General features: G+C 63.0%; 57 protein-coding genes (2 of these 57 only partly in view). 25 read left to right on the forward strand and 32 right to left on the reverse strand.

Translation table 11 applies throughout. The features are described from left to right. Positions 1-365: the 5' portion of an ABC transporter permease gene (locus tag KTR60_RS21835; RefSeq protein WP_228401252.1), read on the reverse strand. 631 nt of this gene lie to the left of the window's left edge; only the first 365 of its 996 coding nucleotides appear in the window; it begins with the start codon at positions 363-365; its stop codon lies off the left edge, out of view. 89 nt (positions 366-454) lie between these two features. Between KTR60_RS21835 and KTR60_RS21840 the strand changes: the two genes are divergently transcribed. The 3 genes from KTR60_RS21840 to KTR60_RS21850 are packed head-to-tail and all read left to right on the forward strand — an operon-like array spanning position 455 to position 3115. Further along, a complete protein-coding gene (locus KTR60_RS21840) occupies positions 455-1030 on the forward strand; it encodes a TetR/AcrR family transcriptional regulator (protein ID WP_003939888.1) in 576 nt (191 codons plus the stop codon). A gap of 40 nt (positions 1031-1070) precedes the next feature. Beyond that, positions 1071-1775, forward strand: a complete 705-nt coding sequence (locus KTR60_RS21845) for a response regulator transcription factor (protein WP_003939853.1) — start codon at positions 1071-1073, stop codon at positions 1773-1775. Then, on the forward strand, positions 1772-3115 hold the full coding sequence (locus KTR60_RS21850) for a sensor histidine kinase (protein WP_003939972.1): 1344 nt from the start codon (positions 1772-1774) through the stop codon (positions 3113-3115). The genes KTR60_RS21845 and KTR60_RS21850 overlap by 4 nt, the downstream gene beginning before the upstream one ends. Positions 3116-3120: 5 nt before the next feature. Here KTR60_RS21850 and KTR60_RS21855 read toward each other — a convergent pair whose 3' ends face one another. Beyond that, positions 3121-5397, reverse strand: coding sequence for a SulP family inorganic anion transporter (locus tag KTR60_RS21855; protein ID WP_042451182.1), 2277 nt, complete (start codon positions 5395-5397; stop codon positions 3121-3123). A gap of 324 nt (positions 5398-5721) precedes the next feature. Between KTR60_RS21855 and mgrA the strand changes: the two genes are divergently transcribed. Further along, positions 5722-6753, forward strand: a complete 1032-nt coding sequence (gene mgrA / locus KTR60_RS21860; RefSeq protein ID WP_007733451.1) for an L-glyceraldehyde 3-phosphate reductase — start codon at positions 5722-5724, stop codon at positions 6751-6753. 13 nt (positions 6754-6766) lie between these two features. On the opposite strand, the gene ppk2 is transcribed toward mgrA, so the two are convergent. Then, on the reverse strand, positions 6767-7732 hold the full coding sequence (gene ppk2 / locus KTR60_RS21865) for a polyphosphate kinase 2 (RefSeq protein ID WP_003940295.1): 966 nt from the start codon (positions 7730-7732) through the stop codon (positions 6767-6769). A gap of 210 nt (positions 7733-7942) precedes the next feature. On the opposite strand from ppk2, the gene KTR60_RS21870 reads away from it, so the two are divergent. Further along, positions 7943-10360, forward strand: coding sequence for a lysylphosphatidylglycerol synthase transmembrane domain-containing protein (locus KTR60_RS21870; protein WP_007733454.1), 2418 nt, complete (start codon positions 7943-7945; stop codon positions 10358-10360). A gap of 9 nt (positions 10361-10369) precedes the next feature. On the opposite strand, the gene KTR60_RS21875 is transcribed toward KTR60_RS21870, so the two are convergent. Continuing rightward, positions 10370-10660, reverse strand: a complete 291-nt coding sequence (locus KTR60_RS21875; protein WP_116057988.1) for a hypothetical protein — start codon at positions 10658-10660, stop codon at positions 10370-10372. Between the two features lie 11 nt (positions 10661-10671). After that, entirely contained in the window at positions 10672-10896 is a 225-nt protein-coding gene (locus KTR60_RS21880) for a flavin reductase (protein WP_228401253.1), read from the reverse strand. Between the two features lie 192 nt (positions 10897-11088). Between KTR60_RS21880 and KTR60_RS21885 the strand changes: the two genes are divergently transcribed. After that, positions 11089-12300 (forward strand): low temperature requirement protein A, encoded by a 1212-nt coding sequence (locus tag KTR60_RS21885; RefSeq protein WP_228401254.1) that lies wholly within the window; start codon positions 11089-11091, stop codon positions 12298-12300. Between the two features lie 10 nt (positions 12301-12310). Here KTR60_RS21885 and KTR60_RS21890 read toward each other — a convergent pair whose 3' ends face one another. The 7 genes from KTR60_RS21890 to KTR60_RS21920 all read right to left on the reverse strand — a co-directional run bounded on the left by KTR60_RS21890 (position 12311) and on the right by KTR60_RS21920 (position 19891). After that, positions 12311-13549, reverse strand: a complete 1239-nt coding sequence (locus tag KTR60_RS21890) for a helix-turn-helix domain-containing protein (protein ID WP_228401255.1) — start codon at positions 13547-13549, stop codon at positions 12311-12313. Between the two features lie 106 nt (positions 13550-13655). Continuing rightward, positions 13656-15053, reverse strand: coding sequence for a dihydrolipoyl dehydrogenase (gene lpdA, locus KTR60_RS21895; RefSeq protein ID WP_058037826.1), 1398 nt, complete (start codon positions 15051-15053; stop codon positions 13656-13658). Between the two features lie 6 nt (positions 15054-15059). Then, positions 15060-16577 (reverse strand): 2-oxo acid dehydrogenase subunit E2, encoded by a 1518-nt coding sequence (locus tag KTR60_RS21900; protein ID WP_228401257.1) that lies wholly within the window; start codon positions 16575-16577, stop codon positions 15060-15062. Between the two features lie 2 nt (positions 16578-16579). Continuing rightward, positions 16580-17629 (reverse strand): alpha-ketoacid dehydrogenase subunit beta, encoded by a 1050-nt coding sequence (locus KTR60_RS21905; RefSeq protein ID WP_228401258.1) that lies wholly within the window; start codon positions 17627-17629, stop codon positions 16580-16582. Positions 17630-17639: 10 nt separating this feature from the next. Continuing rightward, the gene (locus KTR60_RS21910; protein WP_044479496.1) at positions 17640-18563 is read right to left on the reverse strand and encodes a thiamine pyrophosphate-dependent dehydrogenase E1 component subunit alpha; all 924 of its coding nucleotides are present in this window, start codon (positions 18561-18563) and stop codon (positions 17640-17642) included. A 236-nt stretch (positions 18564-18799) separates the two neighbouring features. Further along, the gene (locus KTR60_RS21915; protein WP_228401259.1) at positions 18800-19261 is read right to left on the reverse strand and encodes an RNA polymerase subunit sigma; all 462 of its coding nucleotides are present in this window, start codon (positions 19259-19261) and stop codon (positions 18800-18802) included. Between the two features lie 63 nt (positions 19262-19324). Further along, positions 19325-19891, reverse strand: a complete 567-nt coding sequence (locus KTR60_RS21920; RefSeq protein WP_058226116.1) for a hypothetical protein — start codon at positions 19889-19891, stop codon at positions 19325-19327. Between the two features lie 253 nt (positions 19892-20144). On the opposite strand from KTR60_RS21920, the gene KTR60_RS21925 reads away from it, so the two are divergent. From KTR60_RS21925 to KTR60_RS21940, 4 genes are read left to right on the forward strand one after another with little or no spacing between them, the layout of a single operon-like run. Beyond that, complete coding sequence (locus KTR60_RS21925; protein ID WP_003939689.1) at positions 20145-20801, forward strand: hypothetical protein; 657 nt, start codon at positions 20145-20147, stop codon at positions 20799-20801. Continuing rightward, positions 20794-21357: a hypothetical protein gene (locus KTR60_RS21930; protein WP_007733471.1), complete on the forward strand. Its 564-nt coding sequence runs from the start codon at positions 20794-20796 to the stop codon at positions 21355-21357. The genes KTR60_RS21925 and KTR60_RS21930 overlap by 8 nt, the downstream gene beginning before the upstream one ends. Positions 21358-21369: 12 nt before the next feature. After that, complete coding sequence (locus tag KTR60_RS21935) at positions 21370-22047, forward strand: response regulator transcription factor (protein ID WP_228401260.1); 678 nt, start codon at positions 21370-21372, stop codon at positions 22045-22047. Further along, positions 22044-23321, forward strand: a complete 1278-nt coding sequence (locus KTR60_RS21940) for a sensor histidine kinase (protein ID WP_065455309.1) — start codon at positions 22044-22046, stop codon at positions 23319-23321. Before KTR60_RS21935 ends, KTR60_RS21940 begins: the two co-directional genes overlap by 4 nt. 64 nt (positions 23322-23385) lie before the next feature. Here KTR60_RS21940 and KTR60_RS21945 read toward each other — a convergent pair whose 3' ends face one another. From KTR60_RS21945 to KTR60_RS21955, 3 genes are all read right to left on the reverse strand, one after another. Next, positions 23386-25101 carry a glycerol-3-phosphate dehydrogenase/oxidase gene (locus tag KTR60_RS21945; protein WP_047270936.1) on the reverse strand — a complete coding sequence of 572 codons (1716 nt, stop codon included), beginning with the start codon at positions 25099-25101 and terminating at the stop codon, positions 23386-23388. Positions 25102-25149: 48 nt separating this feature from the next. After that, entirely contained in the window at positions 25150-26658 is a 1509-nt protein-coding gene (gene glpK, locus KTR60_RS21950; protein WP_003939742.1) for a glycerol kinase GlpK, read from the reverse strand. A gap of 64 nt (positions 26659-26722) precedes the next feature. Next, the gene (locus KTR60_RS21955) at positions 26723-27550 is read right to left on the reverse strand and encodes an MIP/aquaporin family protein (protein WP_003940085.1); all 828 of its coding nucleotides are present in this window, start codon (positions 27548-27550) and stop codon (positions 26723-26725) included. Positions 27551-27789: 239 nt separating this feature from the next. Between KTR60_RS21955 and KTR60_RS21960 the strand changes: the two genes are divergently transcribed. After that, a complete protein-coding gene (locus KTR60_RS21960; protein ID WP_007733475.1) occupies positions 27790-28773 on the forward strand; it encodes a sugar-binding transcriptional regulator in 984 nt (327 codons plus the stop codon). On the opposite strand, the gene KTR60_RS21965 is transcribed toward KTR60_RS21960, so the two are convergent. After that, a complete protein-coding gene (locus KTR60_RS21965; RefSeq protein WP_007733476.1) occupies positions 28708-29511 on the reverse strand; it encodes a TetR/AcrR family transcriptional regulator in 804 nt (267 codons plus the stop codon). The genes KTR60_RS21960 and KTR60_RS21965 overlap by 66 nt on opposite strands. A gap of 94 nt (positions 29512-29605) precedes the next feature. Between KTR60_RS21965 and KTR60_RS21970 the strand changes: the two genes are divergently transcribed. Both KTR60_RS21970 and KTR60_RS21975 read left to right on the forward strand, forming a co-directional pair. Next, complete coding sequence (locus KTR60_RS21970; RefSeq protein WP_166502542.1) at positions 29606-30559, forward strand: ATP-binding cassette domain-containing protein; 954 nt, start codon at positions 29606-29608, stop codon at positions 30557-30559. Next, positions 30556-31317, forward strand: a complete 762-nt coding sequence (locus KTR60_RS21975; RefSeq protein WP_228401261.1) for an ABC transporter permease — start codon at positions 30556-30558, stop codon at positions 31315-31317. Before KTR60_RS21970 ends, KTR60_RS21975 begins: the two co-directional genes overlap by 4 nt. 92 nt (positions 31318-31409) lie before the next feature. Here KTR60_RS21975 and KTR60_RS21980 read toward each other — a convergent pair whose 3' ends face one another. The 5 genes from KTR60_RS21980 to pdxH form a co-directional block, all read right to left on the reverse strand. After that, on the reverse strand, positions 31410-31772 hold the full coding sequence (locus KTR60_RS21980) for an FKBP-type peptidyl-prolyl cis-trans isomerase (RefSeq protein WP_003940440.1): 363 nt from the start codon (positions 31770-31772) through the stop codon (positions 31410-31412). Between the two features lie 38 nt (positions 31773-31810). Next, a complete protein-coding gene (locus KTR60_RS21985; RefSeq protein WP_020908786.1) occupies positions 31811-33109 on the reverse strand; it encodes a citrate synthase in 1299 nt (432 codons plus the stop codon). Positions 33110-33467: 358 nt separating this feature from the next. Then, entirely contained in the window at positions 33468-34415 is a 948-nt protein-coding gene (locus KTR60_RS21990) for an aldose 1-epimerase family protein (protein WP_042921680.1), read from the reverse strand. A gap of 41 nt (positions 34416-34456) precedes the next feature. After that, positions 34457-35722, reverse strand: a complete 1266-nt coding sequence (locus tag KTR60_RS21995; protein ID WP_021332219.1) for an MFS transporter — start codon at positions 35720-35722, stop codon at positions 34457-34459. Further along, positions 35719-36432, reverse strand: a complete 714-nt coding sequence (gene pdxH / locus KTR60_RS22000; protein ID WP_007733483.1) for a pyridoxamine 5'-phosphate oxidase — start codon at positions 36430-36432, stop codon at positions 35719-35721. The genes KTR60_RS21995 and pdxH overlap by 4 nt, the downstream gene beginning before the upstream one ends. Positions 36433-36676: 244 nt before the next feature. On the opposite strand from pdxH, the gene KTR60_RS22005 reads away from it, so the two are divergent. The 4 genes from KTR60_RS22005 to KTR60_RS22020 all read left to right on the forward strand — a co-directional run bounded on the left by KTR60_RS22005 (position 36677) and on the right by KTR60_RS22020 (position 40969). After that, positions 36677-37804, forward strand: coding sequence for a citrate synthase 2 (locus KTR60_RS22005; protein ID WP_003940025.1), 1128 nt, complete (start codon positions 36677-36679; stop codon positions 37802-37804). Positions 37805-37867: 63 nt separating this feature from the next. Beyond that, positions 37868-38989 carry a phosphoserine transaminase gene (gene serC, locus KTR60_RS22010; RefSeq protein WP_007733484.1) on the forward strand — a complete coding sequence of 374 codons (1122 nt, stop codon included), beginning with the start codon at positions 37868-37870 and terminating at the stop codon, positions 38987-38989. Between the two features lie 200 nt (positions 38990-39189). After that, a complete protein-coding gene (gene sepH, locus KTR60_RS22015; protein ID WP_030535368.1) occupies positions 39190-40131 on the forward strand; it encodes a septation protein SepH in 942 nt (313 codons plus the stop codon). 52 nt (positions 40132-40183) lie between these two features. Beyond that, the gene (locus KTR60_RS22020) at positions 40184-40969 is read left to right on the forward strand and encodes a DUF6928 family protein (protein WP_042921685.1); all 786 of its coding nucleotides are present in this window, start codon (positions 40184-40186) and stop codon (positions 40967-40969) included. 20 nt (positions 40970-40989) lie between these two features. On the opposite strand, the gene KTR60_RS22025 is transcribed toward KTR60_RS22020, so the two are convergent. The 3 genes from KTR60_RS22025 to KTR60_RS22035 are packed head-to-tail and all read right to left on the reverse strand — an operon-like array spanning position 40990 to position 42692. After that, positions 40990-41250, reverse strand: a complete 261-nt coding sequence (locus tag KTR60_RS22025) for a DUF2537 domain-containing protein (protein ID WP_003940569.1) — start codon at positions 41248-41250, stop codon at positions 40990-40992. Next, entirely contained in the window at positions 41247-42053 is an 807-nt protein-coding gene (locus KTR60_RS22030) for a TrmH family RNA methyltransferase (RefSeq protein WP_003939731.1), read from the reverse strand. Before KTR60_RS22030 ends, KTR60_RS22025 begins: the two co-directional genes overlap by 4 nt. A gap of 48 nt (positions 42054-42101) precedes the next feature. After that, entirely contained in the window at positions 42102-42692 is a 591-nt protein-coding gene (locus KTR60_RS22035; RefSeq protein ID WP_037128521.1) for a TetR/AcrR family transcriptional regulator, read from the reverse strand. 70 nt (positions 42693-42762) lie between these two features. On the opposite strand from KTR60_RS22035, the gene KTR60_RS22040 reads away from it, so the two are divergent. After that, positions 42763-43311, forward strand: coding sequence for a hypothetical protein (locus tag KTR60_RS22040; protein WP_209447877.1), 549 nt, complete (start codon positions 42763-42765; stop codon positions 43309-43311). Here the strand turns inward: KTR60_RS22040 and KTR60_RS22045 are convergent. The 3 genes from KTR60_RS22045 to KTR60_RS22055 all read right to left on the reverse strand — a co-directional run bounded on the left by KTR60_RS22045 (position 43295) and on the right by KTR60_RS22055 (position 46658). Continuing rightward, positions 43295-44602: an MFS transporter gene (locus tag KTR60_RS22045; protein ID WP_007733487.1), complete on the reverse strand. Its 1308-nt coding sequence runs from the start codon at positions 44600-44602 to the stop codon at positions 43295-43297. The genes KTR60_RS22040 and KTR60_RS22045 overlap by 17 nt on opposite strands. A 104-nt stretch (positions 44603-44706) precedes the next feature. Continuing rightward, a complete protein-coding gene (locus KTR60_RS22050; protein ID WP_003939901.1) occupies positions 44707-45138 on the reverse strand; it encodes a MarR family winged helix-turn-helix transcriptional regulator in 432 nt (143 codons plus the stop codon). Between the two features lie 65 nt (positions 45139-45203). After that, complete coding sequence (locus KTR60_RS22055) at positions 45204-46658, reverse strand: NCS2 family permease (RefSeq protein ID WP_003940242.1); 1455 nt, start codon at positions 46656-46658, stop codon at positions 45204-45206. Positions 46659-46760: 102 nt separating this feature from the next. On the opposite strand from KTR60_RS22055, the gene KTR60_RS22060 reads away from it, so the two are divergent. After that, positions 46761-47018: a DUF2530 domain-containing protein gene (locus KTR60_RS22060; protein WP_007733492.1), complete on the forward strand. Its 258-nt coding sequence runs from the start codon at positions 46761-46763 to the stop codon at positions 47016-47018. 90 nt (positions 47019-47108) lie between these two features. After that, positions 47109-48149 (forward strand): iron-siderophore ABC transporter substrate-binding protein, encoded by a 1041-nt coding sequence (locus KTR60_RS22065; protein ID WP_228401262.1) that lies wholly within the window; start codon positions 47109-47111, stop codon positions 48147-48149. On the opposite strand, the gene KTR60_RS22070 is transcribed toward KTR60_RS22065, so the two are convergent. The 3 genes from KTR60_RS22070 to KTR60_RS22080 all read right to left on the reverse strand — a co-directional run bounded on the left by KTR60_RS22070 (position 48139) and on the right by KTR60_RS22080 (position 52259). Then, on the reverse strand, positions 48139-48690 hold the full coding sequence (locus KTR60_RS22070) for a phosphatase PAP2 family protein (protein ID WP_042921691.1): 552 nt from the start codon (positions 48688-48690) through the stop codon (positions 48139-48141). The genes KTR60_RS22065 and KTR60_RS22070 overlap by 11 nt on opposite strands. Positions 48691-48696: 6 nt before the next feature. Beyond that, positions 48697-51369: a sacsin N-terminal ATP-binding-like domain-containing protein gene (locus tag KTR60_RS22075; RefSeq protein WP_228401263.1), complete on the reverse strand. Its 2673-nt coding sequence runs from the start codon at positions 51367-51369 to the stop codon at positions 48697-48699. A gap of 68 nt (positions 51370-51437) precedes the next feature. After that, positions 51438-52259, reverse strand: coding sequence for a DUF3027 domain-containing protein (locus KTR60_RS22080; RefSeq protein ID WP_030535360.1), 822 nt, complete (start codon positions 52257-52259; stop codon positions 51438-51440). 38 nt (positions 52260-52297) lie between these two features. On the opposite strand from KTR60_RS22080, the gene KTR60_RS22085 reads away from it, so the two are divergent. The 3 genes from KTR60_RS22085 (at position 52298) to KTR60_RS22095 (ending at position 55386) form a co-directional block, all read left to right on the forward strand. Further along, positions 52298-53128, forward strand: coding sequence for a glutaminyl-peptide cyclotransferase (locus KTR60_RS22085; RefSeq protein WP_073512664.1), 831 nt, complete (start codon positions 52298-52300; stop codon positions 53126-53128). A gap of 69 nt (positions 53129-53197) precedes the next feature. Further along, positions 53198-54892 (forward strand): MFS transporter, encoded by a 1695-nt coding sequence (locus tag KTR60_RS22090; protein WP_223304424.1) that lies wholly within the window; start codon positions 53198-53200, stop codon positions 54890-54892. A 26-nt stretch (positions 54893-54918) separates the two neighbouring features. Next, a complete protein-coding gene (locus tag KTR60_RS22095; protein WP_223304425.1) occupies positions 54919-55386 on the forward strand; it encodes a DUF2771 domain-containing protein in 468 nt (155 codons plus the stop codon). Positions 55387-55474: 88 nt separating this feature from the next. On the opposite strand, the gene KTR60_RS22100 is transcribed toward KTR60_RS22095, so the two are convergent. Then, the gene (locus KTR60_RS22100; RefSeq protein ID WP_007733502.1) at positions 55475-55888 is read right to left on the reverse strand and encodes a cold-shock protein; all 414 of its coding nucleotides are present in this window, start codon (positions 55886-55888) and stop codon (positions 55475-55477) included. Between the two features lie 215 nt (positions 55889-56103). Here KTR60_RS22100 and KTR60_RS22105 point away from each other — a divergent pair, with 215 nt between their 5' ends. Next, on the forward strand, positions 56104-56331 hold the full coding sequence (locus tag KTR60_RS22105; protein WP_003940194.1) for a hypothetical protein: 228 nt from the start codon (positions 56104-56106) through the stop codon (positions 56329-56331). Positions 56332-56364: 33 nt separating this feature from the next. Then, positions 56365-56754, forward strand: coding sequence for a YccF domain-containing protein (locus KTR60_RS22110; RefSeq protein ID WP_003939919.1), 390 nt, complete (start codon positions 56365-56367; stop codon positions 56752-56754). A 94-nt stretch (positions 56755-56848) separates the two neighbouring features. On the opposite strand, the gene KTR60_RS22115 is transcribed toward KTR60_RS22110, so the two are convergent. Next, positions 56849-57671 carry the 3' portion of a YncE family protein gene (locus tag KTR60_RS22115; RefSeq protein WP_228401264.1) on the reverse strand. Its footprint extends 575 nt past the window's final position, so 823 of the gene's 1398 nt are visible here — the last part of the coding sequence; the start codon falls outside the window, past its right edge — the gene reads right to left on this strand; the stop codon is at positions 56849-56851.

Below are 57671 nucleotides of genomic sequence, written 5' to 3' on the forward strand. Positions count from 1 at the left end.
CCGTTGGCCACCCCGGTCAGGGTCTGGGCGATCGGGGTTCCGCCTGCAGTCGCGATCAACACGTGAGGACCGTTGGCATCAACGGCGATTCCGCCGACCACGTCGCGATTCCGAATCGCGTCACGCAGGGCGTCGGCGTCGGCGAATTCTCGAGTATCGAAGGCGCCTTGCTTACTCGCCTCGAGCGAGGTGCTGATCTGTTCGGTTGTCGCAACTGGACCGGCGATGCCCAACTTCAGTTCGTGCGGGCCACTGTTGACCGAGGGCAGTACGAAGGCAAGCAGCATCAGCCCGATCACGGCGGACAAGCCCAACACCACAGCCACCAACTTCTTGCGGTCCTGTGCTTCAACTTCGGCGTTCATAACTACCCTCCCTAAGTGGAAGTTTTTCCTCCACTATTTGTGGAAGATATTCCTCCGGTTATGATGAACTGTCAATACCGGAGGTGGATGTGCGAGCCGATGCACGTGAACGCAGAAACGCAATAGTCGACGCCGCACGAGCGGTGTTCACCGAACGCGGGCACGACGCGCCGCTCGATGCAGTCGCAGAACTCGCGAAAGTGGGCATCGCCACGCTGTATCGAAACTTTCCGACGCGCGAGGACCTCGTGACCGCCGTCGCCGTCGCAACACTGACCGATGTCCGCGAGGCTGCCGACATCGCACTCACGGCAATGTCCACCGATCCGGCAAACGCGTGGCACACGCTGGTGGACCGCCTCGTGGAACTGCGCCTGGGTGCGCTCATTCCTGCACTGGTGGAACGCAGTTTCACCGAGCTGGCGCCCGAAGTTCTGGCGGTGCGTGAGGTGACGAAAACGAAGATGACCGCGACGATCGGCGCCGCTCAGAGCGCCGGACTGGTTCGCGCCGATCTGCAACCGCTCGAATTCGTCATGGCTCTGGCCAAACTGACGCGCCCGCAAATCGAGTTGTCCGACGAGGCCATGCCGAACCTGGTCCCGCGGTTGGTCGCGGTGTTCATGGCCGGTCTGCGTCCGGACGGTACCGACTTGCCGGTCTGATCGGCGAAACCCGACGTACCAGGCAAGGCACAATGGGGCTGTGACCGAGATACCGAAAATCCTCGTAGTCGACGACGACGCAGACGTCCTGACCTCACTCGAACGCGGATTGCGGCTCTCGGGATTCACCGTACTGACGGCGGTGGACGGCGCCGACGCGCTCCGAGTGATCTCCGACAAGCGACCGGACGCGGTAGTCCTCGACATCAACATGCCGGTGCTCGACGGCACCGGTGTGGTGACGGCACTTCGTGCCGCCGGCAACGAAATCCCGATCTGCGTGCTCAGTGCGCGCAACTCGGTCGACGATCGCATCGCCGGGCTCGAATCCGGTGCGGACGACTACATGGTCAAACCGTTTGTTCTTGCCGAACTGGTTGCCCGGATCCGCGCAATGCTCCGTCGCAGCAACACTCCGGCCGGCGATCACTCCGAGGGTACGAATACCCTGCGGGTCGGAAACCTCGACATCGATCTCTCCGGTCGCCGGGTTCGTGTCGACGGCAAGGAAGTACCGCTCACCAAACGCGAATTCGAGCTACTCGAAGTGCTCGCACACAATTCCGGCATCGTGCTCACTCGCGAACGTCTCCTCGAACTGGTGTGGGGCTACGACTTCGTCGCCGACACGAACGTCGTGGACGTCTTCATCGGCTATCTGCGTCGAAAGTTCGAATCCGGCGGTTCACCTCGTCTGCTGCATACCGTTCGCGGCGTCGGGTTCGTGCTTCGGGAGAACCCGTGAAGCGTCGCCGCTTCTCACTACGAACTCGCGTTGCCGCGGCCGCGGCACTGGGGGCGACGTTCATCGTCATCGCTCTCGGTGTGGTCGTTGCACTGGCTATCGCACGAAACAATTTGGCGCAGTTGGACCGTCGATTGGAGACGGCATCGACGGTCATCGTGGCCAATGCGGCTACAGCGGGACCTTTTCTCGGCGCGTTCGGAGACGGCGGCGCCTTTTCCGTGACCATCCGCTCCGACACCGACGGAACCGTCAAATCCAGTACCCCGACGCGACTGCCCGAACTACCGGTCGGCTCGGCGACCGTCGACGTGGACGGTACGAAGTACCGGGCATACACCGCCGAGGCCGACGGGATCAATGCCCTTGTCTCGCTGGCGGTTCCCTATGCCGAAGCGCGAGACATCACAGTCGACCAACAGCGACAGGTTGCATTCTTCGGCGTCGGGGCCGTAGCGGCCGCAGCTGCGTTGGGATGGTTGTTCGGTGGCCCGGCGGTGCGCCCCCTCGTGGAGTTGACCCGCCGGATCGCCAGGCGCGATCCCGATCTCGCCACCGAGGTTTCCGGAATCCGTGAAGCGGACGAGCTTGCCGCAGCAGCAGAATCGATGCTCAGCGACGTCGCTCGAGCGCAAGCCGCAACCAACTCCGCCCTTGCCGCCGCCCGAGATTTTGCGTCCGCCTCGGCTCACGAACTCCGAACTCCGTTGACAGCGATGCGAACCGACATCGAAGTGTTGTCCATTCACGACCTCGATCACGAACAAAGACGCGAGATCCTCACAGATCTGGCCCGCGCGCAGGGCCGCGTCGAGTCAACTCTGAGAGACCTCGAGCGCCTGGCGAAGGGTGAACTCTCGACGGCCGAGGATTTCAAGGACACCGATTTGACCGAGGTCTGCGACATCGCTGCCGACGACGCACGCCGACATCATCCTGGGCTGGACGTCGGCGTCGTCACGGTGGATTCCCCACTCCCCTATTGCATCCGGGCCCTTCCCGGCGGAATCCGGTTGATCCTCGACAACGCGATCACCAATGCAGTCCGCCACGGCGGCGCGAGCGCGGTGCGCATCACCCTCGCTCGCCCGGCCGATTCACCAGACACCGTCACGATCACGATCGACGACAACGGTTGCGGAATACCGGCCGAGGAACGCTCGAGCGTGTTCGAGCGCTTCACTCGCGGATCGACGGCAGGCAAGACAGGCTCCGGTTTGGGCCTGGCGCTGGTGGCGCAGCAGGCGGCCCTGCACGGCGGACGGACGACATTTCACGACAGTCCACTCGGCGGGGCTCGCCTGCTGGTCGAACTCAGGGATCAGCCCGGACCCGAATAGCCCCTTCAGGTCTCGATCAACTGGCCGATCCCTGACGCTGTCACTTCGATGACCCGAGCCGAGCCGATGTCGAAGAACAGTCCGGCGATACGCAGGCGACCATCCACACGGGCCTGACCGACGAGAGGATGGCGTTCGAGAGTCTGCAATTGGACTGCGACATTGACCATTCCGAGCTGATCGACCTCCGAGAAACCTGCCTCGGCCGCAGCACGCGCGACCGGATGGCCACTCGTATAGGCCTGCAAGCTCGTCTCCGCATGCCGCAGCCATTCCCCGACGACTCCCGATTCCGACGAACCGTTCGTCAGGAGTGCTTGCATCGCGCCGCAGCCCGAATGTCCGCACACGACCACCGAGCTGACACCCAACTCGTCGATCCCGAAGGCCAGTGCCGCTTCCACCGACGTATCGCGGCCGCCGGCAGGAACCAGGTTTCCGACATTGCGCACGGTGAACAGGTCGCCGGGGCCACTGCTCGTGATGATGTTCGGCACCACTCGCGAATCTGCGCAGGTAAGGAAAAGAGAGTCGGGGTTCTGCCCGTCGCGCAACTGATCCATGTGCGGCCGTATCGCTTCGGCGCGATGGCGATGATAGTTGGACACCCCGTCGAGAATGGGCCGCAAGGCCGGCGGGCTGCTCAGATTCCTCCCCGAAGCCTGTGGTTGCCAACTGCCCCACGGCGCGAGCAAGCCGCGCAGGTCGGTGACTGCGGCGCCGCGCTTCGGCGGACCGGTGGTCGCGCTCTCCATACTCACCGAGCCGACTTCGTCGATGACCACCGAACCACCTGCCAACTCGTACTGCCTCGCCCACTCTTCGATGACGTCGAAGACGGCATGGTCGAGGAAGTCGACAGACAGCTCGACGGTGACGTCCGACCGCGGTGGGAGTCCGGCGAGCACCGACGTCAGCTTGGGCAGCACCAGGAAGGTGCACGAGCCTTCGACCAGGACGCGCCACTTCCCGGAATCGTTGTCGCCCAACTCTTCTGCGGTGACAGTTGCGCGGATGACACGCCACACCAGGAGGGCGATGGCCAGCGCCAACCCGATCAGGACGCCCTCGAGCAGATTCAAGAACACGACGCCGACCACCGTGATGCCGTACACCCACAGATCACCGGTCCGTCGCGCCAACCGAATGTGCGCCAGCTTGACCAGTTGAATACCGATGACAATCAACAGTCCGGCCAGTGCAGACTTCGGAATCTGCTGGACCAACCCGGCGAGCGCAGCCGAGAACAGCAGAATCCACAGGCCGTGCATGATCGACGACGCGCGGGACTTCGCCCCGGCCTCGACATTGGTCGCACTGCGCACGATCACCCCGGTGACCGGAAGGCCGCCGATGGCCCCGGACACCATGTTCGCGGTGCCCTGGCCGAGCATCTCGCGATCGAAGTTCGACCGCGGGCCCGAGTGCATCTTGTCCACGGCCACGGCCGAGAGCAGACTCTCCACACTGGCGATCAGGGCGATGGTGAGGATGCCGGTTGCGACGCCGAGCCACTGGCCGTCGGGCAGAGCGGGGAGTCCGATCGAGTCCAGCAAAGATCCGTCGAGAGCAATACGCTCGACGTCGATCGGCAGCGCCAGCGAAGCGAGAGTTGCCAATACGATGCCCACCAACGCCGCCGGAACCTTGCGGACACCGGCAGGGAGATAGCGCCACCCGAGAAGGGTGGCGATGACGACGAGTCCGATCATCAGGTCCTCGACATGCAAGGCACCGATCTGTGCGGGCAACTGCCGTAGATTGTCCAGCGCCGAGCTGGCCGAGCTTCCACCCAACAACACGTGAACCTGTTGTAGCGCAATGGTGATGCCGATACCGGCGAGCATCGCATGCACCACCACTGGAGCAATAGCCAGCGCCGCACGGGCAATTCGGCTGAGCCCGAACACGATCTGCAGAATTCCGGCGCCGACGGTGATCAGGCAGGTGACTTTCCACCCGAACTTGCCGATCAGTTCGGCGACCACCACGGTCAGGCCGGCTGCGGGACCACTGACTTGCAGCGGTGAACCTCCCACAGCTCCGGCCACCACTCCGCCGACGATTGCGGCGATCAGACCTGCCATGATCGGCGCCCCGGAGGCGATCGCAATTCCCAATGACAGGGGAAGCGCCACCAGGAATACGACCAGCGACGCCGGCACGTCGTATCTGATCAGTTGCTCGAGATATCGCCGGCTTCCACCACCCGGCGGAGACGAATCCCCCACGACGCTCTCGTCTGCGGATGATTGTGCGTGCACTACGGACTGCGTCGACATAGATCTCCTCGCCGGACCCCGGATCCGGCTGCTGGGCAACATGCTCGAAGCGAATCGGCGATCGGTATCGCCGATCGACTGTGACCATGGTAACCGCGATTCCTTACCGTTCCCTTAGATGCGAGCCCAGACGTGGTCGACGTCACCGCCGCCCGGCACTGTGACTCGAACCTGAACATCGGTCCAAAAGATCGATCGAATTGCTTTAAACCGCAAGCATTTTGACTGACACACCTCCAGCGGCCGGCACACCTGAGCGCCGTCGGCGATAATGGTCGGGAGTGAACGCTCAACCGCAAACACAACGATGTGAAGGCAGGCACCATGTCCGATCAGTACGTCGCCGCGCAGGACCGCTACGAAGCCATGCCGTACCGCCGAACCGGTCGGAGCGGTCTCAAACTCCCGGCCATCTCGCTGGGCCTCTGGCACAACTTCGGCGACGACGTACCGATCGAGAACCAGCGCGCAGTTCTGCGGCGGGCATTCGATCTCGGAATCACCCACTTCGATCTTGCGAACAACTACGGACCCCCGTACGGAAGCGCCGAGACGAACTTCGGCAGGATCCTGCGTGAGGATTTCTCTTCGTACCGCGAGGAATTGGTCATCTCGTCCAAAGCCGGCTGGGACATGTGGCCCGGCCCCTACGGATTCGGTGGGTCCCGCAAGTATTTGCTGTCGTCCCTCGATCAGTCGCTCGGACGACTCGGCGTCGACTATGTCGACATCTTCTACAGCCATCGCCCTGACGCCGAAACTCCGATCGACGAGACCGCAGGCGCCCTGATCAGCGCTGTCCAGCAGGGCAAGGCCCTGTACGCGGGTATCAGTTCGTACTCGCCGGAGCGCACCCGTGAAATCGCCGCACTGCTCGCCGCTGCGGGGGTTCCGCTCTTGATCCACCAGCCGAGCTATTCGATGCTGAACCGCTGGATAGAGCAGGACCTGCTGTCGGCTGTCGACGATCTCGGCGTCGGCGTCATCGCGTTCTCACCACTCGCTCAAGGCATGCTCACCGATCGCTATCTGAACGGCGTCCCCGAGGATTCCCGTGCAGCTCAAGGTAAGTCACTGGATCCGTCGTGGTTGACCGACGACGCTCTCACCCACATCCGCGCGCTCAACGACATCGCGGCAGACCGCGGCCAGTCGCTGGCTCAGCTGGCACTGAGCTGGGCACTCCGCGATTCGCGGGTCACCTCGGTACTGATCGGTGCGTCCAGTGTCGCCCAACTCGAAGCCAACGTCGGCGCGCTCGACAATCTCGAATTCAGCGCAGCCGAACTGGCCTCCATAGATCAGCACGCCAAGGACAGCGGCATCAATCTGTGGGCAGAGGCCAGTTCGATCTGAGCGATCACCTGCGCTAGAGCTGAGGCAACTCCACGTTCACGTGCTCGCCCTCTTCGAATACGGCCGACGCCGGCCCGACGATCAAGGGATCCGGAGTACCGACAGCCCGGTGATCCTTGTTGGGATAGTCGAAGCTGGCGAGCACGTGACGCATCGCCTCGAGGCGAGCGCGCTTCTTGTCGTTGCTCTTGATCACCGTCCAGGGCGCATCCCCGGTATCGGTGTAGAAGAACATGGCTTCCTTGGCCTGGGTATAGTCGTCCCACTTGTCGAGCGAAGCCAGATCGGTCGGTGAGAGCTTCCACTGACGCACCGGGTCCGTTCGGCGGGCCGCGAACCGCGCCAACTGCTCTTCGCGGCTGACCGAGAACCACAGCTTGTGCAGATGAATCCCGGAGTTGACGAGCATCCGCTCGAAGTCCGGGGTCTCTCTCATGAACTCGAGATACTGCGTCGGCGTGCAGTAACCCATCACTCGTTCGACGCCGGCGCGGTTGTACCAGGACCGGTCCATCATCACTATCTCGCCGCCGCTGGGTAGGTGTGCGACATAGCGTTGGAAATACCACTGCGTCCGCTCGATGTCGGTGGGCTTCTCGAGCGCGACCACGCGGGCTCCACGGGGATTGAGATGCTCGGTGAATCTCTTGATCGACCCGCCCTTACCGGCAGCATCGCGACCTTCGAAGATGATGAGCACCTTCTGACCGGTTTCCTTGACCCACAGCTGCAGCTTGAGCAACTCGATCTGCAGACGCCGCTTCTTCCGCTCGTACTCGCGACGCGACATCTTCTTCTCGTACGGATAGCCCTGCTTCCAGGCATCCGCGAACTCCGAAGGCTCCAGCACGCCGAGCTTGTGCTTGAGACTCGACAGCTCGTCGATCTCGGCCGCGTAATCCTCGGTGACGGAAATTCTGGTCGACGGGGTCGGCAGGTCAGGAACCCGACCGTCCACACCGCTGGCGTCGGGGCTCATGAATACGCACTCCCTGTCGTCGAAATGAACGAACGTCCGGAAAGTGAATTTTACGCGCCGAAGCCCGCTCCCGCGGGTCCGAAGAGAATGTTGCTTGGCATCGAGGAGGTAACGACAGGTCCGGCTTCCCAGTCGCCGAACCCTCACGCGGTACCTTGATCGAGGTAACTGAGACGGTCGGTAACCCCGAGAGAAGAGAGTTCTGGCGAGATGCGAGTAGACGGACGGGAGATCCCGGTAACGGGAAGCCTCCTGCCACCACTGCACCGCCGTACGAGCGACATCATGCGGGTTGCGATCGCTGCTGTGCTGCTCGGCGGCGTGATCGCGGGATCTCTGATCACTCGAAGTCAGTGGGACGCCCTCGAAACGTCGGTGTCCAACATCGTCGGTGTTCTCTCGCCGAGCCTGTCCGACACTGTGTACCTGCTCTACGGCATCGCAATTCTGGCGCTACCGTTCGCCATCCTGATCGGTCTGATCGTCGGGCGCCGGTGGAAGTTGCTGGCCGGATACGCCGCCGCCGGACTGTGCGCCGGTGTCGCGCTGTCCTTCACCGGAACAGGCCTGGCGGCACCGAAATGGCACCTCGACGTGCCGGACCGACTCGACGCCACCTTCCTGTCTCAATTCCTCGACGATCCGCGATGGATCGCGATGCTCGCGGCGGTGCTCACCGTCTCGGGCCCGTGGCTTCCGAAGAAGTGGCGACGAGCCTGGTGGACGCTGCTTCTGCTCTTCGCTCCCATCCATCTGATCGTCAGCTCGATCGTTCCCGCACGATCGATGCTGGGTCTCGCCGTCGGTTACCTGATCGGCGCGGTGATCGTTCTCGCCGTCGGCACCCCTGCCCTCGAAGTGCCATTGGACTCGGCAGTACGCGTACTCGCGCGGCGCGGTTACCGCGTCACCGCATTCCGCGTCGTGAGTCCCTCGGGAATCGGGCCTCTTGTCATGTCCGCAGCCATCGACCAAGCACCGGACGACGAACCTTTCGACGAACTCGTCGTCGAGTTGTACGGACAGAACCAGCGAAGCAGCGGAGCAATTCGACAGACGTTCCGTTGGATCTCTTTCCGTAACCGTGAAACTCCGCCGCCCTACGGATCGCTTCGTCGCGCCGTCGAACACCGAGCGCTCATGGGTATCGCTTTCGCCGACATCGGTCTGGCCAGTTCCAAGGCCGTCGCAATCTCGGTACTCGATCGCGGGTGGGAGATGTACGCGCGCCCGAGTCCTCGTGGCATCCCCCTTGCCGTCGCCGTCGAGAACCAGGCGGGCGAGGAAGAATCCACCAAACTGATCGACGCGCTGTGGCAAACACTGCATACCGCTCACGTGCACCAGATGGCGCACGGCGACCTGCGCGCTTCCGAGATTCGTGTCGAAGGCGGAACCATCCTCTTCGGCGGGTACGCGTACTCCGAATTCGGCGCCACCGAAGTTCAGATGCAGTCCGACAACGCACAACTTCTCTTCGCCACCGCATCATTGTTCGGGGTCGATGCAGCGGTGGACGCCGCGATTCGAGCGCAAGGCGCAGACACGATTCTCGCCGCCTCCGGCCGATTGACCACCGCTGCATTGCCTAACCGAATTCGGCGGACGGTCACGGATTCCGCGAAACTGATGACCGAGATCCGAGACGAGGTCGGTGCCAAGAACGGGATCGAAAAGGTCGCTCCCGCACAGGTCACCCGATTCAGTCGCAACCAGCTGATCCAGCTCGTTCTGCTCATCGGTCTGGTCTACGTCGCCTACCCCTTCATCAGCCAGGTCCCCGCGTTCATCACCGAGCTGAAGACGGCCAACTGGTGGTGGGCACTGCTCGGCCTCGGCGTCTCCGCACTGACGTACGTCGGCGCGGCAGCGGCCCTGTGGGCCTGTGCGTCGTCGATGGTCAGTTACCGCAACCTCTTGATCATGCAGGTGGCCAACACCTTTGCGGCGACGACAACTCCGGCCGGAGTCGGCGGGCTCGCGCTGAGCGTGCGGTTCCTGCAGAAGGGCGGGCTCGGTACCGTCCGCGCAACGGCCGCAGTCGCGCTGCAACAGACGGTTCAGGTGGTCACCCACGTCGGCTTGCTGATCTTCTTCTCGATCGTCGCCGGACGTGATACGAACCTCTCGCACTTCATCCCGGGATCCACTGTTCTGTACCTGGCGGGCGGCGTCGCGCTCGGAGTTCTCGGTGCATTCATGTTCATCCCGAAACTCCGTGGGTGGCTGCGCGACGATCTGCGTCCTCAGATCACCGAGGTGTTGGGTGAACTGAGCCAACTCGCGCGAAACCCGACCCGCTTCCTCATCATCGTGGGCGGCAGCGCCGCAACAACTCTCGGTGCCGCCCTGGCTCTGTGGGCGAGCGTCGAAGCATTCGGCGGCGGAACGACGTTCATCACCGTCACCATCGTGACGATGATCGGTGGGACGCTCGCCTCGGCGGCTCCGACACCGGGTGGCGTCGGAGCCGTCGAGGCCGCCCTCATCGGTGGTCTGTCCGCATTCGGACTGCCGGCAAGTATCGCGGTCCCGTCGGTCCTGCTCTACCGAGTGCTGACCTGCTGGCTCCCGGTGTTCTGCGGTTGGCCGACGCTGCGATGGCTGCAGAAGAACGACATGGTCTGAGCCGTTCCGCTACCTCTGGCGAACGACGTGAGCCTGCAGTGCTTCGCCGTCCTCGTCCACCCAGCCTTTGCTCTGGGCGTAGTCGACCATCGCGGCAACACCTTCGACGTCCGTGGTGCTCTCGCGAACGCGGGCTACCGAGATGAATGCACTACCACCGCTGACGTATCCGTAATCCTGAAGGCGCAAGAGTTCGTCCAGTTCGGCTTCGGAGATGTCGGCACTCACCTCGACGTGAAAGTCCTTCAGGTTGTCCACATCGTGGATGCTGACGCGGCCGTCGTCCACCAGTACATACATGGCTCTCCTTCCTAGAGCACTGACATCGGTGCGTGCGTACCGAATACACGCCGGTGGTAGGTCAGTGGATTCGACTCGCGATGCTCGACCTCGTCCACCGATCCTGTCACGATCTTGTGATCACCACCGTCCACGGTGCACATGATCCAGATGGGAGCGTCCGGCAGTCTCGGTGAGCACACGTGCGCCATGGCTTCTCGAAAACACAACGCCCGGTTGCCCTGTGGGACATTCACGATGTCAGCCCTTGTCTGCCAACTCTTGTGCGTACTTCTTTGTCATGTGGTCGACGGCGTCGACTTGCGCCTTCGCATGCCCCTCCCTGACGGCGCGCGCGTGAGCGCGGACAGCATAAACACTACTTCGAAAAAACGGACAACTTCGCCGCCTACCAGCACTGTTGATGCCGATAGCCGATACTGAGCTGTATGTCGGAACTCGGAAATGAACCAGACTCGAAGCAGAAGGCGGTGCTCGAGCGACACGCGTCGTGGATCGAATTGTTCTTCGACCTCGTCGTGGTTGCCGGTATCGGTCAGTTGGCTCACCTGCTCCACGGTTCGCCGTCGTGGTCGGATGTCGCGCTCTACGCGTTGCTCTATCTCGCGTTCTGGACCGCGTGGGCGACGTTCACGATGTACGGCAACGTTGCCGGCGACCGGGTCCGAATTCCGAGCATGCTGATCGCCATGTTCGGACTGGCCGTCATGATGGCGGCCGTGGCCGGCATCCACGACAACCATGCGCTGGCCTTCGCTGTCGCATACGTGGCCGTACGTCTGCTGGCGAGTCGGGTGTGGCACAACGGCCAGATAGTCGTGGACTGGCCGATCGCCCAGATGTCTCTCGGTGTGATCCCGTGGATCGTCTCGTTCTGGTTCGAGGGCGAAACTCGGTTCTGGCTCTGGACCGCCGGTGTGACCATCGACCTAATGATCATGTTCGTCGTCTCCGGCAGCGCGATCATGGAAGACGCGCAGGAAAAGCTCGACCGCATCATCAAGGTTCGGGGGTTCAAGGACGACCGGATGCCCGAACTCGAAGCCCTGCACTCCGATCGGGCTCACCTTGCCGAGCGCTTGGGCCTGTACGTCATCATCGTGCTGGGCGAGGGTGTGATCCTCGTGATTTCTGCGGCCTCGAAGCTCACCTGGGACTCGACGGTGGTCAGCCTCGCAGTCGGATCGTTTGTCCTGCTCTCGGGCATGTGGGCACTCTCGCTTCTCTACGGCCACGCCGGTGTTCCGCACCTGCAGCCCGAGAAGTTTCCCGCTCGCATCGACATGGCGCTGCACTGTTTCACCACCGGCGCTATCGCGGTTCTGGTCGCGGGGCTCGGAGCGGCAACCGAACACGGTGCGGAGCACACGCCCGCGAACCTGCGGTGGTTGTCGTGCGGAAGCATCGCAGTCTATTTCGGAATCAGCCTGGTGGCAGGGCTGTTCGCGCGATCGGACCGACGGTGGCTGCTCGGCTGGGCGCTCCCGTGCACCGCCATCCCCATCGTCATGGGCATCGTCGGCACGCACATGAGCGCCACGTGGATCATCTGGGTGCTGGTGGCCACCGTGACCTGGCAGAACGGCTACGAGTACGCGCAGGTGCGGCGTTCGCGCCGCTCTGCTGTGCGCCTTTATTAACCCCCCGCGGTTAATAAAGGCGCACAGTAGGGGCGGTTTTTACCCTCACCGCCGGGTCGAAGCGATAGGGCTGAGCCAACAGGATTCCGGCCAATCGCTTACGCAACCTCGACATCTCGGCCCGGACGGTCACCGTCTTGCGCGGATCGCCGAACAACTGTGAGGCTAGCTGCGAGGCCGTGAGGCCCTCGGGCGCCTGTGTCAGAGCCACGAGGATCTGCGAATGGCGCGGGCTGAGGTCGATGCTCCAGCTCCCCATTGCCGAGGAGTACCGCAATTCCATCGCATTCGGATCTTGCACATCCAATTCGACTTCGGCACAAACCGTTCCGGACGCCGGATCCATCTGAGGGCGGATGAGCCAACCACCCGGAAGCGGCTCGCACACACATAGTCCGAGCGACGGGAGCCAATGCTCGCCGCTGCTCATCACTTTCGGCAGTGCGATTCTGTAGATCGGCGCCATCGAGTCCACCGCCGCGACCCAGCCACTGCGGTCCACGACCACAGTCGGCTGACTCGCGCGAGCCAGCGTCGATGCCGAGATCATCCGGAGCTGATCCAATCCGATTCGATGCTTCTCCCGCAGTGCGGATTCCGCCAGCCTGGCCACACTGTCCACCAGAGCGAGAGTCGACGGGTGGACCGTGTCTGCTGCGCCGGCGACGTTCACGACGGCGATGGCCCGGCGACTACGCGGATCTCGAACCGTCGCCCCGGAGCAGGTCCACGGATGCTGCGAGCGCGAGTAGTGCTCGGCCGAGAACACCTGCACTGCCGAACCTGATGCCAAGGAAGTGCCGATCCCGTTGGTACCAACAGCTTCCTCGGTCCACGACGCACCCTCGATCATCCCGAGCCGTTCGGCCCGATCCAACATTCGACTGGACCCGTGTCGCCAGAGGATACGTCCGTAGCGGTCCGCCACCACGATCAGATTCGCGTCGTCCGGGCCGACGAGTGGTGCCAGACCGTGCACCGCCTCGTCGAAGATCTCCGCCATGCCGGCTGCGCGTCTGCCTTCTTCGATCTCGGATTCGCGGCCCGTCTCGGTGATCGAGCACCGGTCCGGATCGAGTCCGAGCGCACGCAAACGCGACCACGAATTCGCGATGACGGAGCGCGGACGCGCAGGCGGCTTGCGTCCCGACATCGTTGCTTCGTAGACGGATTCGAGAACACGTGCGTACTGCGCCGGGTCTTCACCACTGGCCAGGGCCGGTTCGAGTCGATTCGTTTCGCCGATCACACTCCAGTCCTATGTGACGGGGTCATCGAAAGCGAGCGTTGCACCCGGTTGCAGAGTTGTTCGCGTGCGTGAACGAAAGGACGGCGTTCACGCACGCGAACGGTGCTCACGCGTTGAGGGGTCTCCCCAGCGCCGAGAGCACAGACTCGTGCATTGCCTCCGAGAGCGTCGGATGAGCAAACACGACCTCGGCGAGATCCTCGCCGGTGGCTTCGAGGGATCGAGCGATACCGAAACCCTGAATCTGCTCGGTCACATCCGGACCGACCATGTGCGCGCCGAGAAGTTCCCCGGTATCGGCGTCGAAGATCGTCTTGACGAAGCCTTCGGCCTCGCCGATCGCCAGTGCCTTGCCGTTCGCCTGCAGGTCGAAGTGTCCGACCCGCAGCGCGCGACCAGTACCGGCGCACTGCTTCTCCGTCAGACCCAGGCTCGCCACCTGTGGGCGGGCATACGTGCACCCCGGAACGTAGTCGCGATCGAGCGGATGAACGTCGGGCACGCCTGCCAACTTTTCGACGCACAGGACAGCTTCGTGGCTTGCCTTGTGCGCCAGACATGGAGCGCCCGCGACGTCACCGATCGCATAGATCCCGAAAGCGCTGGTACGGCACCACTGGTCGGTGACGATCGCACCGCGCTCGATCTCGACGCCCAGAGCCTCCAACCCCAGATCCTCGACGTTGCCGGTGATTCCGGCCGCCACCAACACCCGGTCCACGGTCAACGACTCGACACCGTCGCTCGTCTGCACATTCACCTGGACGGCGTCGTCGCCGACGGTCACCGCCGACACCGAGGCTCCGGTGTGAATCGTGATGCCACGCTTCTCGAACTGCTTGCGAACGAAGGCCGAGATCTCTTCGTCCTCGACCGGCATGATGTGTGGTGCCATCTCGACGATGGTCACCTCGGTTCCGAGATCGCGGTACAGGCTGGCGAATTCGACTCCGATCGCGCCGGACCCGATCACGAGCAGCGACTTCGGCAGTTCCTTCGGGACGAGCGCGTCGAAGTAGGTCCATACCCGATCACCGTCGGGGGCAACGCCGGGAATCGAACGCGGCCGGGCACCGGTTGCAATGATCACGTGGTCGGCTCGATACGTCTGTCCTCCCACGGATACGACGCCTTTGTCCACCAACTTAGCGGCGCCTGAGATGACGTCGACGCCGTTCTTCTTCATCAGATAGGCAACACCGCCGGACAACCTCTCCGAAACCCCTCGGCTGAACGACACCAACTTCGAGATGTCGAACTGGACAGACGCCGAACTGAATCCGTATGTGTCGAGTTCACTCAAGGTATGCGCGACGTCCGCGCCGTGCAGCATCGCCTTGGTGGGGATACAACCCCAGTTGAGGCAGATACCTCCGAGGCGATCACGTTCTACCAGCGCGACGCTCAACCCCAACTGGGCAGCCCGGATCGCCGCCACGTAACCACCGGGGCCGCCACCGATGACAAGAACGTCGTACTTATGCGACGTATTGTTTTCCACCACAGCCCCTTACACCAACATCAGCGCGGGAGAAGCGACAAAGCGCTGGAGCTCCCGAAGGAAGGTCGCACCCAGGGCTCCGTCGATAACCCGGTGATCGCACGAGAGGGTCACGGTCATCACGGTCCGGGCAGAAACACTGTCACCGACCACCACCGCGCGCTTCTCCCCCGCACCTACGGCAAGGATCGCTCCCTGGGGCGGATTGATGATCGCGTCGAATGCCTTGATCCCGAACATGCCGAGGTTGGACACCGTGAAGGTTCCGCCCTGGAATTCTTCGGGACGAAGTTTGCCGGTCTTCGCCTTGGTGGCCAACGAGAGCACCTCACCCGAGATGTCCGCCAACGACTTGGTATTCGCGCTACGCACGATGGGCGTGATCAGCCCGGTCGGAAGTGCAACTGCCACCGAGACATCCGCCGACGCGAATCGAAGAACCGAGTCGTTCGCGGCATCGAACTGGACGTTCACGTCCGGCACCTTCATCAGTGCAGCGGCGCAAGCCTTCACGATGAAGTCGTTGACCGACAGCTTGACCGCCGGGACGGTCGAATTGATCTCCTTGCGCAGAGCGAGAAGCGCATCGAGCTCGAGGTCTGCGGTGAGCCGGAAATGGGGTGCCTGCTGCTTGGACGCCTGCAACCTACCGGCGATTGCCGATCGCATGGGGGTGAAAGGAATTGTGTCGTACTCGGGTTCGGCCGCAACAGATTCGGTCTCAGCCGCCGCCTCCGGCAGGAGCTGCGCGGAACGAGCGGCGTCGTGCACGTCGGTGACGCAGACGCGCCCCCGCGAACCCGTCGGACGACAGTCATGCAGGTTGACGCCCAGTGATCGGGCAGTTCTGCGTGCGACCGGGGTGGCAGGCACGGCACTGTCGTCGGCGGTCGATCGCAGCGGGAGGCCGGATCTCGCGGCCGGCACTACCGGCGCAACAGTGCCACCGGCGTCACGAATCGCGTCGTCGATGTCGCGGACACTGATCCGCCCGAGGGGACCGGTACCCACTACGGCGGCGAGATCGATTCCGAGCGCTTCGGCACGTCGGAGTGCTCGAGGACTCGCAAACACGTCGCTCTGCGTCGTGCCCTGCAGAACACTCGGTACGACGGTGGAACCGGTTGGTGCAGGTTTCGCTGCAACAACCACCTTCGCAGCGGGTGTAGCCGTATGTGTCGCGGGAGCCTCCGGTTCGGCAGCTGGTGACGGTGCCGGCTCTTCCGCCGGCGCGGTTGCGCCGCGAGCGGCGAGGAACTGCTCGATCTCCGCATCCGTCGTGGACGCATCGGCGGACACACCGATCACGGCACCGACGGGCAGAGTCTGCCCCGGTATGCCGACGATCTTGCGGAGAACACCGTCGAACGGCGCCTCCAACTCGTTGGTGATCTTGCTGGTTTCGATCTCACAGATCAACTGGCCCTTGGTGAACGAGTCACCTTCCTCGATGAGCCACGCGTTGACCAACCCCTCCTCCATGGAGAGCCCCCATTTGGGGATGTCGATAGCTTTGATGTCAGCCATGATCAGGCTCTCACCAGCTTGCGAACCGACTCTTCGATGCGCGCAGCGTCAGGCAGCCAGGCAGTTTCGAGGGTCGGTGAGAACGGAACCGGAGTATGTGGCGGCGTGATCAGTTCGATCGGCGCTTTCAGGTAGGTGAATCCCTTGGTGGCGATCAGCGCGGCCACGTCGTGCCCGAAACCGCAGCGGGCGGCGGATTCGTCGACGATCACGACGCGTCCGGTCGATGCGACGGATTCGAGGATGCCGTCCTCGTCCAATGGTGAGACGGTACGAGGATCGACGACCTCGACCGAAATACCCTCGGCGGCCAGCTTGTCTGCTACGTCGTTGGCGCGGTTCACCATTGCGGACAAAGCGATGATCGTGACGTCGTCGCCCTGCCTGGTGTAGTTGGCGACGCCGAACGGAATCGCGTACGGCTCGTCCGGCACCTCGCCCTTGAGGTCGTAGAGCACCTTGTGCTCACAGAACACAACAGGATCGTCGTCCCGGATAGCCTGGATGAGAAGGCCTTTGGCGTCGTAGGCGTTGGACGGCGCGACCACTTTCAGGCCAGGCACCGCGGCAAACACGTTGTACGGAGACTGAGAGTGCTGCGCAGCGGCAGAGAAACCGGCGCCGATCATGCCTCGCACCACCAGCGGAGTTCTGGCCTTGCCACCGAACATGTAGCGGAACTTGGCAGCCTGGTTGTAGAGCGCGTCGTAGGAGACTCCGAAGAAGTCCATGAACATCAGTTCGGCGACCGGCCTCAGTCCGGTCAGTGCGGCTCCGGCAGCCATTCCGATGATCGCAGATTCGGTGATCGGGGTATCGATTACACGCTCCGATCCGAACTCCGTCCACAATCCCTTGGTGACACCCAGGACACCGCCGAATGCCTCGATCTTCTTCGTCTCCAGATCGGGATTGGTACCGGCATGCCCACCGCGTACGTCCTCACCGATCAGGACGACGCTCGGATCTCGTTGCATTTCTTGAGCGATGGCCTCTTTGACGGCCTCGCGGTAGGTCTTCTTCGACACGTTCTCGGCTTCCACGCTTGTCATCTCGGGCTCCTCAGTACGACACGTAGACATCGGTCAGCAGATTTTCGACTGGTGGGTACGCTGCGGCGCGCGCCTTCGCTACCGCCTCGTCCACCAGCACTCGCGACTGCTCGTCCACCGCGTCCAGATCAGCGGTGCTGACCTTCTTCGCATCCACACTGCTACGGAAATTCTTGAGCGGATCCTTGGTTTCCCGCAGTTGCGCAACCTGTTCCGCCGTGCGGTACAGCTGCGCGTCACCCTCGAAGTGGCCGTGCCAACGGAATGCGGCCGCCTCGATCGTGGTAGGGCCACCGCCGGTCCTGGCTCGCTCCGATGCTTCCGCCATCGCGTCGTAGACCGCGAAGAAGTCGGTGCCGTCCACCTTGACGGCAGGCATTCCGAAGGATGCAGCGCGGGCGGCGATGTCGGGTGCGCCCACCGCGTAGTCGGTTCCGGTGGCCTCACCGAATCCGTTGTTCTCGATCACGAAGACGATCGGAAGATCCAGCACCACAGCCATGTTCATCGCCTCGAAGACGGTTCCCTGGTTGGATCCACCGTCTCCCGTGAACGACGCTGCGATGACGCCGTTTCGAAGTGTCTTGCCACTCAGTGCAGCGCCGATCGCCAACGACGGGGCTCCGCCGACAATCGCATTGGCACCCAGCATTCCCACGGACAGGTCGGCGATGTGCATCGACCCACCCTTACCGCGACACAGGCCGTCGTCCTTGCCGAAGATCTCGGCCATCATGCCGTTCAGATCGCAGCCCTTGGCGATGCAGTGCCCGTGACCGCGGTGAGTGGATCCGATGTAGTCGGCGTCGCTCAGGTTCTCGCACACTCCCACCGCGATGGCTTCCTGGCCCGAGTACAGGTGAATGAAGCCGGGGATGTCACCGGTTGCATTCTCTTCGTGCAATCGATCCTCGAACGCGCGGATGCGCGACATCTTCTCGTACGCCTTCAGCAATGCATCCCGGTCCAGCCCCGAATGAGGCTTGGCGCCGGTCTTTTTCGATCCTGGGGTTGTCGGCTTCTGCGCCGTCCGTTGAACCACAGTCACACTCCTCGTTCTCGATCACTCGTCGCCATGCAGTGTCGTGCAGGTCACGGGCGAAGGGAAAGAGTTGCGTGAGGTTGCCGGGAGTTACGAAGGGTTGCAGCTGTTGACTTTCGAGCGTTGATTCAGGCGCCGCTCAGGCTCTCGCGTCTGATCTTGGCCAGCGCGCGGTGTTGGGCGAGTTCGACGGCGCTCGTTGTCGTTCTCAGTGACAGCGCCGTCTCGCGCACGTCGAAGCCGACAACGATGCGAGCTACCAAGACGTTGCGTTCTGCGGCCGACAGATCACCGAAGGGCAGAGTGAGTCGACTGGAGGCAGGTAGCGAATCGATTTCGCGACTGATCGCGTCGTACAGATGCGCGAGGAACGCTTCTCCGGTACGTCTACGTCGCCGAATGTCGGACAGGACGGATCGGCAGATACCGACGGCAATACGATCAGCGTCGAGCGGTCGCAGTTCGGCACGACAGCGCCGCGTCACCAGAGGCACGATTCGTTGAAGGAGTTCTGCAATCGCGTCCCGATCCCCTCGGGACGCATCGTCGGCAACACTGTCGATCGAACGTCCACCTGCCCTGCTTGTCATTCCGATCTCCCCCTGCTTCGGCTCTTGGTCGAATTCCCGACTACTGCTCAGGTTTTGAACTCGCTAGGGGCGTATCGGCTCGGGGCAGATCCCGGTTTGTTCCCCGATGATGTTGATCTCGGCGTTGGAACGAGGGTCAGCGCCGTAGTTGATCTGGTCGGTGCACTTCTCGGAGGGCTCGACGGCATCGGGCGGGAGCGGCGCCGGGCATGAACCCATCTGCTCTCCGATGCTGTTGATCTCCGCATTCGAACGAGGGTCACCCACATAATTGATCTGATCGGTGCACTTGGTCGACTCGGTAGCCGGACCAGGGGCCGCAGGGGCAGCCGCGCTGGTCGAGACCGGGGTCCAGGCCGGCGCAGCTCCGCCCGCCGGGACTCCGGGGGTGGATGCGTCCGTACCGCCGCCCACCGAGTTCGAGCCTTCGACTGTCTCCGAAGTGGTCGCTGCGGTCAGCGGCGGTGGGGTCGTAGACGCCGCAACCACCGATGTAGTCGTCGGTTCGTCTCCTGGAGCGCTGTTGTCATCACTCGAACACCCTGTCATCGCGCACACCACCCCGATCGTCAGTACGGCGAGCAGCACTCGCGGACGCCGAGTCTTATTGGTCAGCAATACTTCACGCATTTGCTCTCACACTCCTCGATACGCGGATCAGCTCGTTCCGCCCAAGCGGTGAACACCGACGTGACTCACTCTAGGAGCCTGATTCCATCGGTTTCGTAACAGAATTCCGTCGGTCGCGTACCAACTCTCGACGGTCCTGACATTCATACGATTACGTAACGGTGGGTGGCAAAACTCCGATATCGAGATCACCTGTGATCGTATGAAAACGCACATGCCGATGAGAGGGTTCGCAGCGGCCGGGGAGGGGAACGTGTTGTATCGGAGTGACATCTGCGGCGGTCGATCAGACCGTACTCGCAGCCTGTTCGGTACAGCGCTCGCGGCAGCAACCCTCGGAGCGTCCGTGATCACCGGCTGCGCGTCCACCCAGGGCGTTGTGATCGAAGGCGATGTCGCTTCCACCGGGTTGCCCGTCACACAACCTGCAGACCTGGCCAGACGGGTTGCCGAAAACTCGAGGTTGGGCCGGGCGCTCCTCGACGATCCTGGGGTGTCCGAGGGAGTGAAGACAGAACTTCGGTCGTGCCCTGACTGGTATCCGATCTCGGTCGGGTCCATCCTTCTCGATCCAGGCGCACCGCGTATCGTGCCGGAGACCGAACTCGTCGTCATGAATGTGTATCCGTGCCAACCGGCCCACCAACCCGGGACCGGAGTGTCGATTTCGGTCAACCTTGCCGGCTACGTCTACCGCAGCGGCAAGGCCGGTTCGAGTGAAGACGATCCCGAACTGGGTGAGCGCCTGTTCTCCGTCGAAGAGCGCGGAAAGTTCATCGTCAGCGGTCAACGCGCCGCGAGTTTGTCTGTCCTGGAAACGGATCCGCGGCCACCGGAGTTCGAATGTTGCCCCCGTCCACCGCTTCGGACCGAGTTCCACTGGGATGGAATGGAGTTCATCCGTGATTGATCGCCGTCGCCGCGCAATGCTCGCCGGTGTCTGCCTGCCGGTCGCGTTTGCTCTCGCCTCCTGTTCCACCGAGCCTGAATCAGAACCCACTCCGAATATCGCAGCATCACTCGACCCCTCGGATCTCTCACAGGGCTTGAGCATCGATCCTGTTGCCCTCCTCAGAGCAGACCCGGAAGTGTCCGATGCGGTCAAGGACAGTCTCCGACTGTGCGGTGATGCGAACTTCCCCTTCGAAATCCGGTATTCCCCCGTGACAGGCGCCGTTTGGCAAGATGCCGTCGTCAATGTCTTCACCTGCGAGTCTGTCGGCATCTGGGGACGACCGGCCCCACCGGTCAGCTTCATGGTCGCCGGATTCGTCTACCAGATCGACGAATCGGGCGCTCACAAAGTCTTCGGAGTGCAAGACCCAGGACGCTACGTCGTCGGCTCAACCGGAGGATTGTCGGTCATGGTCGACCTGTGCAAAGACCCCGGCATTCCGGAGTTCTGTCAATCGTCGACTGCATACAAGTGGACCGGTGAAGGGTTTGAGAGTGTTCCGTTCCCATGAAAGCGAAGGCCGATGACCGATCCGTTGATTTTGCTGGTCGAAGACGACGCTGTCATACGCGAAGCAACGCAATTGAATCTCGAACGCAACGGGTTTCGGGTGATCACCGCATCGGGTGGGTTGACCGGAATGGATATGGCGGTCGACGCCAAGCCGGATATCGCCGTCCTCGACGTGATGCTTCCCGACCTGAACGGAATCAGCCTGTGTCGGCGCATTCGTGAGGAACTGTCGGTGCCGGTCATCATGCTGTCCGCGCGCGACGACCCGGTCGACATCGTTCTCGGATTGGAAGCCGGTGCCGACGACTACGTCACCAAGCCCTTCGACAGCGGTGTCCTGGTGGCCCGTATCCGAAGTGTGCTCCGGCGGGTCGAATCCCATTCCAGTACGGAGAAAGACATCGTGACTCTCGGCGATCTGGAGATCGATCGCGAGTTGGTGACCGTCACGCGTTCGGGCGCCGAAGTGGCTCTCACGCCCACCGAAATGAAGCTGCTCCTGGTCATGGTGAGTGTGCCGCGCAAAGTCTGGTCTCGCTCCGAACTGCTCTCGGACGTCTGGGATTACGACTGGGGCGGCGATACGCGCATCGTCGACGTTCACGTTCAGCGATTGCGCACGAAGATCGGCTCCGAACAGATCCGGACCGTCCGGGGGTTCGGCTACACGATGGACAACCATCGGTGAGATCGCGGGATCTCGCCGCCAAGCTCCCGTCCACCGGGAGGCGGTTGTCGTTTCAGTGGAAGATCGCGGCGGCCATCACGTTCGTGATCGCCGTCGCCTCGATCACGCTCAGTACCGTGATGCATCAAACCTTTTCACACAACCAAGAGGATGCAGCGCGGGCGGCAGCTGATCGCAATCTCCAACTGGTGCTGCAGGACGAAACGGGCAGCATGCGTGCGCTGTTCCGCGCCACCACAGATGGTCTCGACGTTCCGGAAGAGTTGCGTCAGGCCGTGGTGGGCGGCAAACGTGCCACCTACCTTGTCGACAGCGGGGACCAGCCATTTGTCTGGGCTGCTGCCGACGTCAACACTCAGGTGGTGGCGATTCGCGTCCCGTACACCGCGCAGCGGGAATCGATCGCCAGCGTCGATCGGACACTTCGCAACGCCACCATCGCAGTGATCGCAGCGGGTGCCGTCCTGGGTGTGCTGCTTGGACTCGCGATGTCGTATCGATTGCGCTCGGCCGCCCGTGCGGCTCGCAAAGTGTCTACCGGAGCGGACATCCGCGTTCGCTCGGTCACCTGGTCGCTTTTCGACGACGAGATCACCGAACTGGCGGATGCAGTCGACGCGATGTCCGATGCTCTACGGGGACAACTGGACGCCGAAAAGCGCGTGACAGCCAACATCGCGCACGATCTCAGGACGCCCATCTCCGGACTGGTCGGCGCCGCAGAGCTCCTGCCACCCGGTAGGCCAACCGAATTGGTGCGCGACGGCGTCCATAAACTCAGGAGGCTCGCCGAGGACGTCATCGAAGTGGCACGCCTCGACACCACCTCCGAGCAGGCAGACATCCAATCGGTGGAACTGGCGCCGGTGGTGCGTCACGCGATTTCCACCACAGGAGTCGAGTGTGAAGTGAGTGTTCACGGCACCCCCGTGTCGTACACCGACGCGCGCAGACTGGAGCGGATCATCGCCAACCTGATCTTGAATGCTCGCAATCACGGAAAGTCGCCGATCAATGTCCACGTCGACCACTCCCGCATCACGGTCCGAGATCGGGGCGTCGGGTTCACTGAAGAGTGGCTTCGCCAGGGGCCGAAGAGATTTCAGACCAACTCCGTCGAACGCGGCCCGAACTCAGGCCTGGGCCTCGGCTTGACGATCGTAGTGGGACAAGCGGCGGTCATCGGCGCTCGTATCGACTTCGCGAACCATCCGAACGAGGGCGCGGTGGTGACGATCGACCTCCCTGAATGTTCGGCAGACGAGTTCGATTGACACCGAGGCAGTTCGGTCGATCGGCCGGGACACAGCGTCCCGGCCGACCATCGGCGTCCCGGACTCAAACCTGTCCGACAGTGACTCCGGTGCGAACGTCCGGTGCACCGAGGCGCGCCGCATCAGCTGTGAGGTCATCGGGCTGCTCCTGAGATTCCCGCTCGGCTGCGACGCGCAACCGGTAGTGCTCGATCTCCTCGGCAATGTGCTCGGGAGTCCAACCGAGCACCGGCGCAACCAGTTCCGCCACTTCGGCAGCTGCCGCATCGCCGCGATCGGTAACCTCGATGGAGATGCGGGTACGACGGGTGAGGATGTCGTCGAGATGCTGTGCACCCTCGTGACTCGCGGCGTAGTGAATCTCCGCCTTGAGGTACTCGGGGGCGGAGTCCAACGGCTGCCCCAGTTCCGGTCGCGCCTCGACGAGTTCGAACAACTCGTCAGCCAGAGTGCCGTACCGACCCAGTAGGTGCTCGATAGTCGAAACGTGCAGTCCCGTGCGCTCAGCGGTGAGATGCCGATTGTTGTGCGCGGCAAAGTAGCCGTCGGCACCCACAAGTTGGATACGCTCAGTGCAGGACTTCGGCACCTTCTGTTCCAATCCGTGCACCGCGGAATCGACAGCGTCCTTGGCCATCACGCGGTAAGTGGTGTACTTGCCACCGGCGACCACCGTCAAACCTCGGACCGGACTCGACACCGCATGCTCACGCGAGAGAGTGCTGGTCGAATCTGATTCGCCGAACAGCAACGGACGCAACCCCGCGTACACACCGACGACGTCCTCGTGCGTCAACTCGTCCTGAAGGAGCTTGTTGACATGTCCGAGGATGTAGTCGATATCGCTTCGGCTCGCTGCCGGATGGGCGAGGTCGAGGTTCCAGTCGGTGTCCGTCGTACCGATGATCCAGTGGCTTCCCCACGGGATCACGAACAGCAGACTCTTCTCGGTCCGCGTGATGATTCCGGTAGAGGAGTTGATGCGGTTTCGCGGGACGACCAGGTGCACACCTTTCGAAGCGCGAACCTGGAATTGCCCTCGCCCACCGACCATTTCCTGGATCTCGTCGGTCCAGACCCCGGCGGCGTTGATGACCTGACGAGCACGGATCTCGAACGCGCGACCCGTTTCCAGATCCACGGCCTTCACCCCGACTACGCGGTCCTCCTCACGGAGAAAGCCGATTACGCGGGTGCTGTTCACGCACAGTGCGCCGTATTCGGCTGCTGTGCGCGCCAGCATCATCGTGTGGCGGGCGTCATCTACCTGACCCTCGTAGAACTTGACCGAACCCCGGATAGCAGAGCGCTTTCCGGACGGGAACGATTCGAGAGTCTTCTTCTTGCCCACATGCTTGTGGTGTGAGGGAACCCCGCGGCCTGCGCCCATCACGTCGTAGACGCCGATGCCCAGACCGACGTACGGCCGGTCGATCAACTTCTCGAGTGGGTAGATGAACGGCACCGGCTTCGCGAGATGCGGGCACAGCGAATTCAGAACCAACGACCGCTCACGCAGTGCCTCGAACACGAGCGCAAAATTGAACTGCTCGAGGTAACGCAGTCCGCCGTGGAACAGCTTGCTCGACCTGCTCGAGGTTCCGGACGCGAAGTCGCGAGCCTCCACCAAGCCCACCTTCAGACCGCGAGTTGCGGCGTCGAGCGCGCTACCCGCTCCGACCACGCCACCGCCGATAACGAGGACGTCGAGTTCGGTTTCTTCCAACTTCTTCAGCGACTCCGCCCGCGAGGACGGACTCAATGCTTGTGCTGTGCTCATGAAAACTGTTCCTTCACTTGAAAATAGGTAGAAATGGGGGCGCCGCGATCAGTCTGCGTCGACCCAGTCGAGTGTCCGAGTGACGGCTTTCTGCCAGCCTGCATACAGGCGCTCACGCTCGGCCGAATCCATCGACGGCGTCCAGCTCTTGTCCTTCGCCCAGTTGCTGCGAATGTCGTCCTCGCTCTCCCAGTACCCGACCGCGAGACCAGCGGCGTACGCAGCGCCCAATGCCGTGGTCTCCGCAACGACAGGGCGGATCACCTCGACGTCGAGCAGATCGGCCTGGAATTGCATGAGGAGTTCGTTCGCGACCATTCCGCCGTCGACCTTGAGAACCTTCAAGTCGACACCCGAGTCGAGGTTCATCGCCTCGATCACCTCACGACTCTGGTACGCAGTCGCTTCGAGCACCGCCCGGGCAAGGTGCCCCTTGTTCACGAACCTTGTCAGACCGACGATTGCACCGCGTGCATCCGCGCGCCAATGCGGTGCAAACAGGCCCGAGAACGCGGGCACGAAGTACGCGCCACCGTTGTCGTCCACAGAGCGCGCGTTCACCTCGATGTCGGCCGCGTTGTCGATCATGCCGAGGTTGTCCCGAAGCCACTGGACCAGCGAACCGGTCACGGCGATCGATCCTTCCAGTGCGTAAACCGTTGGCTGCTCACCGATCTTGTAACAGACCGTCGTCAACAAGCCGTTCTTGCTCATCACCTTTTCGGTGCCGGTGTTGAGGAGCACGAAGTTGCCGGTTCCGTAGGTGTTCTTCGCTTCTCCGGGCGAGAGGCAGGCCTGACCGAAAGTCGCTGCTTGCTGATCGCCGAGGATTCCGGCGATCGGCACGCCGGACAACGTTCCGCGTTCGCGCACGAATCCGAAAGTTTCGGACGAGCTGCGAATCTCGGGGAGCATCGATTCGGGGATGCCCATGTCGGCGCAGATCGCCGAATCCCAAGCGAGAGTGTCGAGATCCATCAACAGAGTGCGCGACGCGTTGGTGGGGTCGGTAGCGTGCACTCCGCCGTCGACGCCGCCGGTCATGTTCCACAGCACCCAGGTGTCCATCGTGCCGAAGCACAACTCGCCTGCTTCGGCCTTCTCACGCGCGCCCTCGACGTTGTCGAGAATCCACTTGACCTTGGGGCCCGAAAAGTACGTGGCCAACGGCAATCCGGTGACTTCGGTGTACTTCCTGGGGCCGTCTTCGCCGGCGAGTGCAGTACAGATTCGATCGGTGCGTGTGTCCTGCCAGACGATGGCGTTGTAAACGGGCTTTCCGGTTGCTCGTTCCCAGACCACTGCCGTCTCACGCTGATTGGTGATGCCGACGGATGCGATGTCGGCCGCGGTCAGATCTGCGTTGGCCAAGGCGCCCGCGGTGACGTTGCGGACGTTGTCCCAAATTTCGATCGGATCGTGTTCGACCCAGCCTGCCTGCGGAAAGATCTGTGTGTGCTCGTGCTGTTCGACAGCGACTACGTGCCCACTGTGATCGAAGATCATGCATCGCGTGGAGGTGGTTCCCTGGTCTATCGCGGCTACGAACTGCGCCATCGTGCTACCCCTTTGGTGTCGAAGAAAGTGCGAAAGATTTACTGTCAGAGATGATGATTCGCCGTCAGGCCGGTATCGTGGCCGGCTCCTCGGCTGCCTTCTCCACCGACTCGTCAGGCAGGAATCGACCAATCAGCTTGTCGTAGAGGAACACCCCGATCGGAGCGCCGATCAGCGGCCCCACGATGGGCACCCAGAAATACAGGCTCCCGTACTGATCTCGCCAGGCGCTGCCGTAACCGGTGAGATACGACGCCAGCCGCGGACCGAAGTCACGGGCCGGATTGATGGCGTAACCCGCGTTGGTCGCCCATGCGAATCCGATTGCCACCACGATCAAACCGACGACGAAGGGCGCAAGATTCGCGAGCGGCGGAGTTCCCCGAGTATCGGTCACCGCAACGATGAGGAACAACAGGATCGCCGTGCCGATGATCTGATCTATCAGCGCTGATCCCAGACTGACCGGGAGCGTTCCGTTTCCGGGCATCGTCGAGAAGATCGTCTGAGTCGCCGTTGTGTGTCCGGGATCGATGGCATTGAGCATGTCGTTGTAATTCCACCGGACGATCAGGGCCGCGACAAAGGCTCCAGCGGTCTGCGCCAGCGTGTAGGGCAGGACCTTGCGCCAGGAGAATCCCCGGAAGATCGCAAAGGCGAAGGTCACTGCGGGGTTCAGATGAGCACCCGTCACCCGGCCTGCGACATAGATGCCGAACATGACGCCGAGTCCCCAGGCCCACGCGATACTGTCGTGTCCGCCGAGACCCCCACCGCTCCCGCCGGACACAACCTGCGCCACAACTCCGACGCCGAACAAGATCAAGATCATCGTTCCGGCGAACTCGGCTGCCAACTCGCCTGGAAGCCCTAATCGCTTGGCTTTCTCCATCCCCACCCTCACTTCGTTGTGATGCATGTCAAAGTTTGGATTGCTGCACCCGTAGCGTAAGGCCGTTTGCACATTCACGCATAGCTCGTGCACATATGTGCAAATGGCCCATTTGCGCACCGTAACGCGGGTAACAGACACACTTCTGGGACTTTGCGTGATCGAGCGCCTCGGCCTGGGCCTACTCGGATAAGATTCGGTTCAATGCTCTTGCACGTACGTGCAGACAGGACGAACCCATGGAAACTCCCACTTCGGACTCCGCTACCTCCGATCCGGCGGACCCGCGCATCGCCGACGCAGTTCAGGCCGCACGCCTCTACTACTTCCAGGACCAGACCATGGCTGCCATCGGCCGCGACATGGGGGTGTCCCGATCCACCGTCTCCCGATTGATCACCTACGCGCGCACCTCGGGTCTCGTCGAGATCAAGATCAGCACCCCGCACGGCCAGGCTCCTCGCATCGAACGCGAGTTCTCGGAACGGTACGGAGTGCGCGCCCACGTGGTGACCGTGCCGGAACTGGTGGGAGATCTCGAGCGACTCGAAAAGGTCGCAACCTTTGCCGGACGCCTGCTGGCGTCGTTCTTCGACAGCGACATGGTGATGGGGATCGCCTGGGGAACCACACTCAGTGAAGTCAGCAAGCACCTTGCCCCCAAACGCACGTACAACTCGTACGTCGTGCAACTCAACGGCGCTGCGAATACTCGCACCACCGGAATCTCTTACGCCAGCGACATCATCAGAACCATCGCCGACGCCTACGGTGCTCTGCCACAAGGATTTCCGGTGCCTGCCTTCTTCGACTACCCGGAAACTCGGGAGCAACTGTGGCGCGAACGAAGCATCAAACGCGTCTTGGACATGCAGAAGCGAATGGACCTGGCAGTCTTCAGCATCGGCGTACCAGGCGGCAACGTACCGAGTCACGTCTACACCGCCGGATACCTCGAACCCGATGAAGCAGAAGCACTTCGACGCGACGGAGTGGTCGGCGACATCGCAACCGTCTTCTTCCGGTCGGACGGGAGCTACCGCGGAATCGAACTCAACGAGCGCGCGAGCGGCCCGCGACTGGACCTTTTCGAGAAGGTCGCCAGGCGCGTGTGCATCGTCGCCGGAACAGCAAAACTGCCGGCCCTGGAGGGAGCACTACGGGGCGGGCTGATCACCGATCTGATCATCGACGACGTCAGCGCCACCGCGCTGGTGTCCTGACCGCTGCACCAGCTTCTCGATTCCGTCGAGAAGTAAGCCAAGCGAGAAACTGAAATCGAAGGCATCGTCGCCGGCGGCCTCACCCTCCGGGCTGCCGTCCTCGAAGCCGCCTTCCTCGATTGCGGCACTCAGGTAGGGGAATCCCTCCCGATTGATGACACGAGCAATGAGAGCGCCGTATGCGACGTCGTCGTCTGCCGACTGCGCTGAACGAGACGCCAGGTCAGCCGAGAATCGAGCGCGGCCGATGACGAACAACGACACGTTGGTCACCACCTGGAACTTCGACGCGGCGCTCAGGGCGACCCCGTCGAGGGCGCTCAGACCCGCGTCGAGCCACGCCATGTTGTTGGGCCCGGTCGGTGGAGCCGTGATGGGCAGCTTGAGCCACCACGGTCGACTCAGCATCGTGGCATACTCCTGATTCGCCCACGCCTCGAGCTTGACGCGCCAGGTCACGCCGTCGGGAATCACCGGCGGCGGCCCGATCACCCGATCCGAAATCAGTTCGATCAGTTCGTCTTTGCTTGCCACGTAGCGGTAGAGCGACATGGTCGTGAACCCGAGCGCTTTGGCCACGCGGCCCATCGACAGAGCGGTGACGCCTTCTGCGTCGGCCAATTCGATCGCGGTGTCGAGAATTTGCTCGAGACTGAGCCCCTTCTTCGGACCCCGCGTTCCCGGCTGGTCCAGTCCCCAGGCCAGTTCAACTGCTCTCGGTAGCGCTCCGCGATCCATAAGCTCCCACTCTTCACTCTTGCCATCATCCTAGAACTGTGTACGCTATAAACACGAGTTTATGACATACACAGTTCTTTTGTTGGAGGTCTCGATGTCAGGAACGATCCCCGCAATCTCGGTCCGCGGACTCCGTAAGCACTACGGCGATCAACAGGTACTGGCTGGACTCGACCTGGCGGTCCCGGCCGGATCGGTGTACGCCCTCCTCGGCGCAAACGGCGCCGGAAAGACCACGGCCGTAAGAATTCTCACCACCCTCATCCCCTTCGACGGAGGCGAGGTCATGGTCGCGGGGCATTCACTGCCCGGAGATCCACAGAACGTTCGGCGGCGCATCAGCGTGACCGGGCAGTACGCAGCCGTCGACACCTTGCTGACCGGATTCGAGAACCTCACCCTACTGGGCGAACTGAATCACCTGGGCCGGAAGAACTCCCGTCGCCGTGCCGAGGAATTGCTCGACCAGTTCGTTTTGACGGACTTCGGCGACAAACGCGCCGGCAACTACTCGGGCGGCATGCTCAGACGACTCGACATCGCAATGAGCCTCGTCGCCCGACCGGACGTCGTCTTTCTCGACGAACCCACCACCGGCCTGGACCCGCGAAGCCGCCACGACATGTGGTCGATCGTTCGAGGACTCACAGCGTCAGGCGTCACCATCTTCCTCACCACCCAATACCTCGACGAGGCAGACGAATTGGCCGATACGGTCGGCGTGCTGAGCGGCGGCCGCATCGTCGCCGAGGGAACACCGGACGAACTCAAACGCCTTGTTCCCGGCGGCCACGTCGCACTGCAATTCGAGAACCTGGCCCAACTCGAACTCGCCGCGGCATCACTGCCGCAGGCGCATTCGAATGCCGAGACCTTGACCCTGCACATCCCTTCCGACGGGGCAGTTCCGTCGATCAAAGCGATCCTCGACTCGATCGACGATCCGTCGATCACCGTCGAGAAGTTCTCCGTTCACACTCCGGATCTGGACGACGTGTTCTTCGCGCTCACCGGATCAGGCCAACCCGAGATTGCGAGCGTTCGATGACCTCCACCATTGCAATCGATTCCGCGGTGATGCTCCGCCGGAATCTCAAACACGTTCTGCGCAGTCCGGATTCGATGATCACCGCGATAGCCCTTCCGGTCATGCTCATGCTGCTGTTCGTCTACGTCTTCGGCGGCGCCATCAACACCGGTAGCGAGTACATCGACTACGTCGTGCCAGGAATCATCCTTCTGTGCGCCGGTTTCGGCGCCTCGACCACCGCGGTCAGCGTCTCGAGCGACATGAAGGACGGGATCATCGACCGTTTCCGGACCTTGGCGATCGCTCCGTCGTCGGTCCTGACCGGTCATGTACTGGCCAGCGTCGTCCGCAACGTCCTGACTACGGCGATCGTGGTCGTCGTTGCGCTGATCATGGGATTTCGCCCGACAAGCGATCCGTTGCGCTGGCTCGGCGTCGCCGCTGTGATCGTCGCCTTCGTCTTTGCCATGTCGTACCTCTCGACAGCTTTGGGACTCTTGGCCCAGAACCCGGAGGCTGCAAGCGGATTCACCTTCGCCATCATGTTCCTGCCCTACGTCAGCACTGCTTTCGTACCGGCTGAGACCATGCCGTCCTGGCTGCAGGGGTTTGCCCGGCACCAACCGGTGACTCCGATCATCGAGACTGTGCGCGGACTCCTGATGGGCACGCCGATCGGGAACAGCGCGGCCATCGCCCTCGCGTGGTGCCTGGGCATCGCCGCCGTGGGATTCGTGTGGTCCAACTGGCTCTACCGACGAAAGACCGCGAGCTGACCACACAAGAAAGCCCCACACCTGACGGTGCGGGGCTGCTTGTGCTGTGCGCCTTTATTAACCGCGGGGGGTTAATAAAGGCGCACAGTGGATTACTTGGCGTCCAGCAGATCGATCACGAAGACCAAGGTCTTGCCGGAAAGCTGGTGCCCTGCACCGGCGGGGCCGTATGCCAGCTCCGGCGGAATGGTGAGCTGACGGCGTCCGCCGACCTTCATGCCCGGGATGCCGTCCTGCCAGCCCTTGATCAGGCCACGAAGCGGGAACTGAATGGACTCGCCACGGCTCCAGGAAGAGTCGAACTCTTCGCCGGACTCGAACTCGACACCGACGTAGTGAACGTCGACGGTGCCACCGGGAACGGCTTCGGCGCCTTCTCCGACAACCAGATCCTTGATGACCAGATCGGTCGGCGCGGGGCCTTCCTGGAACTCGATTACGGGCTTGCTACTCATGGGTCCTCCTCGTTGAGGCGAAAATTGGGGGGCAGGGGCTAGCGGGTGGTGATGTCCCGATAGTCACGCTCGGTGTAGCCGGTGTAGATCTGGCGCGGGCGGCCGATCTTCGTAGCCGGATCCTCGTGCATTTCACGCCAGTGCGCAATCCAGCCGGGCAGACGGCCCATGGCGAACAGCACCGTGAACATGCGCGGCGGGAAGCCCATCGCGCGGTAGATGAGGCCGGTGTAGAAGTCGACGTTCGGGTAGAGCTTGCGCTCGATGAAGTAGTCGTCCGTGAGGGCGGCCTCTTCGAGTTGCATTGCGATGTTGAGCAGTTCGTCGTCGCCGCCGAGCTTGGCGAGGATGGTGTGCGCGGTTTCGCGGACCAGCGCAGCGCGCGGATCGTAGTTGCGGTAGACGCGGTGCCCGAAGCCCATGAGCTTCACGCCGTCTTCCTTGTTCTTGACCTTGCGGACGAACTCGGCTGCGGTGCTGCCGCTGGCCTTGATCTCGTCGAGCATCTCGAGCACTGCCTGGTTGGCGCCGCCGTGCAGCGGGCCCCACAGTGCGTTGATGCCGGCAGAGACGGAGGTGAACAGGTTGGCGTCCGACGAGCCGACCATACGCACGGTCGACGTGGAGCAGTTCTGCTCGTGGTCGGCGTGCAGGATCAGCAGCATGTCGAGTGCCTTGGCGACCTCGGGATCACCCTGGTACGGCTCGGCGGGGAAGCCGAACGTCATACGCATGAAGTTCTCGACCAGGTTCAACGAGTTGTCCGGGTACAGGAACGGCTGTCCGACGGACTTCTTGTACGCGTACGCAGCGATGGTCGGCAGCTTCGCGAGAAGACGGATGGTGGACAGTTCCACCTGCTCCGGATCCTCGGGATCGAGCGAATCCTGGTAGTACGCCGACAATGCGTTCACTGCGGACGAGAGAACCGGCATCGGGTGAGCGTTGCGCGGGAATCCGTCGAAGAACCGCTTGAGGTCCTCGTGAAGCAGGGTGTGTCGACGGATGCGGTCCGTGAAGGACTCGAGCTGGGCGTCGGTCGGCAGTTCGCCGTAGATCAGCAGGTAGCTGACCTCGATGAACGTCGACTTACCTGCCAACTGCTCGATGGGATATCCGCGGTAACGCAGGATTCCCTTCTCACCGTCGATGTAGGTGATTGCAGAACTGGTGGATGCAGTGTTCACAAAACCGGGGTCAAGGGTGGTGTACCCCGTTGTGGCCAGCAGCTTTCCCAGCTCGATGCCGTCATTGCCCTCTGTTGCCCTGGCAATGGACATCGTGTACTCACCACCGGGGTAAGTAAGCGTGGGCTTTGTGTCATTGTCAGCGGGCACGAAGGATCCCTCTCAAGCTCGAACCAACGAGTAACTACATGCGATCAACTAGAAACTAGTCGCACGGGAGAGATCGTGCCGAAGGAGGGTCGCTCCACGGCTATTTTTCGGGTACTCACGAACCCGACATACCCACCGAAACTGAAACATGTTCCAGTCTGGGCTTTCCCACTCGCGTGACCGGTACTCCAGTCTACGGAATCGCGCATTTACCCACACTGATCTGCAAATCTCGGCTGCAATTCGCAAATGGGAGCAACGTCGGACCTTCCGGACCACTGACACGGGGTACCGAAAACCGATTGTTATCGGCTGATGCCTACTTGGTGTTACACGATCCCACGGTATGAGAGCCGGATCACAGCGCCTTGATGCCCCAGCTACCCGTCCACGTCTGACCCGGATGAAGCACCAGGAGATCGATGCCCGAGTTGAAGGCGTCAGGCGGGCAGGTCATCGGCTCCAAAGCCAATGCGCGGCCGCGATCGGGATACCCCTTGTCGTTGGCGGGATCTGCGACGAATGCCTGAATCCACGGGAACTCGCGGTTGGTCCACAGGGCAGTGCCCGTTCCATCCGGAGCCAGCAGCTCGTGTTGCGTGCGACCACTGCCGTCGACGACGTCCAATGCGCTGTACGGAGTGTCCAACTGCACCCCGGCAAGCAGTCTCGGTGTCCGGAAGTCGTAGTCCGTACCGGCGACTGCCTGCGAATACGCGTTCGGCAGCATCCTCGCCGGATCGATCGGCAACCGCGTGCCTGCTGCCAGATGCAGAGCACATTCGTCGAGCGGAAAGTCGCCGGCGCGAATGAAGGTGTGCATTCCGAGCCCGAACGGCGACGAGGTCGCACCCTTGTTCGTGGCCGTGTGCGTGACGGTCAGTCCGTCGGCACCGACCTCGTAGGCGACCGTCAGCTGCAACGGATAGGGCCAACCCTTGTGAAGTCCCACGTCGACCGACAGTTCGACGCGCTCGTACGTGTGGTCCACGAGGCTCCAATTGCGACGCCGGACGAACCCGTGGCTCGCGTTCCCCAGCGCAGGTTCGGTGATCTCGAGTTGATGCTCGATCCCGTCGAACATGAAGTGCCCGTCGCGAATTCGGTTGGGCCACGGCGCGAGAACCAATCCGGCCGACAGCGGTGGCTTCGATCCGAGTGCCCAGGTCTCGGTCAGCGCGCGCTGACCGTTCGGTCCTTCGTGATCGAGTAGCCGCAACCCGGCACCGGCCGCGGCGATCTCGGCTCGATAGCCTCCACCACGGATCTCGAACCCTCCCCTACCCGTGCTGTGCGGCGCAGTCATACGTACCAGTTTCCACCACGAGCGACCGGTTAACCAGGACGTCAGACGGCGCGTCCCACCTTGTAGCGAACGAATGCCGGAAATGCGAGGGCAGAAAGGACAACACCGACAATCACCAGGAAGCCGCCGCCCGCTGCCGCGACACCGGTCCCGAACAGGAAGGCTGCACCGCCGTGCAGCACGTCACCGATACGCGGACCACCCGCCACGACCACGATGAACACGCCCTGCAGTCGTCCGCGCATGTCGTCGGTTGCCACTTGCTGGAGCATCGTGCTGCGGAAAGCCGCCGAGACCATGTCGACGGCTCCGCCGAATGCCAGGAATGCGACCGCCACCCAGAGCAGAATCACACTGGAACCGGGACTCGCGAAGTACACGGCAACGCCGAAGCCGACCATGGACAGCCCCCACAGCGCGATGCAGACCAGAACGGCTCGCCCCTGGTACTGAACCCGTGGCAACCAACCCGAGAAGACTCCGCCCAGAACGGCTCCCACCGACATCGCCGCGAACAGCAGTCCCAGCGCAAAACCGCCGCTGGCGGGGTCACCGAAGGATTCGTGAGCGATCTCCGGGAACAGTGCTCGCGACATCCCGAACACCATCGCGATGATGTCCACCACGAACGACGCGAGCAGAACCTTCTGCGTCGCGAGATACGTGAAACCGCCGAGGACCTCGCTCAATCCGGCTCGCCGAGACGTTCCGGTCGGCGGAATCGCCGGGAGCTTCCATACCGCCCACAGTGTGGCGAGAAGAAAGATCGAGTCGAGCAGGTACAGCAGTTGCAGACCGGCCGACGGTATGAGGACACCCGCCAGTAGCGGGCCGGCTATCGCACCGAACTGCACGACAGTCATGTTCAGCGAGTTCGCGGCAGGTAACTGCCTGCCCGGAATCAACCGAGGGATGATCGCCGCTCGCGTCGGCTGGTTCACCGCGAAGAACGCCTGTTGAACCGAGAACAATCCGAGCACCAACCACACGTTGTTCACGTTCAGGGCAGCCTGGATCCAGAACAGCACCGACGTGACGCCGAGTCCGATCGAGGTGATCATCAACAGCCGTCGTCGATCCATGACGTCGGCCAGTGCGCCGCCCCACAGACCGAAAACGACCAGCGGGACCAGACCGAAGATTCCCGTCAGACCGACGTAGGCCGAGCTTCGGGTGATCTCGTACACCTGTTGCGGTACGGCGACCACGCTGAGCTGAGCGCCGATGACGGTGACGATGCCGGCCGTCCACAGCCGTCGATAGTCGCGATTCTCGAGCGGAGTCGTGTCCGCGAGTAGCCGGCTCACGGCTGGAGACGGACGGCGGACCACTGTCCGTCGACCAGGCTCGTGCGAACTCGATTGTGCATGCGGTTCGCGCGTCCTTGCCAGAACTCGACAGACTCGGGCCGAATCAGAATCCCGCCCCAGTTCGGTGGCACCGGAATCTCACCGTCCACGCCGAATCGAGCAGCGACCTCACGCAGTTGCTCGTCGAGATCGGCACGCGAGTCGATCGGACGAGACTGCGACGACGCCCACGCGCCGAGCTGTGAACCTCGAGGCCTGGTTCGCCAATACTCCTGCGTCAGTTGAGCACTCACCCGCTCGGTGGTGCCGCGGACGATCACTTGCCTGGCAAGGGTCAGCCACGTGAAGTTCGCCGACGCGTACGGGTGGGCGTCGAGGTGACGAGCCTTGTCGGATCCGTAGTTGGTGAAGAAGAGGACGCCGTCCTCGCTGAGCCCTTTGCAGAGCACGGTGCGCGACGCCGGACGGCCACCGTCGTCCACCGTCGACAGAGTCATGGCGTTGGGCTCCGGCGCGTCAGCTTCGACGGCGTCCACGAGCCATTGGCGCATGAGGGGCAGCCAACCGGTTTCGACAACCGAAGTATCCAATTCCGCACTCATGCGGTCCTCGACGGACTCCGATTCGCTGCCTGCTTGCGGATAGCCCACACGCATGGCCGCGAGTTCGTTGTCCACCGCCTGCGGGTCCTGACGTTCATTCGACACAGCCGAGAACGCTACTCCCGGGTACTCACTGGCCAACGGCTACGCGGCACGCGCTAAAGTTTGCCGTGGCTAGACCCGACCCGGACCGCGAGCCGCACCAGCGACAGCGCCGAATCGGGACGAGACGATTGCGCAGTACAAAACACGGTGCGTGCTCATCCCTGCGAGCACCGAGGCGCAGTCACTGAAGCTGAGGCAGTGCGACTGTAGACCTGGCGCACTCGAACGAGGAGAGTCCACGAGAATGGCAGCGAGCGCAGCAATACCGGACGATTTTGTGAGCGGACTCGAAGGCGTCGTCGCCTTCACCAGCGATATCGCAGAACCTGACAAGGACGGCGGCGCACTGCGCTACCGCGGAGTCGACATCGAAGACCTGGTCGGCCAGAGGGTCACCTTCGGCAACGTATGGGCCCTTCTCGTCGACGGCCGCTTCGGCCCCGGCCTCCCGCCGGCCGAGCCGTTCCCCCTCCCCATTCACACCGGCGACGTCCGTGTCGACGTTCAGGCCGGACTGGCGATGCTGGCTCCCATCTGGGGCTACCAGCCGCTCCTCGACATCGATGACGAGACCGCCCGCGACCAGCTCGCCCGCGCATCCGTCATGGCGCTGTCGTACGTCGCGCAGTCCGCTCGCGGCATCTACCAGCCGGCAGTCCCGCAGAGCCGCATCGACGAGGCCAAGACCGTCACCGAACGCTTCATGGTTCGCTGGAAGGGTGAGCCCGATCCGGCACACGTCGAGGCAATCGACGCGTACTGGGTCTCGGCAGCCGAGCACGGCATGAACGCCTCCACCTTCACGGCCCGCGTCATCGCCTCCACGGGCGCCGACGTCGCGGCTTCGCTTTCCGGCGCCATCGGCGCGATGTCCGGCCCGCTGCACGGCGGCGCACCGGCCCGCGTTCTTCCGATGATCGAAGAGACCGAGAAGACCGGCGACGCCCGCGCACTGGTCAAGGGAATCCTCGACCGCAAGGAAAAGCTCATGGGCTTCGGACACCGCGTCTACCGCGCCGAAGATCCCCGTGCACGCGTGCTCCGCGCCACGGCCAAGCGCCTCAACGCTCCCCGCTACGAGGCTGCCGCAGCTCTCGAGCAGGCTGCACTGGCAGAACTGCGTGAGCGTCGTCCCGATCGCGCGATCGAGACCAACGTCGAGTTCTGGGCCGCCGTCATCCTCGACTTCGCCGAGGTTCCCGCGCACATGATGCCTGCCATGTTCACCTGTGGCCGCACCGCCGGCTGGTGTGCACACATCCTCGAGCAGAAGCGTCTCGGTAAGCTGGTACGCCCGGCCGCCATCTACACCGGCCCGGCGCCCCGTACTCCGGAGTCGGTCGAGGGCTGGGACCAGATCAGCCACGCGTAGTACCCCGCTCGAATTCGCCAATCACGGTAGTACAGAACACAAGTGAAGGAACAGAAAGAAGCGATGACCTCCACACCGATCATCCCCGCCGACCTCAAGCCCGCCGACGGACGCTTCGGCTGCGGTCCTTCCAAGGTTCGCCCCGAGCAGCTGCAGTCCCTGGTCGAGGTGGGCGCTTCGGTGTTCGGCACCAGCCATCGCCAGAAGCCGGTCAAGAACGTTGTGGCCAGCATTCGTTCCGGCCTCGCCGATCTGTTCTCACTGCCCGAGGGCTACGAGGTCGTCCTCGGCAACGGCGGAACCACTGCGTTCTGGGATGCGGCCGCATTCGGCCTCATCCGCGAGAAGTCGCTGCACCTGACCAACGGCGAATTCAGCTCCAAGTTCGCTTCGGTCGCCAAGGCCAACCCGTTCATCGGTGACCCGATCGTCGTTTCCGCCGATCCGGGCAGCGCACCGGTGCCGGTCTCCGACCCGTCCGTCGATCTCATCGGCTGGGCGCACAACGAGACCTCCACCGGTGTGTCGATCCCCGTCTCGCGTCCCGCGGGTTCGGAGAACGCACTGATCGCCATCGACGCCACCTCGGGCGCCGGCGGACTTCCGGTCAATGTCGCCGATTCCGACGTCTACTACTTCGCTCCGCAGAAGTGCTTCGCTGCAGACGGCGGACTGTGGATCGCGCTGATGAGCCCGGCCGCCCTCGAACGCGTCGCGGAGATCAAGGATTCGGGACGCTGGACGCCTGACTTCCTCTCGCTGCCCATCGCCGTGGACAACAGCTCCAAGGATCAGACGTACAACACCCCGGCCCTGGCCACCCTCTTGCTCTTCGCCAACCAGATCGAGTGGATGAACAGCAACGGCGGCCTCGACTGGACTACCGCTCGCACCGCGGATTCGTCCTCGCGCCTGTACAACTGGGCCGAGGCCAGTGAGTTCGCAACGCCGTTCGTCGCTGATCCGGCACACCGCTCGCAGGTTGTCGGCACCATCGACTTCAACGACGACGTCGACGCTGCCGAGGTGGCAAAGATCCTGCGCGCCAACGGAATCGTCGATACCGAGCCGTACCGCAAGCTCGGCCGCAACCAGCTGCGCGTCGGCATGTTCCCGGCCATCGACCCCGATGACGTCACCGCTCTCACCAAGAGCATCGACTGGGTCGTTTCTCAGCTCGGCTGATTTTCACATTTGCTTCACCGCTCGGCCCCCGGCATGACGTCGGGGGCCGAGCGTCGTTTGCGCCAGGCCTTGTGAGCTACCACACCGGTGGGCGGATCCGAGGTCATCTCGCCCTGCGTGTCCTGCCGAGTCCATGGTCACGAATGAATTACAGTTGAGCGCGGCGCAAAGTCGCGAGCCGGCGCGATAAGGAGGTCAATGTGCGAGAGCTTCGAGTGATCGGACTTGAACCCGATGGATCGCATGTGGTGTGCGCAGATGCTGAAACCGGCCAGAAATTCCGGCTTCCCGCCGATGACAAACTTCGTGCAGCTTCCCGCGGAGACGTGGCTCGACTCGGCCAGATTGAGATCGAAATGGAAAGCCAACTCCGTCCCCGCGAAATTCAGGCGCGCATTCGTTCCGGTGCTTCCGTAGAGCAGGTCGCCGAAGAAGCGAAGATCCCCATCAGCAAGGTCGAGCGCTTTGCGTACCCCGTTCTGCTCGAGCGCTCCCGCGCCGCGGAAATGGCGCAGGGCGGACACCCGGTGCGCGACAACGGTCCGACAGTTCCCACCCTCTCCGAAATCGTGACCCACGCATTCCGCGCCCGCGGCCACAGTATCGACGAGGCCACCTGGGATGCCTGGCGCGACGAGGACAATCAGTGGGTCGCGCAGTTGCAGTGGCAGGCCGGCCGCACCACCAACGCCGCGCACTGGCGCTACCAGCCCGACGCGCACGGCGGAACGATCGTCGCACTCGACGACGCGGCATTCGACTTGATCGATCCTGACTTCGGTCGCCCACTCCGCGGCCTGGTACCGGTGGTCTCGAACGAGCCGCAGCAGCTCGAACTGTCCCGATTCGACGTCGAACCGGTGGCGGAGATCGAGCCCGAGCCCGCAGCAGTTTCCGAGCGGACAGCAGTTTCCGAGCGCACAGTAGTCCCCGAGCGGACGGTGGTGGCGGAACGGATCGTGGCGCCCGAACCGATTGCTGTCGAGCCGGAAACCGTCGTCACCGAAGAGGTTCCCGAACCCGCACCGGATGTGACCCCGAAAACCGCTCCGCAGCAGACGCAGACCAAGGACAAGCGCGGACGGCCTGCTCTTCCCTCGTGGGACGACGTACTCCTCGGGGTCCGCAGCAGCGGTCGCTGACCCGAAGGAAAGTATTCTTCTTTCGAGCGAGGCTGAGGAGAGAGGGCTGCCGGTGGCTGCACGGGTATCGACGATCTGGTTTCTGGGCGGCGCAGACGCTCGCACCGAATTGAGCAGGTACCCACAGCCGGATCAGACCGAGGCCCTGAAAATCGCCATGTCGCTGTACCCGGACAAGGAGTTCGAGTCGCTCGGGCCTCAGCCGCTGTCGATGGCCGCGACGGTGAGCCCCGGCTACGTCTTCGTCGGCGCGTACGGTCGAGTGAGTGTCGTCTGCAGCTCCGAACTCAGCACCTTCGTCCCCTCGAAACTGCCTGATTCCTGGAACCTTTCGGCAGAGGGTGGCTCGACGCTGTTGATCAGCTCCGTCCCCGAAACCGCGCAGGGTTCGTTTGCACTGTGGGAGGACGGCGAGCTACGACGCTCGTTCAGTGCCATCCCGATCGACATCGTCGAAAATCTGGGGATCCCACAGACCTGGGAACTGGAATTCTGGGCCGGCAACCATCCCCTGCGTTACCCGCCCGGGATCCTGCCTGATCCGCAGTCACTTCCGTTCCACCCGCAACAGTTCGCGGAGTCCGCCAACCTCGAGTGGCTGGGATTTCGATACACCGGCGCGCCGCGAGAACACGAACTCGACACAACGCAGATTCTCCTGTGGGGCTTCAAGATTCACCGACCCGGCGAGGCACCCAAACCTGCACCCCCAGCCCCCGCGCCGATGCCCGAGCAGGCGCCGACAGAGGTACCCATGCCCGAAAACATGCCGCCGATCCACGACGCACCGGTGGCCAAGCCGCGCGGCCGCCTCGCTCGGTACTTCGGCTTCAAGTAGCGCCGAGCAGCCTCACAGGTTCACGCGGCTATCGCTGCGATCCACCCGAGCGGTACGCCGACTACCGCGCCGTAGACCACCCATCGCCAGACGGGGACGGCTCGCCAGCGCCAGACGGTCGGCGCAAGTCCGCCTACCGCAATGACATTGACGACAACCGCCAGGAGCACGTTCACGTTGCCCAGCGCGACACAGAACGCCGCGACGGCACTGGTCGAGAGCATGGCTGCGAACACCGACACCGCGATTCCGGTGAACCAGGGCGTGCGGTCCTGAGTCACCGGCCGGTCCTGACACGTTCGTAGAAGGCCATCGCCGCTGCGGTCGCGACGTTGAGCGAGTCGGTGCCGGGCGCCATGGGTATCTTGGCACGAATATCGGTGGCCCGCATCGCATGTTCGGTCAAACCTGGCCCCTCGGCGCCCAGCAGTAGCGCTACCTTCTCCCCGGTCATCGCTTCGGCCAAAGTGACCGCTTCCGGATTCGGAGTCAAGGAAATGAGCTGAAAACCGTTGCCACGCAGCTCATCCAAGTCGTGTGGCCACTTTGCCACATGCGCGAAGGGCACTCGCAGCACGTGCCCCATCGACACACGGACCGACCGCCGGTACAGCGGGTCGGCACAACCCTTCCCGAACAGAACTGCATCGACACCGAGCCCCGCCGCGTTGCGGAACATCGAGCCGAGATTCTCGTGATCGTTGACGCCTTCGAGGACCACGACGGTCTTCGCGTCCTTCAACACGTCCGAGACCGCGAGCGGTGCCGGGCGTGCTGCTGCAGCGAGGACGCCGCGGTTGAGGTGAAATCCGACGACCTCGGCCATCACTTCGGCGCTCGTACGGTAGAACGGCACGTCCACACCGTCGAGATCGTCAGCGAGCTCCAGGAGCCGTCGTTCGACGCCGAGGAGACTGATCGGCTCGAACCGCGAAGTCAGCAGTCGCTGAGTGACGAACACTCCCTCGGCGATGACCAGTCCCTTGCCCTCCGGCAGGTCGGGGCGCCGATCCGAAGAGTTGAGATCGCGAAAGTCATCCAGCCGGGGATCGGCGGGATCTGAGATGTCGATGACGTGAACCACGGGTCTATCGTGCCGTACGCACCGCGAGCCCCCACCACTACTCCCGACCTAGCGCAACAGCGTGACAAAATGCGCGTCGAGCACCTGGCTGATCACCTCTGGATTGGTTCGCTCGGGATTGTCGACGCCGTGCGACGCGAGCCCGTCGGCGAGCGCATGCAATCTCATCGCCTCGATGTCGACCGAGGCACCCGGCCGTAGAAAACCCGCTCGATGCGCCGCTTCCACGAACGAACGAAAGTGCTCGAACAAGGTCCGGTCTGTCTCGTCACGCACCGCCGTCAACGCCGAATCGGTCTGGGCGGCAGCAGCAAAGGCCTCCCAAACCTGCATTTCTTCACGCCGATCTTGGTCGAGGGGAACGAACTGATCGGTGAACTGACGGATCGCGCGGCGGATGTCGGGATCGAAGTCGATGCCGGCAATCCTTTCCTCCACCCGGACGGTCACGAGCGTCATCGCGAACAGCAAGAGTTCGGACTGCGTCGCGAAGAAGTGCCGTAGCGACCCCGTCGACATCTTCGCCTCGTCCGCGACCGCCCGGACGCTGGCGCTCGCCACACCGTCTCGACGGATCACACGCCACACGGCCTCGGCGATCTCTTCACGCCGCTCATCCGGACTGCTACGTTTCACCACTTCACAAAACTAACACAGCTGTGCTAGTTTTCAATCACTAACACAGTCGTACTAGAAATGAGCTGATGTCATGATCGTCCACTTGATCATCGCGTGCGAAATCATGTTCTGGGTGTTCATCGCCGCAGGTCTCGCGGCCCGCTATCTACTGCGCCGCAAAACGCTGGGCGCCGCACTGCTCATCTGCGCGCCCCTGGTGGATGTCGTACTGCTCGTCGCCACAGCCCTCGATCTTCGTGGCGGTGGCGAGGCGAACTTCACCCATGGGCTTGCCGCGGCCTACATCGGATTCTCCGTCGCGTTCGGACACAGCCTCATCTCCTGGGCCGACGCCAGGTTCGCCTACCGATTTGCCGGCGGCCCGGCTCCCGTCGCACCACCCAAGTACGGGAGTGCGCGAGCACTGCGCGAATGGCGCGAGTTCGGCAAAGCCGCGATCGCCTGGGCCGTCGCGTGCGGACTTCTCGGCGCGGCCATCTTCCTCGTCGACGACCCCACCCGCACTGGAGCCCTCGACGGATGGATCAGCAAGCTGACAGTGGTACTCGCAATCTGGGGAGCAATCGCCCTGAGCTACACGGTGTTTCCCAAGAGTGAGAAGGTCACGGCGCGCGGCTAGCCTCGACTGCCTGTTCGGTCGCGTCGCATACGATCACCGGACGCAGGACGAAAACCGGCAGCCTGCCACCGTCTTCCGGTCGCGCAAGACGAAGTTTCAGCCCTTCGCTGCGTAGCAGGTACACCCCGGCCACAGTGCCCGAGACGAGCGAGATCACTCCGCCCACGATCAAGGGCGCACGTGGGTCCACGGAGTCGGCGAGCCAACCCAGCAACGGGCTTCCCAGCGGTGTGCCACCGAGGAAACTGAGCATGTAGATACCCATCACCCGCCCGCGCATCTCGGAAGGCACCGACATCTGCAGGATGTTCATCGCGGACGTCGTGAACGTCAACGTCAGTGCGCCCGTGGGGATCAACATCAGCGCCACCAACGCGTAGGTGGGCATCAATCCCACCGCGACCTCGAACACACCGAAAGCCACGGCGGCACCGAGGAACGTCCGCAACCGCGGCGCTTCCTTCCGTCTTGCGGCGTACGCAGCGCCGGCAAGGGTGCCCACGGCGAGCGTCGTGGACAGCAATCCGTAACCGTCGGCCTCGAGGCCGAACGTGTTGCGCGCCATCACCGCCAGGCTGATCGCGAAGTTCAGGCCGAAGGTCGAGACCATGAAGACCGACACCATGATCACGCGAAGGTCCTTGCGGCCCCATACATATCGGAACCCGTCGCGCACCTGCCCCTTGGTGCGCGGGGCCGGTTCCGACGGGATCAACTCCTTCTTGTTCATCAGGTAGAGCGCGATGAGCACCCCACCGAATGTCGCGACGTTGAGCAGGAACACCCACCCTGTTCCGATCAGGTTGATCAGCACACCCGAGATGGCCGGACCGACGATGCGGGCCGTGTTGAACGTCATGGAGTTGAGCGCGATGGCGTTGGACAGGTGTTCCTTGCCCACCATTTCGATGGTGAACGATTGACGCACGGGTGCGTCGAGCGCCGAGACACAGCCGAGGGCAAAGGCAATCAGGAAGACATGCCACAACGCGACGAGCCCACCGACGTCCAGCAGGCCCAACACGAGTGCGCATACCGCACTCGCCCACTGCGTGAAGATCAGGATCCGACGCTTGTCGTACCGATCGGCAAGCACCCCACCCCACACCGACAAGAACAGCGTCGGGCCGAACTGCAAGGCCATGACGATGCCCACCGCCAGCGCGTTGCCGTCCGAGAGCGTCAGTACCAGCCAGTCCTGGGCGATGCGTTGCATCCACGTGCCGACCAGAGAAACGATCTGTCCGGAAGCCCAAAGGCGGTAGTTGCGGTTGTGGAGCGCGGCAAACATGCCGGAATCGGGGTCTCGGGGCACCCCACTATCTTGCCCCTCGAGTAATTCGTTTGGGCAACGACCTCTAGGTAGCGGAGCTACGCGACCTCTAACTCACGGAGCTACTCCGTCTTGTTGACCATCTCGGTGATGATCTCGACGGCACCGCGCAGCGTCGCGAGTTCTTCGCCACCCAGCCCGGCCAGCTGCTCGTTCATCCACGCCTCACGCGCATGGGTTTCGTCCGCGAGCAACGCCTGCCCGGCGTCGGACAGATTCACGATGATCTGACGACCGTCCGTGGGATGCGGCGAGCGCTCGACCAGACCGAGCTCGGCGAGAGAAGCAACAACGCGCGTCATCGACGGCGGCTGCACTTTCTCACGTGCTGCGAGTACGCCAGGAGTCATCGGGCCGTACTGATCCAGGCTCGCCAAGGCGGACAGTTGCGTCAGCGATACCTGAGCGTCGACTCTGCGGCCGCGCAGATGCCTGGTGAGACGCACTACAGCCAGGGAAAGATCGCTGGCCAGCGCACGAGTTTCGGTGGTCACGCGTCAGACAATACGTCAAGAGCTGGCCGGTAGCTCACGTAATCGAATACCGGTCAACCCTGATTTCACGTAAGGGCGTCGGTAATGGGTCCGACAGTGAAGTAGGCCACAAAAAGTGCCGCCACGATCCAGAGCAACGGGTGGATCTTCTTGATACCACCGCTGGCAGCGTGCAGGACCACCCATGAAATGAAGCCGACGCCGATGCCGTTGGCGATCGAGTAGGTGAACGGCATGACGATCATGGTCAGGAACGCCGGGAGAGCAACCGAGAACTTGGTGAAATCGATGTCTCGGACCTGCCCGATCATCAGCGCACCGACGACGACGAGGGCAGGCGCAGCTGCCTCGATCGGCACGACGGAGTAGAGCGGCGTCAGGAACATCGCGACGAGGAAGAGCAGTCCGGTCACGACGTTTGCCAGGCCCGTGCGGGCGCCTTCGGCAATACCCGACGCCGATTCCACGAACACGGTGTTCGACGACGCCGAAGCGCCACCGCCCACGATCGCGCCCGCGCCTTCGACGACAAGCGCGCGACCGACGTTGGGGAGGTTTCCGTCCTTGTCGGTCAGGCCGGCTTCCTTACCGAGACCCGTCATCGTGCCCATGGCGTCGAAGAAATTCGCGAGCACGAGGGTGAAGACAAGCAGGCTGGCGGCCAGAACACCGATGCGGGTGAATGCGCCGAAGATGCTGACGTCGCCGACCAGGCTCAGATCAGGCATACCACCGAGCATCTCCGGGATCGCGGGGATGCTGAGGTTCCAGCCCTTGGGGTTGGTTCCGAGCGAGGGTCCGACGTCGGCAACTGCCTCGATGATCGCGGCGAGGATCGTCGTGACGACTATGCCGATCAGCAGTCCACCACGAACCTTGCGCACTACCAGAACACCCATGAGCAGCACACCGAAGATGAACACCACGGTCGGCCACGAAGCGATCGAGCCGTTGATTCCGAGTCCGACGGGAACCGTCGTACCGGCGGCATCGGGGATACGGCGGACGAATCCGGCGTCGACCAGTCCGATGAAGGCGATGAACATGCCGATACCGGCCGCGATCGCGGACTTCAATGCCGAGGGAATCGCATTGAACACCGCAGTTCGGAAACCGGTGAGTGCCAACAGAACGATGATCACACCGTCGATGACCACCAGGCCCATCGCCTCGGGCCAGGTGACCTGAGGTGCGATTGTGACGGCGAGCAGGCTGTTGATGCCGAGACCCGCGGCGATGGCAAACGGATAGTTGGCAACGACACCGAAGACGATGCTCATCAGGCCCGCAACCAGAGCGGTGACCGCCGCCACCTGGTTGACCGGAAGGATGTTGCCGAGAACGTCGGTCTTCGCTGCAGCGTCGTCAGCCGAGAAACTGCCGAGGATCAGGGGGTTGAGGACCACGATGTAGGCCATCGCCACGAAGGTGACGACACCGCCGCGAATCTCGGTCGAGATCGTCGACCCTCGTTCGCTGATCTTGAAATAGGTGTCGAGGATCTTGCCGGGTGCCGCCATGTTTGTTCTTTCCCCATCGCTGTAGGTCGCCGTGTGCCGGCGCACATGAAGCCGGTCGCACTAGGGAGAGTAGGCCACCGGGGTACGGGTAGCGTTAATTTTGTGACGGAGACTCGCAACACAACAGGCCTGATCGGCAAATTGTCCGCACCCGCGCCGGCACTGATCATCGGCACCGCGTTGTGGGTGATCGCCACGATCGTGGTCGCGGTGAGCGGCGATCGTTGGTCGGATGCACTCCCGATCTGTTACGCGGGTATCGGAGTCGGCTTCCTCGGCTTCGCTCTGTTCTCCATTCAACGACGCGCAGCTGTGCGCGGCGACAAGGGCGCACAACAGGGCGCCGGTCTGGTCGACTGAGCAGGTCGATTCACCCTTTCAGTATGGTAAGCCTACCCTGCACTCTCGTGTCGGTCTTAGCTTGTCAATGCTGAAAGGAACCACGTAGCCGTGAAGATCTCCCACCGAAATCGTTGGAAAAGCCGAGGACGTTGGACGAGACTGACATCCGTTGCTGTGGTCGCCCTGGTCGGCACAGCACTCGTCTCCTGCAGTTCGAACGACGACGCAGCAAGTAGTTCGTCGAGTTCCGGTGGTGGCGCCTTCCCCGTCACGATCGATCACGCTTTCGGCAGCACCACGATCGATTCCGAACCACAACGGATCGTCACCGTCGGTTACAACGACGAGCAGGCTCTGTTGGCTCTGGGCATCAAGCCCGTCGGAATGGTCAACCAGTACCCGGGCGAACCGGACGTCAACCGCACGTGGCCATGGGTCACCGGCCCTTGGGGCGGAACCGAACCGACCGTCGTCGGCAGCAATCCCGAAACCACGATCAGCGTCGAAAAGATCGCTGCGCTCGAGCCCGACCTGATCCTCGCGCTCTACTCGAGCATCGACAAAGACCTGTACAGCACACTTTCCGCGATCGCCCCGACCGTCGCGAAGGATCCGGCCTACGGCGACTACGCAACTCCGTGGCAGATCACGACGAAGACCGCAGCGAAGGCAGTGGGCCGCGAAGCCGACGGCGAGAAGTTGGTCGCCGATATCGACAGGCAGTTCGCCGACGCCAGAAGCGCTCACCCGGAATTTGCAGACCAGACCGCGGTGATCATCAGCGTCGACGCGACCCCGGAGTTCTACGCCTTCTCCTCCGAGGACGCCCGCGGACGGGTTCTCGGCAGTCTCGGATTCAAACCTGCTCCCGCGGTCGAGGCCTTGATGAACGGTGAGTTCTACGCGCCGATCTCCACCGAACGACTGGATCTTCTCGACGTGGACCGTCTCGTTGTCATCGGCAATCCCGATGCCGCACAGGCGGTCCGAAACAACCCTGGCTTCCAGCAACTCGACGTGGTCAAGGACAATCGCGTCGTCTACGTCAACGACGATCAGGCTCCGCAGGTCGGTGCGGCCTTGACCGCGAGCTCGGCACTGAGCTTGCCGTGGGCCACGAGCCAACTACTCGCCGAACTCACGAAGTAACCAGCGCCCGGCGCTTTCTGATCTGCGCGGTTCCCCAGATCCACACCCCGGCCCACATCATCCCGAACGCCCAACCTGCCAGTACATCGGTCATCCAATGGGCAGCCAGGTAGACGCGGGAGAATCCGACGGCGATCGTGTACAGGCCGAGGCTCGCGAGCATTGCCGTCTTCGCGAGCCTCGGCAAGGCAAGACGAAGGATCACGGCGGCAACCGAAGTCGCGAGGATCGCGCTCATCATCGCGTGGCCCGACGGGAACGAATACGAATCGATTTCGATCAACCGCTCCGGCAGGGGTGGACGGGTTCGCGTGAAGATGCGCTTCAATCCGCTCATCACGAGCAGACCGGTCAACATCGATCCGGCGATCAGCAGAGCTTCGGTGCGTAGTCCCCGAACCAGAAGCACGATCGTGAGCAGCGTCGCGATCAGCCACGACGCGAGGGTTCCGCCGCTGTCGGTGATGACGTCGACGACGTCCACGAGCCACGCCGTCCGCTGACTCACTGCGCTGTCGAGTACCCACTGATCAAAAGACATCTGCCCTCACATTCCTTGCGGCAGAGTCCACGTACGCATCACGTGATGAACGCCGTCCGAGTCCACCCACCACGGCACGATCACCGTCGTCTCGACCGCCCCCGTCAGTTCCACCGACAGTTCGTGATGGATCACTACCTCGCCGCCGGGAACCTCACGGCCGAGGGCTGCGAAGCCGAGAACTGCCTGCGGTTCGTTCGCCCACGTCGTCACGACGCCGGTGCTGCTCACTCGTCCGTGAACGGATGCAGACGCCGTCGCGACGTCGAGCAGATCTGCCAGTGCGTCGGCCGTCTCGAAGCTGCCGAGCACCACTCGTTGTGCAGGCAGTGCCGCTCCCAGCCACGGTCGGTCGAGAACAAGGGCGTCGCCGGGATCGACCAGATCGCCGGAAAGGCCTCGCACGAACGGCGGCAGGTGCAGTTCCTCCAGGTCGAGAACCCGTCGCTGCGCTGCCTCCCCCAGTAGTCGGTGCGTCCGCGCGACGACGGCGGAGGCCGGCATCCGTAGTGGGTCGGCAAGCCGATCGAGCAGCAGCTGAGCCAGTTCCGGATCGTCGACGGTATCCGATGCCAGCAATCCGGAGAAGAATCCGGCGTCGGGGTGTTCGGCAGCATCGAGCAATCCCTCGAAGGTGCGATCGCCCGGAGCGCGCAGCAAGCCCAGCACCTCACCGCCGAGTTCGGCATTCGAACGCAACCACCACGCCGTGTATCCACGACGGTCGGTGAGCAGCGCCCGTGTCGCCGGCGACTCGACCAGCAGCGACAACGCCTGCGGCCAGCGGTCTTCGTCCACGAGGTCGAGATCGCGCACGGCTTCGATGTATTCGGGGTCCTCGTCGAGGGTGTCCCACCATGCGTCTTCGGCGTCGAGATCGTGATCGGGGCCGGAAGGCAATTCCTCACGGACCACCGTGAAACCCCACCCGACACCGACTACCCGTAGCGCCTGCTCCCCCACCTGCTGAACAAAATCAGCGTCGACGATGCCGAAGGGAGAATCCTCGACCAGGACGCTTGCAAGGGGAGCTCCCGGAAGCAGAAGTTGGTCGGCGGACCGCAATTCGCCCTCCGAATCAGGAAGTAGCACTTCACCGATCCACGACGGCAGCGCCCCTGGCGCCACGTGGGCCGCCAATCCGAGCACCACTTGCGCCAACTCCGTCGCTACCGAATCATCTTGGTCCGCAGCATCTTCGATCAATGCGCGCAGCGCCGGATCGGACAGCAGGTCGGTGGCACTCGCGGTCTGCGCTCCCAATCGAGACAGCAACGGGTGAACCGCGACGGGATGAACCAACCTCGTCCACTCCACCGACGGCGCGTCTTCGCCCAGTTCGACGCCGACGACGACGGTCCGCGGCCCGGTCACCGTCCGTCCGTCGGAGAGCGGAACCGGCAGTGTTCCAAGCTCTTCCACCGCAAGAGTGTCGATCACCAGAGGCTCGAGAGCCGAATAGAGGCGATTCCACCACTTGGGTTCACGTTCCGAACCGCTGAGCAGTTCGGCGATGCGCGCGAGCCCGATGCGGTGTGTCGACACCGCCGCGAGCGCTCGCTCGTGCTTGGGGCCGGAGAGCTCGGGGACAACCAGGCCACCGATGATGTCGGTGAGCAACTCGGCAAGGTCATCACTGAGCCCGGGCACCACGGACGCTCGCTGCGGCGCGCGGTCGGGCTCACCGACCACCGGAAGCCACTCGTTTTCCTGCAGCTCCTTCAGAAGCGCTTCGCGCAGAAGCGAATCCGTTTCACTGCGGGCAAAGGCAGGGATCGGAACGAGTGCCGTTCGCTGCCGAGGAGGTAGTGCAGCAAGGAACTTCGCGTACCCCTCGGCAAGCGGAGCGATCGGTGCAGCGGGCATGAGGCGTCGCCGATCGGGTTGCATTGCAATGTCGGCAATGATGATCGCGGGGATCGACAGTTCCTCGTCGGATCGCGTCGGCGCCCGCAGGACGTCGTCTGCGACCGGCTCGACGACCCCGTCGCGGACCGGCACCAACCATCGCGCGTTCGGCGCGGTGTACTGCCACCACGTGCGATCACCGATCGCGATCTCGACGAGGCCGGAATCCAGCACCCGTTCCGATCGCCGAAAAATCTTCTCACCCAGACGAATTGATCCGAGAGCCGGGAGTTCGAGCAGCAGGTCGACTGCCTCACGTATCATCTGCGAAAGCAGCGCCGCGGCATCGACGTCCGGCCGAAGCGTCAGCACCACTTCCGAATCAGCACCATCGCTCGGCAATTCGCCAGACGGCCACACCAAACGAAGTACGGGGACACCGGTTTCCGGCACCGGGAGTTCGCGAGACTCGATCTCGCGCAGAGTGTGCGAGGCAGAGAATCGAATCGATCCCGTCGACGAGCGCAGTTCCACCTCGTCACTGACCGAGAGAACTGCCGAGAATCCGACGCCGAACCGTCCCGTCACACCTTCGTCGGCGTCGACCTTGTTCGACGCGCGCAGCGCGGTCAGCGCATGTACACCGGATTCGTCCAGTGGACGGCCCGTGTTCGCCACCGTCAGCGTCCGACCGTCCACATCCACCCACAAAGAGCCCTGGACGCCCTCGCGTGCAGCTGCATCGGCAGCGTTCTGCGCCAGTTCGGTGAGCAGACGGTCGCGGTACCCGGCCTTTGCGAGGTCGGATTCCGCAGCCGCGTCTTCACGCAATCGCGTCGGAGATTCCGACCACGCGCGCAGCGTCGCCTCGCGGAGTGCGTCCGTACCGAACGGATCTTCTACTCGGTGGATACCGAATCCTCAACTGCAACAGCGCTCGACGGGCGAGCGGGCACCGCAATCAGCTCGACGGCCCCGTCGTCGAATGCGTCGAACTGCGGCGAGCCCGCACCGAGCGGCAGGCTGGTGTCCGAGTGCGCGCCACAACCGTAGGACACGCTGACCACACGGCCGTCTGCGGAGAGTTCGTTTCCGCACACACCGAACGCTGCGTGCAGCGAACCGGCGAGTGGAAGGAAGAATCCACACAGTCCACACGTCGACGGCGCGGCCTTCGCCATCTCCGACTCCGGGCCGAAGTCACCGTCGAACCAACGCTGCGCGGCATCGAGTCGGCCCTCGCGGCTCATGACCTGTTTGCGGCCGAGCCCGATTTCGAGAGCTACCTCGTCGACTTCCGGGTCACCGGTGGCGACGTAGCCGGGAACGAGGCGAGGATCCTCGGCCGGCGGGGCGAGTAGGTCACCGACGGACAGATCGCCGGGACGAATCCGCTGATCCCATGGCAGCCATTCCGGCGCAACCAACGCGTCGGGACCCGGCAACAGCGCCAACTCACTGATCGTGGCGTGGGTGTCCTCCGGTCCGGCAGCGACGACAACCGCCCACTGCCAACCGCGGTATCCCGGAATGTCTGCTGCAAATCGATGGGTGGCGGCAAATTCGTCCTCCGACGTCACGCCGAGGTATGCCCCCACACCGCCTTCATGCAGGTCGACGACTGCCTTTCGGGCAAGCTCGACCGCATCGGCCAGTACTGGGCGCGGCACTGCACGCTCTGGAGAAGTAGCAACACTCACTCCTCCAGTTTGCCGCACCACCGCAAGTCCGCAACGCACTGGGCTGCCATGCTGGGCAGATGAGTAGGTCACACGCCAATTCCGTGCGCACTTTTGCAGTGGTCGCCGTGATCGCCTCGGCCTTGGCGGGGTGCTCCGATTCCCCCGGAGCTCCCGACAACCTCACGTCCGAAACCGGCTCCGTCGAGATCGTTCGAGTGTCCGCGCACGATCCCGACGCGTTCACGCAGGGCCTCGAGATCGACGGAAACCGGTTGTACGAAAGCACCGGACGCGTCGGGCAGTCCTGGGTGCGCTCGAGCGAGATCTCCGACGAGCAGTCCCCCGCTTCGGGACCGGAAGTTGCGCGTGCCGATCTCGACCCGCCGTTGTTCGGTGAGGGCATCACGGTTGCCGGAGACACACTGTGGCAACTCACCTGGAAAGACGGCGTTGCCATCGCCCGTGACAAGGACACCTTGACCGAACGGGGGCGGTTCCCACTCGACACCGAGGGATGGGGAATCTGTTCGCTCGGGGATCGGATTGTCTCGAGCGACGGTTCGGCCACGTTGACCTTTCGCGATCCCGAAACCTTTGCGCCGATCTCGACCGTCGACGTCACCAGATCTTCGGAGTCCGTCGGCAAGCTGAACGAATTGGAATGCGCCGAAGACGGCTCCGTCTACGCCAATGTCTGGACCACGGACACCGTCGTCCGAATCGACCCATCGGACGGCAGCGTCACGAACGTGTACGACGCTTCGCCGCTACGCGAAGAACTCGTCGCGGACGGATCGACCAGCACCGTCGACGTTCTCAACGGCATCGCGCAGATTCCCGGTACCGATCGATTCCTGCTCACCGGCAAGTATTGGCCGCAGATGTTCGAAGTCCGTTTTGTTAACTGAGTCCGACATGACACAGGACTCGCAGGGGTGTGCGTGGTAGCCGCGCCGACACTAGGACAGAATTGAGTGGTGACCGGACCGCGCGAACCCTACGACCCCGAAACTCGGCGAATCCACGACGAGCCGGAGGGGCAACAGGTGCACCCCGGTTACGACAATTACCCACCCGCGGCCCGCCCGGACAATTACCCACCTTCGGCCCGTCCCGCTGCCCGTCGCACGCCTTTGCCACCGCTGCATCCGATTCCCGAATCGCGGGGAGACTCCGAATCCGCGGCCGGTTCGAAGACGCCGGGGGCGGACGCTCCCAAGGCTCCACCGATGCCTCGCAAGCTCACCGTCACTCGCGTCGCAGCGATGCGCAGCCGCGAACTGACGAACAAGGGCATCGCGACCTTCCAGCGCGCGGCGAAGGCCGACGGCGCGGACAAGTCCGGTCTGACCGCTCTCACCTACGCGGTGATGACGAACAACGCGACCGACGCGGCGATCTCCGTCGCTCTGGCCAACACGCTGTTCTTCTCGGCCGCGACGGGCGAGGACAAGACCAAGGTCGCGCTCTATCTCCTGATCACGATCGCACCGTTCGCGGTCATCGCACCGCTCATCGGCCCCATGCTCGACCGGTTGCAGCGCGGACGCCGCATCGCACTCGCGTCGTCGTTCGGAATCCGGACGCTCCTCGCGGTGATCCTGGTCTTCAACTTCGACAGTTGGATCCTCTATCCGGCCGCGCTCGGCATGATGGTGCTCAGTAAATCGTTCTCGGTGCTCAAGAGCGCAGTGACACCACGCGTCCTACCACCGGAAATAGACCTGGTGCGCGTGAATTCGCGTCTGACGGTCTTCGGGCTGATCGGTGGAACGATCGGGGCCGGAGCTGTCGCAGGTGCGCTCGCGCTCGCTTTCGGTTCCACCGGCGCCTTGTGGTTCGCGGTCGCCGTCACCGTGTTCGGCGCATATCTGAGCATGCGAATCCCGTCGTGGGTCGAGGTCACCGAAGGTGAGGTTCCCGCGACCATCACCTACCACCCGGACGAAGCGCATCACGCCGGCAGCGCCCCACCGCAGCCGGACGCCAAACCTGCCAAGGTCCGTCAGCCTCTCGGACGCGCCGTGATCATCGGACTCTGGGGCAACGGCACCATTCGCGTGCTCACCGGCTTCCTGACGCTCTACATCGCGTTCGTCGCCAAATCACGCACCGATCACGAGCCGCTCCAGCAGGCCATGATGCTCGGCCTGGTCGGCGCAGCAGCCGGTCTGGGTAACTTCGCCGGAAATGCCACGGGTGCGCGCCTCAAGCTCGGCCGGCCTGCCTTGATCGTGCTCCGGTGTACTGCGTCGGTGTGGATCATCGCGGTGATCGCAGCTCTGACGGACAACCTCATGACGGCCGCGCTTGCCACGCTCATCGCATCGGCCGCCAGCGCGCTCGCCAAGGTCTCACTCGACGCGTCACTCCAGCACGACCTGCCCGAGGAATCGATCGCGTCCGGATTCGGTAGATCCGAGACGGTTCTGCAGCTGAGCTGGGTACTCGGCGGCGCATTGGGGGTTCTGCTTCCGACCGAATACTGGATCGGGTTCACTGTTGTATCGGTGTTCCTGACGATCGGGCTTCTGCAGACCTTCCTGAGCTACCGAGGAAGCAGCCTCCTGCCCGGCCTCGGCGGGAAGCGACCCGATCTGGCCGAACAAGAAGTGACCGAAGTGATTTACACCGGTAAATCCAACCGAGGACAAGGAAGTACTCCGCAGTGATGATGCGCTCGAGAACAAAGAAGATCGTGGCAGCGATCAGTGTCCTGATGGTGGTGGCACTGGTTGCTTACGTCTCCGTTCTTTTCGTGATCATCAAGAACATCAACGACGACCCCGACAAGCTGCCGGTCATCACTGCATACGCACACGGCAAGACGATCGAAACGAACCCTGCCGGTTTCTGCACCATCGACCTGTCCCAGTGCGCCCAGGTGGGCGACATCTACGCACTCGACGTTCCAGCGGGCTACCCGCTGCAGCTGTCGTTGTCGACGGACGTCTCGGATGCGCAGTGGGCACTGCTCGCCGTCTACGAGGATGCCGACGGCAACCAGACCGGTGAGCCCCGAGTCTTCGAGCCCGGCGAGGCCCTGGCAGTGACGGTCGAGTCTTCGAGCGATCCCGTCAAGCAACTGGTCGGCGTCGAAATCCACCTCGCCGTCGGTGAGGGAAGCGAACAGGGACTGCTGATCTGGTCGATCAAGACCGCTTGATCCCCGGAACGTCGAAAATGCCCTGCACACCGATTGGTGTGCAGGGCATTTTGTTTCGAAGCCGTGTACGGCAGCTCGTATCGAGCGATCAGGTGTCGAGCTCGCGAGCGACGGCCCGGACGACCTCGGAGATCCGCTGAGCGGTCTTACGGTCCGGGTACTTGCCGTTGCGCAGATCCGGCTGGACCTTCGCCTCGAGCAACGTGATCATGTCCTCGACCATGCCGTGCAACTGATCAGGGGTGTGCTTACGCTCGACGGGCTCACGACGCGTCGCCGTCGCGCCGCGCAACGACGGCGCCGGCTCGAGTACCTTCAGGCTCAGTGCCTGCGGACCGCGGCGGCCCGCAGCCATTCCGAACTCGACGCGCTGGCCGGCCTTCAAGCCTTCGACGCCCTCGGGGAGAGCGGAAGCACGGACGTAGACGTCCTCGCCCTCTTCCTGCGACAGAAAGCCGAAACCCTTTTCGACGTCGTACCACTTCACCTTGCCGGTCGGCACCGCGTTCACCTGCTCATCACTCGACTGGGGCGTCTGCCCCAATGTGCTCGGGAGGCTCTCGGAAGAGCCTCATGGCCTTGCTCGCATCGCTTCCGGTGGAAGAATGCAAAAGAACGCGCCCCACACTTGCTTCAGCGGGGCGCGCAGTCTGTTAACAGTCTACCTGTGACGAACCCGGGTCGGCACCCAGGTTTACAGGCACTATCCTCGTAGGTGTGGACCCTCAACCGAACCCGCGCACTTCCGGCACCGGAAACGGTCTGTTCCGTACGGCGATGGCACTGTTCATCGTCGGATTCCTGGCGATCGTGGCCATCTTCGCAGTCCATATCTTCAGCGACACCCCACCCGGCCTGGCGTTGTACCTGGTAGCACTCGCGTGCCCGATCGGCTTCCTCCTGGCCATCGTCTACACGCTCAGATCCGGTCGACGCGTGCGCTGATCACTCCCGCCTCCAACCGAAAGGTCACTGACCATGAGAATCCTCCTGAACGTGATCTGGCTGGTCTTCGGCGGCTTCTGGCTGGCGTTGGGTTACTTCGCCGCAGGCATCATCTGCTGCATCCTCATCATCACGATTCCCTTCGGAATCGCGGCATTCCGCATCGGCATCTACGCACTGTGGCCGTTCGGTAAGACCGTCGTCGACAAGCCGACCGCTGGTGTCGGTTCGATGATCGGCAATGTCATCTGGGTGATCATCGCCGGTATCTGGTTGGCGATCGGACACATCGTCACCGCCGTCGCGATGGCGATCACGATCATCGGAATTCCGCTCGCGGTCGCGAACCTGAAGATGATTCCGATCTCGCTGATGCCGCTCGGCAAGGAGATCGTCGACGTGGACCGGGTGAATTACGCATAGTCGTGGACCGCGTCGATTACGCATAGCGGGCCCGCGGACCGAAGAACCCGACCACAGCAGTTGCTGTGGTCGGGTTCTCTGGTATCAGGTCGTATCAGCGGCCGAGGCTACCGAGTCCGGGGAGGTTACCGAGCGAACCGGTTCCCGTTCCCGGGTTGCCCGGATCGACGGGGCCGACCGGCCCCTCGGAGACCACGATGGTCACGCTCGAAGCACGCGAAAGCACGCTCTTCGCAGTGATCTCGACGGTGACGCTGCCGACAGCGGTGGGGGTACCCGAGATGGTGCCGTCCTGTGCGAGGGACAGTCCGCCGGGCAGAGTGCCACTGGTGAGTGCAAACGTTGCGCGCGCATCGGCGGCAGTGAGCTTCTGCGAATACGCCTTACCTACCTGAGCGGCAGGCAATTCGACGGTGGCGGGTAGCGGGTACGCAGCAACGACTGTCACCTTGCCCCCGTTGGTCGTCGACGCGATGGCGCCGGTCGAGGTGTCGAGCGCGAGGTTTTTGACCTTCTCCAGTGCCGGAACCTTGGTATCGGTCAGAGCGGTGGTGGCGCGGGTCGTCAGATCGACCGACCACAGGTGTCCGTTCATGACGTCCGCGACATATGCAATGCCTGCCGCAGCGTCGACGACCACGCCGTTGGGAATCGCGGTCGGAGACAGCGTGGTCTTCGACAGAACCGCGCCGGCCGGGGTGATCGCCCACAGGTTGGTTGCCCGGGTGTCGGTCATGTAGATGTTGCCGGTGTTCGTGTCGACATCGACGTCGACCGGGTAGAGGTTGTCGGCACGCACGATCGACTTGAGTGCTCCGCCCTTGCGTACGTCCGCCTGCCACAGCGTGCGGCCGTAATTCTCGTCGAAGAAGTTGGTGTCCGCGATATAGAGGAAGCCGCGGACACTGTCGAAGGCG

It is taken from the genome of Rhodococcus sp. C1 (assembly GCF_020809065.1).
GTDB lineage: Bacteria > Actinomycetota > Actinomycetes > Mycobacteriales > Mycobacteriaceae > Rhodococcus_F > Rhodococcus_F qingshengii.

Bases quoted from the DNA above. Each gene is read 5' to 3' on its own strand.
- KTR60_RS21915 (WP_228401259.1), bottom strand. From the start codon at position 19,261: ATGACAAGCAGGGCAGGTGGACGTTCGATCGACAGTGTTGCCGACGAT.
- ppk2 (WP_003940295.1), bottom strand. From the start codon at position 7,732: ATGAGCCCCGACGCCAGCGGTGTGGACGGTCGGGTTCCTGACCTGCCG.
- KTR60_RS21935 (WP_228401260.1), top strand. From the start codon at position 21,370: ATGACCGATCCGTTGATTTTGCTGGTCGAAGACGACGCTGTCATACGC.
- KTR60_RS21920 (WP_058226116.1), bottom strand. From the start codon at position 19,891: ATGCGTGAAGTATTGCTGACCAATAAGACTCGGCGTCCGCGAGTGCTG.
- KTR60_RS21870 (WP_007733454.1), top strand. From the start codon at position 7,943: ATGCGAGTAGACGGACGGGAGATCCCGGTAACGGGAAGCCTCCTGCCA.
- KTR60_RS21900 (WP_228401257.1), bottom strand. From the start codon at position 16,577: ATGGCTGACATCAAAGCTATCGACATCCCCAAATGGGGGCTCTCCATG.
- KTR60_RS22005 (WP_003940025.1), top strand. From the start codon at position 36,677: ATGGCAGCGAGCGCAGCAATACCGGACGATTTTGTGAGCGGACTCGAA.
- KTR60_RS22070 (WP_042921691.1), bottom strand. From the start codon at position 48,690: ATGTCTTTTGATCAGTGGGTACTCGACAGCGCAGTGAGTCAGCGGACG.
- KTR60_RS21885 (WP_228401254.1), top strand. From the start codon at position 11,089: ATGTCGGAACTCGGAAATGAACCAGACTCGAAGCAGAAGGCGGTGCTC.
- KTR60_RS21970 (WP_166502542.1), top strand. From the start codon at position 29,606: ATGTCAGGAACGATCCCCGCAATCTCGGTCCGCGGACTCCGTAAGCAC.
- mgrA (WP_007733451.1), top strand. From the start codon at position 5,722: ATGTCCGATCAGTACGTCGCCGCGCAGGACCGCTACGAAGCCATGCCG.
- KTR60_RS22055 (WP_003940242.1), bottom strand. From the start codon at position 46,658: ATGGCGGCACCCGGCAAGATCCTCGACACCTATTTCAAGATCAGCGAA.
- KTR60_RS21955 (WP_003940085.1), bottom strand. From the start codon at position 27,550: ATGGAGAAAGCCAAGCGATTAGGGCTTCCAGGCGAGTTGGCAGCCGAG.
- KTR60_RS21905 (WP_228401258.1), bottom strand. From the start codon at position 17,629: ATGACAAGCGTGGAAGCCGAGAACGTGTCGAAGAAGACCTACCGCGAG.
- KTR60_RS21965 (WP_007733476.1), bottom strand. From the start codon at position 29,511: ATGGATCGCGGAGCGCTACCGAGAGCAGTTGAACTGGCCTGGGGACTG.
- KTR60_RS21980 (WP_003940440.1), bottom strand. From the start codon at position 31,772: ATGAGTAGCAAGCCCGTAATCGAGTTCCAGGAAGGCCCCGCGCCGACC.
- KTR60_RS21875 (WP_116057988.1), bottom strand. From the start codon at position 10,660: ATGTATGTACTGGTGGACGACGGCCGCGTCAGCATCCACGATGTGGAC.
- KTR60_RS22085 (WP_073512664.1), top strand. From the start codon at position 52,298: ATGAGTAGGTCACACGCCAATTCCGTGCGCACTTTTGCAGTGGTCGCC.
- KTR60_RS22040 (WP_209447877.1), top strand. From the start codon at position 42,763: ATGATCGTCCACTTGATCATCGCGTGCGAAATCATGTTCTGGGTGTTC.
- serC (WP_007733484.1), top strand. From the start codon at position 37,868: ATGACCTCCACACCGATCATCCCCGCCGACCTCAAGCCCGCCGACGGA.
- KTR60_RS21975 (WP_228401261.1), top strand. From the start codon at position 30,556: ATGACCTCCACCATTGCAATCGATTCCGCGGTGATGCTCCGCCGGAAT.
- KTR60_RS21910 (WP_044479496.1), bottom strand. From the start codon at position 18,563: ATGTCGCGCATCCGCGCGTTCGAGGATCGATTGCACGAAGAGAATGCA.
- glpK (WP_003939742.1), bottom strand. From the start codon at position 26,658: ATGGCGCAGTTCGTAGCCGCGATAGACCAGGGAACCACCTCCACGCGA.
- KTR60_RS21960 (WP_007733475.1), top strand. From the start codon at position 27,790: ATGGAAACTCCCACTTCGGACTCCGCTACCTCCGATCCGGCGGACCCG.
- KTR60_RS21945 (WP_047270936.1), bottom strand. From the start codon at position 25,101: ATGAGCACAGCACAAGCATTGAGTCCGTCCTCGCGGGCGGAGTCGCTG.
- KTR60_RS22110 (WP_003939919.1), top strand. From the start codon at position 56,365: ATGAGAATCCTCCTGAACGTGATCTGGCTGGTCTTCGGCGGCTTCTGG.
- KTR60_RS21990 (WP_042921680.1), bottom strand. From the start codon at position 34,415: ATGACTGCGCCGCACAGCACGGGTAGGGGAGGGTTCGAGATCCGTGGT.
- KTR60_RS21855 (WP_042451182.1), bottom strand. From the start codon at position 5,397: ATGTCGACGCAGTCCGTAGTGCACGCACAATCATCCGCAGACGAGAGC.
- KTR60_RS22045 (WP_007733487.1), bottom strand. From the start codon at position 44,602: ATGTTTGCCGCGCTCCACAACCGCAACTACCGCCTTTGGGCTTCCGGA.